The following is a 57,671-nucleotide window of genomic DNA, read 5'->3' on the forward strand; positions in this document are numbered from 1 at the left end:
ACAGGTCGTATTATAGAGGCAGCAGAGCTTTCTCATCGTACAAATAGCTTACCAGAGGTTTGTGGGCGTGTTTGCCCACAAGACCGTTTGTGTGAAGGTTCGTGTACATTAGATGAAGAGTTTGGTGCGGTTACAATTGGTAATATTGAAAAATACATTACCGATGAGGCATTTAAAATGGGCTGGAAGCCTGATATGTCTTATGTAACTTGGACCGACAAAAAAGTAGCTATTATTGGTGCGGGCCCAGCTGGTTTAGGGTGTGCTGATATTTTAGTTCGTAACGGCGTAAAACCAGTAGTGTTTGATCGTCACCCAGAAATTGGCGGACTACTCACGTTTGGTATTCCTTCTTTTAAACTTGAAAAAGAAGTGATGCAAAAGCGCCGTGAAATTTTCACTGAAATGGGCGTGGAGTTTAAGTTAAATGTTGAAGTAGGTGTTGATATTACGCTTGATCAAATTTTAGCTGATTACGACGCCGTATTTTTAGGGGTTGGTACGTATCAAAGTATGCGTGCAGGTCTTGAAAATGAAGATGCACCAGGCGTACACGATGCACTCCCGTTCTTGATTGGTAACACTAACCGTGTAATGGGCTATGACGAGACTAAGCAGCCGTGTATTGATATGGCTAACCAAAAAGTAGTTGTACTTGGTGGTGGTGATACAGCGATGGACTGTGTGCGTACGTCTATTCGTCAAAATGCTGCAAAAGTAACGTGTGCTTATCGTCGTGATAAAGAAAATATGCCTGGTTCTAAACGTGAAGTTAAAAACGCCAAAGAAGAAGGCGTTATATTTACCTATAACGTTCAGCCTAAAGGCATTGTATTGAACGATAAAGGTAAAGTAACTGGCGTTAGAATGGTTAAAACTAAATTAGGCGAACCTGACGCAAATGGCAGAAGTCGTGCTGAAGAAGTACCTGGTTCAGAGCATGTGATAGAAGCTGACCAAGTTATTATGGCATTTGGTTTCCAGCCTCACAAAATGGACTGGTTAGAAAAATACGATGTAGAAATAAACCACTGGGGCGGCATTAATGCACCAGAACAAGGTGAATTTACACATCAAACAACGAACCCTAAAATATTTGCTGGTGGCGATATTGTGCGTGGTTCAGATTTAGTGGTAACCGCTATTTTTGAAGGACGTAATGCTGCAGAAGGTATTATGGATTACTTAAAAGTTTAATTGTTCGTATTAATAAAATAAATAAGAAGCAAGCCAACTGGCTTGCTTTTTTTATTGTTTTATTCGAATGTAATGTCAACGTAGTTAGCCACAAACGGTATTATATTAATATCACCTGTAGCATAGCTTTCTTTAGCGACACCTTGAGTTTTTACCTTTAGAGTACTACCAAGAGGGATTATTATGCTTTAGTGTGGGTGAGCTTGTTTCGAGCTAAATACGGATGCTTAGGGCATCTATTAAGCAGCCTTGAGGGTTAATTCATACATCAAACTTTACGCTTTACTTAACCAACACAAGGGTACAGGCATATACTTATAGCAACTCGATTTTTTTGGATTTTCAGTAGTACTAGCTAACGTTATTTGGCCATAATCTGTAGCTTCTTTTGTTGCTTAATATGCTATAACTCTTGTTTGCATCGTTGTATAAATACTTTGATTTGAAGAGTTAATTGATTGGTTGCTTGGCTCAATACATATATACAGTACCGTTAACACCATCTTTAACTACGTGTGTTATATCACTACTTTAACTATTACTATTAGTGCGGGTAGTGTGGGAATAAAAAAGTAAACTTATTTATTTTTTAACCCTTAATATTATTGCATTATCCCTAACAAAGGTAAGTAATGGTTAAAGTATTCGCTTTTATCAACCCGAAATAACTAATCTTAAGAGTTGATTTAAATATAAAGTTGGTCCATTATCGCACGCTGTTTACGGTTTGCTTACTTTTTGTCTACAAGTAAGCTTTTATATATTAATAAAATAAATAGAAATTATGTACGAATATTCAAACAAGTCGGAAAGGAAACTCATTGTTCGATTCTTCTCTTCAATAGGGTTTATAGCAACGTTTTCTATGGCTAGCTTAGCATTTATTAATAGCAGTTATTTATTAGCGTGTACCTTGGTGGTTTCTTCGTTTGTCTATTTATTGGCATTTAGCATAAGTAGGGGAGTAGAGAAGTCAGGCACTATAATTTTATACAACCTTTATGCACTAATGTTTTACCTAGTCCTCACTGGTGGAGCACAAGGAACAGGGCCTATATGGATATTCATAGTGTCTCCTGTTACTTATTCAATACGCGGACTTAAGCGAGGTACATTTGATATAATTTTGTTTTTATTAGCGATTGTTTTAGGCTTTTACTGCGCTGATACATTCAATATATATGACTATAGTCCGGAACAGTTTCCTATCAGAATTATACTCGCTTTTATAATTGTCGCGTCGCTGAGTGGCTACTACGAGTTTTCAAGAGAAAAATACAGCAGTAAAATAATTGCTTTGAGTCAAAAGAATGAATTTTTAGCAACTATAGATCCACTCACCAACCTGCCAAACCGTCGCTATACCATGAATAAGCTTGTGGCTTTTAAAAGTGAGCTGAAAGATAATAATACTCCCTTTGTAATTTTATTAGCTGATGTAGATAATTTTAAAAAAATTAATGATCAATTCGGCCATGATTTTGGCGATGAAGCACTTATTCAGTTAGCTAAAACCTTTGATAAAAGTATTCCAAAAAATGCGATTGCATCACGTTGGGGCGGAGAGGAGTTTTTAATTGTTATCCCAAATGCAACAGTTGAGCAGGGGGAGCAAGTTGCAGAAAAAATCCACAACGCCCTTAAAGCTTCAGCTGTGAGCTTATTTTCAGATAGTACCAATATTGCGCTAAGTATTGGTGTTATCTCTGCAAGTGCCGAACGCTCAATTGATCTTGATATCAAGCGTGCTGATGAACTACTTTATAAAGCAAAAGCGCAAGGTAAAAACAGAACGTGTTCTTCTTAAAAGTTTATCTACTTTAATCCATTGAAAACGAATCAAGTGATGGCTTTATTTTAGCCTTTCTGCGCTTTACGCTCATGTAACACATTGCATTACAGGCAATCTGCATTGTAATTAATAGCCAATAACTGATGCCTAAGTCACTTAGGTTATTTATTTTTTCGCTAGTAAAGTAATAGGCTACGGCGATTATCTGAAGAACTAAAAAGCTATTTAAAAACCTCAGTAAACGCTGTTTAAAGTAAGTATGCTTATATTTACTAAAAATTATTAAACAGCTGCTTAGCGCTAATAAAAACCAACTTAAAATGATACAAAAATTAACTAAAGTACTGTGCATTATTTAATCCTTCAAAGCTCTATTAACCAATATTAGGCATGGGCCATTATTAGTTCTTTAGCATTCGCTTTAGCTGTTTTACTAATATTATCACCACCAAGTAAGCGAGCTATTTCATTAATACGACCATCTTTATTCAAAGGCAGCATATGAGTGAACGTTTCGCCTTGTGCTATTTCTTTAGCTACAAAAAATTGTTGGTGTGCGCTACTAGCAACTTGCGGTAAATGAGTAACACAGATCACTTGAGTAGACTTACCTAACTGGCGCAATAGTTTGCCTACGGCTGATGCTGTAGGGCCAGAAATACCTACATCAACTTCATCAAAAATAAGCGTTGGGGTTGTTACTTTTTGGGCAATAATTACCTGTATAGCAAGGCTAATTCGCGAAAGCTCACCACCTGAGGCTACTTTAGCTAACGGCTGAAGTGGCTGCCCCGGATTAGTTGATACTAAAAACGACACATTATCGTACCCTAAGCTATTAGGTGCGCGGCTACTCTCTTGAGTTAAAGCTATTTCAAATACACCGTTTTCCATCGATAAATTAGCCATGCTTTCACTTATTAGTGTGTTAAGTGTATTAGCATACTCATAGCGACTTTTACTTAGTTCATCGGCAGCTTGCTTATAACTAAGTAACGCGCTTTCTATTTCTGACTCTAGTTGCTCCAGACGATTACTATTATTACTTATTGACTCAAGCTCCTGAGCAATCGATTGATGAAACTCAACTAGCTGCTGTGGTTTTATGTGATGCTTACGCGCTAAATCCATCGCACCGCTTAGTCTATTTTCTACTTCACCTAAACGAGCAGGATCTAAATCTGCTTGCTCAGTATAATTTCGAACTTCACGGCTTGCTTCTTCAACTTGTACTGCGGCTTCACTAAGGAGGGCTGCTACGCCCGCTAAGCTTTCGTCGTATTGAGCCAGCTCAGCGAATTGTTGGGCACTGTGCTGCAGCATTGAACAAGCATTTTGTTCATCACTTTCATATAAATATTGTAATTCACGTTGGCACGATTCTAATATTGTTTGGCTGTTACTAAGTTTGTAATGCTCGGCCTCAATTAAATCAAACTCACCTTCTTGTAAGGCAAACTCATCGAGCTCTGCAACTTGGTATTCTAACAATTGTTTTTGCGCTGCTTGTTGCTGCTGTTGTTGTTCTAAATGTTTAAATTCTTTTTGTAAGTTAGCAAACTGTTTATAGTTGTTATTTACATCATTTACTAAGTGGTGATGTCCTGCATAAGCATCTAAAAGCTGTAACTGATGCTCAGCTTTTAATAAGTGTTGGTGGGCATGTTGTCCATGAATAGATATTAAATATTGACCAAGTTCTTTTAATTGTGATGCGGTAACGGCACTGCCATTAATATAGCTTTTACTGCGTCCATTTTTGCAAACAACACGACGCAATAAACATTCATTATCGTCATTGTTTAGCATATGTTGCTCTAAAAACGATTGAGCTAGCGGTAAATCTGTTAGGTCAAATTGAGCGCATACTTCTGCTTTATCAGAGCTTGGGCGCACTGCTGATGCTTCAGCTCGTTCACCTAAACATAATGATAGCGCATCAATAGCAATAGATTTACCAGCGCCTGTCTCGCCAGTGATCGCGGTCATACCGCTGCGCCATTCTGTGCTTAAATTACTAACAATTGCAAAATTTTTAACTTCTAAACCAATTAACATACTGTTTATCCATCCAGTCAATTGACTGTTAATTTATACAGTGTTTTGGTTTTTTGCAAATTAATTTTTTATTATTTATGCAACGCTTACATCTTGAGTAAATTGTGTATCAGAAGTTTTTGGAGAGGTATCAATTTGATCATCAACAATATCAGTAGCTTGTATAATGTCTTCGGTTTTAAGTAGCCCGATAAGTGGAGGTAAAGTATTTAGGTAAAAACTCTTATTGTATAAAATTCCTTGCTGAGGTAACTCAGATACAAAGTACTGTATATTATCAATCAATGGCTGGATTATATTCGTTTGATTAGTTTTAATTAACTCGTTGGACAACGTATTAATTAGTAGGTCAGCGGTATCTTCAAGTTGTTGCAAATTCTCGTCTGTATGCGATTGCACAACAAAAAAATTATTTACAATAGCTTGAATACGAGGAACGTATTTTGGGCGAATTATTTTAGCATCAAGAAGATCATTAAGCTTTGCTTTAAGGCGTGAATTTACATGCGAAACACGTTCATTAAATAGCTTTTTTCTAGCTTCGATTGCTTTTTTGCGATTACTCTCAATTTTGAGGTAACTGTATAAAAGTGTAATTAATAGCAGTAAAGCAAAGAATACTACATAAGTCATTGCTACTCGTTCCTAAATTATTTGATTATTATTTTAAGCCGCCATTTTGCTTTATAGTACTAAATTTGGCAATAAAATTAGTACAAACGACTACCCCAATTTAGTTTTGTACGTAAAACGTTGTAGTACGAATAATTTTTTGGATGAATTAAGCGCAATTGTTTATCCGCTTTTTTAATTACTACCTCATCGCCGGGTAATACGGCAAGCACAACATGGCTGTCGCAACTTACTTGTAAGCTATCTGTATTTTCTAGGCTTAGCTTTAAGCGTACTTCGTTATCGGCATCGACCACTAAAGGTCTGCTAGATAAGGTATGAGGAAACATAGGCACTAACGATATTGCATTTAGCTCTGGCGTTAAAATTGGCCCGCCACCTGAAAGTGAATATGCCGTAGAGCCAGTAGGGGTTGATACTATTAAACCGTCAGAGCGCTGAGAAAACACAAAGTCATTATTTATAAAAGCTTCAAACTCAATCATATGCGCTACTTTATCGGCATGAAGTACCGCTTCGTTAACGGCAGAATTTGCACTCTTTAATTCGTTGTGGCGATATACTTCTACTTCTAATAAAAAGCGTTTTTCTTCAAGGTACTCACCACTGAGGACTTGCTCTAAGCTCGCTTCAAACCCTTCAGGGTTTAAATCAGTTAAAAAGCCAAGGTTACCTCTATTTACTCCAATTACAGCAATGTTAAAGCGCGCAAGCACGCGTGCAGCACCAAGCATGTTACCGTCACCGCCTACAACAATAGCTAAATCGGCTTGTTCTCCTAAGTCGACTAACTTAACAAGTTTGTCATGCGGGATATCGTCTAATTGACTCCCTGTGCGTTTTTCTACTATTACCTCAAAACCAAGCGCAAGTAAAAATGTATGTAAGCGCTGAAGGGTAGCAGCGGCTCCCGGGTGATTAGGTTTGCCAATTAGGCCAATGGTATTAAAAGGAGAGTCCATAATGTACGCACAAAAAGATTTAATAATTGTAGAGTAACTCAAAACAGAAGTGTTTGAAAATACAGATTATAGCAATATTATAAACCTTCAATTTTATTCGCAGTGAGTTAACTGCACGACTTGAAAAACAACTAAACGCCCCGATATCTCTTTCATGCAACAAGATGTAGATACCATGAAACTAAACTCACGAGATCAGCAAATTTTTTCAGCTGTTATGAACATGTACTGTAATGGTGAAGGCTTGCCTGTTCCATCAACAAAAATTGCCAAGCTCAAAGGCATGGCAGTATGCTCGGCTACGGTTCGTAATGCTATGGCTCGCTTAGAAAAAGTGGGGCTATTGTATTCACCTCATACATCTGCAGGACGAGTGCCCACAAATGAAGGGTTTGATTATTGGTTTGACGAGTTTTTTCCACTCGCTGACATTGCTAATTATTGGCAACCAGAGCAATCACAACTCGTTGAACTAGCACATGGTTTGAGCCAAAAATACCAAATATGTTGTTGTGTTGGTTTACCACAAGCCAGCTCGCAGCAAGTGTTTAGAGTAGAAGTGCTTGATTTTGATTCTACCGACTGGCTTATTCTATTAATAGACAGGGCTGGGCAGAGCCACAACATTTGTATTGATAAACCTCATGATTCGTCAGACTCTGTTCGTTATCAGTTTGCAACATGGTTGAACACCGTATTTAGCCAACAAACTCTTATGGAGGGTTTGTATCGTATGCAGGCGATGGCAAATACAGCGCCTCGAAATTGTCATGATTCGCTTAATCAATGGACGCGACAACTAAGTCAAAAATTAGGCTCAGATAATAGTATTGTAGTTGGCGAAAATTACCTCTATAAACAAATCGATTGTGAGCAAAGTTTAAATATTGGTGTTTCGTTTTTAAATTATGTAGAAGATAAACTCGCTTTTAAAAACGGTGTCTCGGTACTTAATAGCGAAAAATTGCCTTTTACTGAGTGTGATGAATTGATCGTAATAAGCGTGCCGTACTTTCAAAATCAAGAATACCAAAGCCGCTTTTGTATAATTTGCCCTAAATCAGCGCAAATTGAAGAAATAATTCGAGAATTTAAATTAATTGAGGCATCTAACTCTTGAATCTTTTTATTCAATCCCCATAATTACCGCAGTTGTAAAGAATTGGAGCACGTATTTTATGTCTGAGCAGACACAAAACCCTGAGCAAGAAGTAGAATTAAACGAAGAAATTTCTAAAATGCAGGCTGATGTAGAAGCAGCAGTAGAAGCCGCTGATCAACATGCAGAAGAAGAGCAAAGCCCTGAAGCAGAAATAGCTATGCTATATGCAGAGCTTGAAGCTGCTAAACAAACTATTGCTGATCAAAAAGATGGTGTTGTTCGTGCTGCAGCAGACGTAGACAACATTCGTCGTCGTGCAGCACAAGATGTAGAAAAAGCGCATAAGTTTGCACTAGAAAAATTTGCTAACGAATTACTACCTGTAATTGATAATCTTGAGCGTGCTATTGAGTTTTCTGATAAAAAAAATGAGACTCTAAAGCCGTTGCTTGAAGGTATCGATATGACAGTTAAAAGCTTTAACGATGCTGTTGCAAAGTTTGGTGTTGAAATTGTAAACCCACAAGGTGAGCAGTTTAATCCAGATTTTCATCAAGCAATGTCAATTCAACCAAGTAACGATGTAACACCTAATACAGTACTTGCTGTTATGCAAAAAGGTTACACATTGAATGGTCGTTTATTACGCCCTGCAATGGTTATGGTTTCTAAAGCTGCTGATGCTTAATTGAATTATTAGTTTTAAAAAATGCCTCATATTGAGGCATTTTTTTTGTCTTTTTTATAGTGAATTAACTGTACGAGCATAGTAAGCAAAACCGCGCTAAACATTAGACTTGAAAATGGCACTGCGCTTTTTGCATGCATAATAGCGAGTAGTGGGCCAACTAATGCGCCACTGCCAAAACGAAGTGTGCCAATTACGGCCGTTGCCGTGCCTGTGTTTTTTTCAAACTTCATTAATATTAGCGAGTCAGCATTACTTGCAGTGACGCCTAAGCTCATCATTAATGGCGCAATAGCAGCCACAATATAATAAAGTGATAAGTGTAATAAGCTAAATGTTAACAAAGCCAGCCCCGATACAAATCCAAATGTAAGCCCAATATAGAGCATTTTTCGAGAGCCCAGCCTTGGTACAATTCGCGTATTTAAAAAGTTACCAAACATCAGCGCCATTACATTAAACGCAAATAACACACCAAATAACTGTTCTGACACTTCATATAAATCTAAATAAATAAATGGTACTGAGGTCAAAAAGCAAAAAAATCCAAACGATACAAACATAGAACTGAGTATGTCGGCACGTGCATCTTTATTACTGAGCACTGTTTTATAGCTGTCGAAAAACAGAGCGAGACCCTTTTTTTCGTTTTTGTGAATAGGAATATCAATTAGATACACTTGCACTAACGCCAATATTAAAAAGCTATATCCAGCAAGAACCAAGAATATTGTTGACCAAACAGAAAATCCTAAGATAAACGAACCAACAGAGGGGGCAACTAACGGTGCTACCATCATGATCATCGATACATATGACATTCCTTTAGCTGTATTTTGCTGATAAATATGGCGAATAATACCCGGTACTACTACCGTTGCTGCCGCTCCCGTAAATGCTTGCACTGCTCTAAGAGTCCAAAAAGCATGGATTTCGGTGGTAAATGCCAGTGCAAGTGAGCTTGCACCAAATAAGGTTAAGCCGGTACGTGCAAGCTTACGGCGGCCAATTTGATCGGCAATGGGGCCAAAAAATAGCATCCCTAATGAATAGCCTGCTAAGTAAATACTCAACGATATTTGTACATTGGGCATATTAGTGTGTAAATCGTTTGCAATTACCAGCATGGCAGGTAAGTACATATCTATCGCCAATGGCGTAATCGCCACTATACTGGCTAATAAAGGCAATAAAATACGGGTATTAAAAGACGAGGCTGAGGCGTCCATGTGTAAACTCAACAATCACTAAAAACAAGGGTTATAGTGTAACAGGGCATTGTATTTGGATAAACTTAGTTTGCCCGCTAAGTTTATCGTCATATTGCTTATTTTTAATATAACGGTACATAAAGCAAATATTTTAAATTGGTACTGTGTTTGCTATTCTACAAGCAATAAAAAATTCATTACTTAAGAGAATTATCATGAAAAAACTAGTACTTGCAGTATTAGCGACAGCCGTTTTAGCTGGTTGTAAAACGTCACCAACAGGACGTACTCAAATAGCGCTTTACTCAGATCAACAAATGAGTGAAATGGGCACAGCTAGCTTTGCAGATATGAAAAAAAGCCAACCAATTAATAAAGATCCAAAAACAAATGCATATGTAAATTGCATTGCTGAAAAAGTAGTCGCTGTATTACCAAAAGAATACGCGTCGCAAAATTGGGAAGTAGTGGTATTTGAAGATGAATCTGCTAACGCTTTTGCACTACCTGGTGGTTACATTGGGGTTCATACGGGCTTATTAAAAATAGCCACCAATCAAGACCAACTAGCAACAGTACTAGGGCATGAAGTAGGGCACGTAATTGCTGAACATTCTAATGAGCGTGTTTCACAAAGCTCTATTTTAGATACCGGTATGCAGCTTGGTAGTGCTGCACTTGAAATGGGTAATATTCAATACCGTAACGAAATTATGCAAGGCTTAGGTTTGGGCGCACAATATGGAGTTGTTTTACCATTTAGCCGCTCTCACGAATCAGAAGCCGATACTATAGGTCTGGATTTAATGGCACAGGCTGGTTTTAACCCACAAGAGTCAGTAACCCTTTGGCAAAATATGAGTGCAGCAGGTAGTGGTACAACCCCTGAGTTCTTATCAACTCACCCAGCGCCAAGTAACCGTATTAAAAATTTACAAGCGCAAATGAGTAAAGCACTTAGCGAGCAAAGCACTGCTAAAGCACAGGGTAAAAACCCACAATGCACACTGTAGTTAAGCGCTTTACTATTTGAAGTAGTGTGCGTTTAGTATTAATGCGTAATTAAAATAAAACCCCTGTAGGTATTTACCTACAGGGGTTTTATTTTAGTTTTTAAGCGTGGTTATTCAGAAGCAAGTGCTTGTTTAAATACATTTTTAAAGCGTTCAAAATCTTCAATGTGCGGCAGGTGCCCTAAATTATCCAGTTCAAATAATTGTGCGTCAGGTATAAGTGTTGCAGCGTGTTTGCCTAATTTATCATATCGACCAAGCTCGTAATCAACACCGTCTTTTTTCCAGTTACGGCCAGGGCCAGTTCTATCGCGTGTACCAATAATTAATTTAACCGGTACAGTTAAATCTTTAAATTCGGTTATTACAGGTTGAGTGAAAATCATATCGTATGTTTTTGCATTTACCCATGCCATTTGTTCTTTATCTGGGCCTTGTATTTGCCCTGTTATAAAGTCGGTTAAGGCTGAATATGTGGCATTCCACTTACCATCGTAGTAATTTTTTTGTTGGTATTTTCTTACGCCTTCTGGCGTTTTTGAAAATTCGTTTTTATAGAAAAAATTTGTATCTTTGTAATCAACATACTGCAGATAGTTTTCAAGCCCAATAGGGTTAAGTAAAATTAATTTACTAGTTGTGTTTGGGTACATTAATGCAAAACGACTCGCTAGCATCCCACCCATAGAGTGCCCTAATACAATTGACTCTTTTATATTAAGTGAGTCCATTAACGCATGAGTATGGTTAGCAAGAGCCGCAAATGAATACTGGTAATTAGTTGGTTTAGATGATTTTCCAAAACCAATTTGATCAGGAATTAATACGCCGTAGCCTAAAGATTGCAGGTATTGCGCAGTGGTAGTCCAGTAATCTGCATTAAAATTTTTGCCGTGCATAAGCGTCACTGTAGGCATGTCGGATTTGGTAGGCTTTAAGTAAATATAGGCCATTTTAAGAGACTGTTTTTGTGACTCAATGTTAAAGTAATTTACTTTAAAGTCGTACTGGTAACTGCTTAAAAGCGCATCATAAGAAAGTGAAGAGGTATCTTGCGTTGTGCTCGCTAATGCATTGTTTGTTAATAACAATAAAGTAGAAAAGCAAATAACTTTAATCGACGACATTTGGTTACTCCAATTAAGGACAAATAATATTAGCTCTAATATATAAAACTCAGAATAATTCATTATAGTAATCAAACATTAAGTACTATTCAATTGAGGCTTTGTCATGCTCAACGTTGTTTAATTTGGGGATGAAAAAAGCGAAGCTAAAAGAGAGCTTCGCTTATTAATGTAGGGTAAAACGAGTATCGTTAAAGCTTAAAACGTCCACTCAATATGGATTTGTGGCACTGACTCAGTGACTTCAGTACCTAGTTTATTGTGCCAGTATTGTAATTCCATACCCAACAGTAGTGTGTTTTCTTTCATTTGAATAGCATGCCCCATATCCCATACTAAAATAGGCTGTGCGAGTATCCACGCCTCTACATCGTTACCAAATTCATCTTCACGCTCTGCAATGTATTCAGCGTGGCCTTTAAAGCTAAATTTTTGTGAGCCAATAGTGAAAGGATATTCAAAAGCTACATCAAGCATCCAGCTATTTGTTTCAATAGGAGCACCGCCTTTTGCTACACCTTCACTATCGTCAATGTAAGCTGTGAACAGCGTTTGAAAAAAGTTAAATCCAGGTACATCCCAGCTTAATTTAACACCAGGCAAGTATTTCATTACTTTAGAGTCACCAGCAACGTTAATACCACCGGTAAGGCCCACATCTAATAATGCGCCTGCGCCAATTTTTTCGCCGCTAATGGCCGACAAGCTTACCGTTGAATACCACTCACCATAAAAATCAGCATCTTGGTAACCATCATCGGTATCGTCTTTACTGTAATCGATAAAAAAGAAGTTATCGCCGTAATCGTAACCCGATGCATGTTGAACCGAGTAAACAGTGGTGTTTGACTCTTGCTCAGTGAATGGGTTTTTTTGGTTGCCATTATTAATATGTAGTGCTGTGCTGCTCCAATTAGCCGCAAAAGCAGAAGACGATAAAGCAATTGATGTAAAAGTAACGAGAGGAAGTAATTTTTTAAATTTCATATCTGTATTTAACTATAATTTTAGTGACACGCGAAGGCGCGCATTATAGCAAAAGTGATTGATATGTAGAGTATTATTTTAACATATGTTGCAGCTTACTTATTAAGCTGCAACATAGTGTCGGTGTTTAAACTATGCTTTATTACGGCGTAAGCAAATAACTGAAATGGCTGTAAATGCTAAAATAAAGCAGTAATAAGAAGACGTTGATACTTCCCACGGGCTAATTTTAAACGTAGCACCTAATAACAATGCTTGGGCACCGTATGGCAATGAACCCTGTGTAACACAGGCAAATATATCAAGTAAACTGGCAGAGCGTTTACCGCTTATTTCACCGTCATCTGCTAGCTTTTTAGCAATAGGACCCGCGACAATAATAGACACTGTGTTATTAGCAATACATACATTACTTGTTAAAACTAACGCAGCGATACCTAATTGATCTGCCACTTTACGGTGCCATTTTGCAATGATTTTAGTAATCGCTTGAATTTTTTGAGCAATGTAATCAAGACCACCGTTGATACGAATAAATTCAGATAAGCCACCAATAAACATAGAAAGTAAAAATATTTCCTGCATATCAGTAAAGCCTTTGTAAATGTCTTTTACAAAGCTTGCGCCTTCGTAACTTCCTGTAAAGCCCATTAATGCGGCAAAAATAATACCGCTAAACAACACTACAAATACGTTCAAGCCAGCAACTGCTAACACTAAAATAAAGGCATAAGGAAGTACCAACCAAATATCATAGTCTTTAGTTTCAACTACTTGTGCAGCAGGTGTTAAATAAAACAACAGGGCGATTGTTAGAATGGCTGCAGGGACTGCAATTTTAAGATTTTCTTTAAACTTGTCTTTCATTTCACAGCCCTGCGTGCGCGTAGCTGCAATAGTGGTGTCTGAAATAATAGATAAGTTATCGCCAAACATAGCGCCAGATACAATCGTACCTGCCATTAATGCTGGGTCTATACCTGTTTTAATTGATACCGCATAAGCGATAGGGCCAATGGCGCCAATCGTACCCATTGACGTTCCCATTGCAGTAGAAACAACGGCCGCAATTAAAAACAAACCAGGGAGCAATAACGAAGGTGGAATAAGTGATAAGCCTGCATTTACTACCGCATCTACTCCACCGGTTGCACTTGCCACAGCCGAAAAGGCACCTGCAAGTAAGTAGATTAAACACATGGTAATAATATTGTTGTGTCCGGCACCTTTAATAAAGGTCTCTACACATTGGTTTACCGTGCCTTTATTTAAAATAAACGCAAGCATGATGGCGGGCAATATAGCAACAGGTGCAGGTAGTTGGTAAAAAGCATAATCAACCCCTTGCGATTGCAAATACAAACCTGAGCCTAAAAATAGCGCTACAAAGGTAAGTAGGGGAAGTAAAGAAAGTATTGCTTTGTTTTTATTAAATGATGGCTGCATCATAATCCTCATAACCAGTAAAATTTATCACAGCCAAAACTCCTCTTTTAGCTGAATTTAGCAGTACAACTTTTTATTTAAAAAATTGTTAGCCGCAGCGTCCGCAAGCCAAAGACCAAATCGACGCGAAAGAGAAGTTTAAATGTATAGATGGCTAAAGTAAACTGGTATTGTTATTATTATTAAATTAAAAGGTCACCTGACTATTGCATGACTTTTAGATAATATCTATGAAGCAACGCGATTTTCAGCGATTAATATTTATCCAACTGCATAAAAATACCCACCTGCGTATTTTTAATGCCCGGATATATGGCTAATAAACGGATTCAAATTAAATTAGGTAAAAACCATGACTACAAATCGAATAGGTGTTTTTGGTGCCAACGGCAGAATGGGCTTAGCCCTATTAGAAGCCGCGACAATTAAAGAGCAAACACAACTTACAGGCGCATATGTTCGTAGTGGTTCATCGCTATTAGGCATTAATGTAAATCAAGTAAATAGCGCAGCCGATAACAGTGTTAGCTTTAGCGACGAAAGTACAATAGATGATGTAGATGTTTTAATCGACTTTACGCTGCCAGCGGGTATGAAAAACCATTTAAAAACAGCTGTTGCACAAAAAATTCCTATGGTGATTGGCACTACAGGTTTAACAAATGATGATATGGCGCTATTACACGATGCCGCTAAACATATCCCTATTGTATTTGCGCGAAATTACAGCGTAGGTGTCAATGTATTACTTAACCTTGTGCAAACTGCAGCGACTAAGTTTGGTGACGATTTAGATATCGAAATATTTGAAGCGCATCACCGTCATAAAATAGATGCACCATCGGGTACTGCACTGGCAATAGGTGAGTCAATCGCGCAAGCGAAAGGCTGGGATCACGACCAGGTTGCGGTATATGACCGAAGCCAAGTAGAAACAGCGAAATCTCAAAATGAGATTGGTTATTCTGTCCTAAGAGGGGGCGATATAGTAGGTGAACATACCGCATACTTCGCTACAATGGGCGAAAGGCTTGAATTAACACATAAAGCAAGTTCGAGAATGACGTTCGCTCTAGGTGCTATAAGGGCTGCAAGCTGGTTAAAAAACAAACCTGATGGACTTTATGATATGCAAGATGTGCTAGATCTTAAGTAGTTTAGTTACTATTTTAACTGTTTGGGTCTAATTTCACCTACAGTGACTTATTTGTAACAATTAACCAAATAATGTTAGACCTAAATAGCAACTTCATGTAATATGCAGCCAATTTGCCAAAAATTACTAAATGCGTGTTTCCAATTATACCCAAGTGGCTAGTAAATCCAGGGTTTCAGTGGGAATGAAAATAGTTTTAGGCAAGAAAAATGATTGAAGGTTGAATGCTTTACATCTGCATCATTTAAGACTGCGTAAAACAATTTAAGCTCACAAAAATCTGGTTTTGACGATCCCTCTGGGTATTGGCGGGGTGTTAAGCAATTGCTTACTCCCGTTTTTTACTGTTAGGAGGTTTAACTTGACTAAATCCGCTCTGTTAGTCCTAGAAGACGGCACAGTGTTTCGCGGTACTGCAATCGGCGCTGACGGCATGTCAGTCGGTGAAGTGGTATTCAATACGTCTATGACTGGTTATCAAGAAATTTTGACTGATCCATCATACGCGGAACAAATCGTAACTTTGACGTACCCACATATCGGTAATACGGGTACCAACAGCGAAGACGAAGAAGCGAATCAAATTTGGGCTAAAGGCCTAGTGATCCGTGATTTGCCACTGCTAGCAAGTAACTTTCGTAACGAGCAATCGTTAGATGATTACTTAAAAGAACGTAATATTTTAGGTATTGCGGACATCGACACCAGAAAGCTAACTCGAATTTTGCGTGATAAAGGCGCACAAAACGGGTGTATTGTTGCCGGTGACGAGCTAGACGAAAATAAAGCGTTACAAGCCGCGCAAGCCTTCCCAGGCTTAAAAGGTATGGATTTAGCAAAAGTTGTCTCAACCAAGGAAAATTTTGAGTGGCGCGAATCAAGCTGGACATTAGGTGAAGGATTTAAAACCCTTGACGCTGCTGATGAAAAGTTTCATGTTGTTGCCTACGACTTCGGTGTAAAACGTAATATTTTACGTATGCTTGTAGACCGTGGTTGTAAACTTACAGTAGTACCAGCGCAAACTTCAGCCGCTGACGTACTTGCTTTAAACCCTGATGGTATCTTCTTATCTAATGGCCCTGGTGATCCTGAGCCTTGTACTTACGCTATTGAAGCCATTCAAGCCTTTTTAGAAACCGACACACCTATTTTTGGTATCTGTTTAGGTCATCAGTTATTAGCCCTTGCCTCAGGTGCTAAAACAGAAAAAATGAAATTTGGCCACCACGGTGGTAACCACCCAGTTAAAGACCTAGACCGTAATGTAGTTATGATCACAGCTCAAAACCATGGTTTTGCAGCTCAAGAATCAAGCCTACCAAGTACGCTTCGTGCTACGCATAAATCATTATTTGATGGAACGCTTCAAGGTATTCATCGTACCGATAAACCTGCGTTTAGCTTCCAGGGTCACCCTGAAGCAAGTCCAGGTCCACACGATGCAGCACCATTATTTGACCACTTCATCGATTTGATGCAAGCGCGTAATCACTAATTTAACTGGAGTAATAATGCCAAAACGTACCGACATAAAAAGCATTCTTATCTTAGGCGCAGGCCCAATTGTAATTGGTCAAGCTTGTGAATTTGACTACTCTGGTGCTCAAGCGTGTAAAGCACTTAGAGAAGAAGGCTATAGAGTTATATTAGTTAACTCAAACCCTGCAACTATCATGACCGATCCTGAAATGGCCGATGCTACCTACATCGAACCAATTCACTGGGAAGTGGTAGAAAAAATTATTGAAAAAGAAAAGCCTGATGCAGTACTGCCTACAATGGGTGGTCAAACAGCATTAAACTGTGCACTTGATTTAGACAAGCACGGTGTATTGGCTAAGCACGGCGTTGAGCTAATTGGCGCAACGGCGGATGCAATCGACAAAGCAGAAAACCGTGAACGCTTTGACGTAGCAATGAAAAACATTGGCCTTGAATGTCCTCGTGCTGAAATTGCTCACTCAATGGAAGAAGCTAAAGATACAATGAGCCGAATTGGCTTACCATGTATCATTCGTCCTTCTTTCACCATGGGTGGCACCGGTGGCGGTGTTGCTTACAACATGGAAGAGTTTGAAGAAATTTGTGAGCGCGGTTTAGACTTATCGCCAACAAACGAATTATTGATTGATGAATCACTGATTGGTTGGAAAGAGTACGAAACAGAAGTTGTACGTGATAAAAACGATAACTGTATTATTGTTTGTACCATTGAAAACTTTGACCCTATGGGTGTTCACACTGGCGATTCAATCACCGTTGCACCAGCGCAAACGCTAACCGACAAAGAATACCAAATTATGCGTAACGCCTCTATGGCGGTATTACGTGAAATTGGTGTAGAAACTGGCGGTTCTAACGTGCAGTTTGGTATTAATCCTGAAGATGGCCGTATGGTTATCATTGAGATGAACCCACGTGTATCACGTTCATCTGCACTTGCATCAAAAGCAACGGGTTTCCCAATTGCTAAAATTGCTGCAAAGCTAGCAGTAGGTTATACGCTTGACGAGCTTCAAAACGATATTACTGGCGGTAAAACTCCAGCATCTTTTGAGCCTTCAATCGATTACGTTGTAACAAAAATTCCTCGCTTTAACTTTGAAAAATTTGCCGGTGCTAACGATCGTTTAACTACGCAAATGAAATCAGTTGGCGAAGTAATGGCGATTGGTCGTAACCAACAAGAATCATTACACAAAGCATTACGTGGTCTTGAAGTGGGCGCAACAGGTTTTAACCCAATAGTTGCACTTGATGACCCTAAAGCGAAAGAAAAAATCATCCGCGAATTACGCGAACCAGGTGCTGAGCGTATCTGGTACATTGCTGATGCAATGCGCCATGGTATGAGCGTTGATGATGTTTATGAGCTGACTAAAGTTAATCGCTGGTTCTTAGTACAAATAGAAGATATTTTAAAAGACGAAGCAAAAATTGGTGAAGTAGGTATGGCTGGTTTAAATGCCGACTTCCTACGTAAACTTAAACGCAAAGGTTTCGCAGATCCACGTATAGCTGAAATTGCTGGTGTATCTGAAGCTGAAATTCGTAAAAAACGTCACCTATTAAACATCGTGCCAGTATACAAGCGTGTTGATACGTGCGCCGCAGAATTTAGCTCAGACACAGCTTACATGTACTCATCTTACGATGAAGAGTGTGAAGCAAACCCAACAGATAAAGACAAAATCATGGTTATTGGTGGCGGTCCTAACCGTATCGGCCAAGGTATTGAATTTGATTACTGTTGTGTACATGCCTCGCTTGCGCTTCGCGAAGACGGCTATGAAACTATCATGGTTAACTGTAACCCTGAAACGGTTTCTACCGATTACGATACATCTGATAGACTATACTTTGAGCCAATTACACTTGAAGACGTACTCGAAATCGTACGTGTTGAAAAGCCAAAAGGCGTTATCGTGCAGTACGGTGGTCAAACACCACTTAAATTAGCACGTGAGCTTGAAGCGAATGGCGTTCCAGTAATTGGTACTTCACCTGATGCGATTGACCGTGCAGAAGATCGCGAACGTTTCCAACAACTTGTTGAGCGTCTGAACTTACTTCAGCCAGAAAATGCAACAGTAACTTCAACTGAAGAAGCACTACTTAAATCAGTTGAAATTGGTTTCCCACTCGTTGTACGTCCGTCGTATGTACTAGGTGGTCGTGCAATGGAAATTGTATACGATGAAGACGATTTACGTCGCTACATGACCGAAGCTGTATCTGCATCAAACGAAGCACCTGTATTACTGGACCGTTTCTTAGATAACGCAATTGAAGTTGACGTTGACGCGATTTGCGACGGCGAGCAAGTAATTATTGGCGGTATCATGGAGCACATTGAGCAAGCCGGTGTTCACTCTGGTGACTCAGCATGTTCATTACCAGCACATTCTTTATCGCAAGAAGTGCAAGATGTGATGCGCAAGCAAGTAACCGATATGGCGCTTGAGCTTGGTGTTGTTGGCTTAATGAATACACAGTTTGCTGTAAAAGATGGCAAAGTGTACTTAATTGAAGTTAACCCGCGTGCCGCACGTACTGTACCGTTTGTATCAAAAGCAACCGGTGTAGCGCTTGCAAAAGTGGCGGCTCGTTGTATGGCGGGTCAGTCTTTGGCAAGCCAAGGTATCACTAAAGAAGTGATCCCTCCTTATTACAGCGTTAAAGAAGTTGTTTTACCATTTGCTAAGTTTCAGGGTGTGGATCCAATTCGTGGCCCTGAGATGCGCTCAACGGGTGAAGTGATGGGTGTTGGTGATACTTTCGCCGAAGCATTCGCAAAAGCACAATTAGGTGCAAGCAACACTTTACCACGCGGTGGTCGCGCGTTATTATCTGTTCGTAATAGCGATAAGCCACGCATTGTTGAATTAGCCAAGATTATGACCGACTTAGGTTTTGAACTTGACGCAACGGGTGGCACGGCACAAGCTCTTGAAGAAGCTGGCATTGAAGTACGACGTGTAAACAAAGTATATGAAGGCCGCCCGCATATCCTTGATTATATCAAGAATAAAGAGTACAGCTATATCGTTAATACCACCGAAGGTCGCCAAGCGATCGAAGATTCGAAGGTGTTACGTCGTGGTGCATTGCAAAATAAAACCAACTATACGACAACCTTGAACGCGGCTTTTGCTAACTGTACTGCTAACAAAGCAGATGACCGTAGTAAAGTAACGTCAGTTCAAGAGCTACACCTGCGATTGAACTAAGGAAATGTGCCAAGGCCAACTAGGGCCTTGGTGTTAAGTGAGAAAAGTATGCAATCAATTCCGATGACAGTTCGTGGCGCAGATTTACTGCGCAAAGAGCTTAACGAATTAAAAACAGTTACCCGTCCAAAAATTATCGCCGACATTGCTGTTGCGCGTGAACACGGTGACTTAAAAGAAAACGCTGAGTACCACGCTGCACGTGAGCAACAGGGTTTTTGTGAAGGTCGTATTCAAGAAATTGAAGCTAAACTTTCAAATGTTCAGATAATCGACGTAACTAAAATGCCAAATACGGGCAAAGTTATTTTTGGTACTACCGTAACTATAGTAAATGTAGATACGGATGCTGAAGTAAAATACCGTATTGTAGGCGATGATGAAGCCGATATTAAAAACAACTTAATTTCTGTTAATTCACCGATTGCACGTGGCTTAATTGGTAAACAAGTAGACGATGCAGTGTCTATCCAAACGCCAAAAGGTATCGTTGAGTACGAAATCATTGAAGTTGAGTATCTTTAACGCATAACTCACTTTAACGTTTTAAATAAAAACCGATGTATTTACATCGGTTTTTTTATGCCTTAAATAAATCACTATACTGATAAGGGTGTTCATATTGCATAAAGAGTGAGCATGATGATATAGGTACATAATCACTTTATACCAATCTGCTTATATATGGGGTCTATTTAACGTTAAGAAAATTACGCTAGAACTAGGCAAAAGTTTTTATATCTAGTTGTTCTAAATAAAAAACTTTTAACGACGTTATAGTGCAATTTAATTCGTTAAATTGATCAAAGATTTATGCAGGTTGGTATTATTAAAAAGGAACACTCAATGGCTAATATACTTTACCCAGCGCCTTTAAAAGTAGGCTCTAAAATTGCTATTTGCTCGCTTTCATCTGGGCTAAAAGAAAAGTATCACGGACGCTTAGATATAGTTATAAATGGACTACAACAACGAGGGTATGATGTTGTTGAAGGCGAGTTTTTACGTCAAAACAAACCACGCGAACAGCTTAATGCTAAAGCGCATGCTAAGCAGCTAATGGGTTTTTTATTAGATGATGAAATAGATGCGATTATGCCGCCAATGGGTGGTGAGCTGGCAATGGAAATACTGCCACTACTTGATTTTAACGCCATTAAAGAAGCAAAGCCTAAGTGGTTAGTTGGTTTTTCTGATGTGAGTACTATTGCATGTGCACTCACTGCTAAGTGCCAATGGGCAACCCTTCACAGCGCTAATCTTATGCAGTTACACCCAGATGAAAAAAATCCGTACAGTTTACAAATATTTGAAACTCTGACCTACGAAGCCGGTAGTAAATTTGAGCAAGGTCCTTCTTCTTTATACCAAAAAAATAAGCCTAATTACGCGCAAAACCCGAACGAATTACTCAGCCCGAGTGAGCCTACAAACTGGCAATGTTTAAACTACACAGATAAACGTACCATAGAAATGTCTGGTCGGTTATTTGGTGGGTGTTTAGATACCGTAGGTTTATTGCTCGACTCGCCATTTTTAGCGCTGCATGAGTTTAAAAAGAACAGTGCGCCCGAAGGGCTTATTTTATACCTCGAAAACTCAGAACTTACACCAACAACCGTTGCACGATTTTTACTGTCATTAAAATTAGCCGGTATATTTGATGATATCAATGGCTTGGTTTTAGGGCGAAGTGAAATAACACAAGGTCATTACGATGCCTTTGATTATCGCCATGCGTTAGATGTAGCGCTAGGTGGGTGTTTATTTCCTGTAATTTTTGATGCCGATATAGGGCACGTTCAACCTAATTTAAATTTGGTCAATGGTGCTACCTGTACGCTAGTTGCTGATATAAACGAAGGTATTGTGGAGTGCGCATCGTTAAATATTCAACTTTCGTAGTTTTTATTGTATTTAGTTTTGAAAAACAAATAAATACAAGCGTATAATATGCCTACAGTAAGTGCTAATGCTTACTGTAAATTCTCAGGGCGGGGTGAAATTCCCCACCGGCGGTATGTTTAATGTTTTTTATGACTTAAACGAGCCCGCGAGCGCTTTATTTAACTTATTTTAGGTTAAGTAAAGGTCAAGCAGATCTGGTGAGATGCCAGAGCCGACGGTTACAGTCCGGATGAAAGAGAATATGGCTTATTATACTAAAACCAATTTTATTAAAGACATGACCGTTGTATCGCGTTAAGTGAGCTATTTTCTTTGCGCTATAATTAGTCACTAATTTAATGTTATTGGTATAACAGTGTGCGCTGCATTTTGCTGCGTGCTTTTTGTTATTTTATTTAAGCTATTTTGGTAGTGATCACTTTAAATTTAAGTGATGTATTACTGATCCTTTCACAGTCCTGAATCTATTATTTTTATTTGGAATATAATGATGATTCAGTCTCTACTTACTCAATTCGGCGAAAGCCATACCCGCGTACAAAGCGCAATCACTGCACTACAGCAAGGCCAAGGCGTACTTGTTGTTGATGATGAAAACCGTGAAAATGAAGGCGACTTTGTTTTTTCAGCTGAGCATTTAACGACTTCTCAAATGGCCGAAATGATCCGCGAAGGCAGCGGTATTGTTTGTTTATGCATGGGGGATGAGCGCATTAAACAGCTCGACTTACCGCAAATGGTAGCTAACAATACGAGTCAAAATAACACCGCTTATACAGTCACTATTGAAGCTAAGCATGGCGTAACAACAGGTGTATCTGCTGCTGATAGAGTAACTACTATAAAAGCAGCGACAGCGGATAATGCAAAACCAAGTGATTTATCGCGCCCAGGGCATGTATTTGGTTTAAAGGCACAAACGGGTGGCGTATTAGTGCGTCGCGGTCATACCGAAGCATCCGTTGATTTAATGCAACTTGCCGGCTTAAAACCATTTGGCGTAATTTGCGAACTGACAAATCCAGATGGTTCAATGGCGCGCTTACCTGAGGTGAGTGATTATGCTAATAAACATAATATGACCGTGGTTTCTATTGAAGATTTAGTGCAATACATTCAGGCTGCACAGCGCAAAGTAAGTTAAACTGCTTTAAAGCAAAAAAACCACTTATTTAAATAAGTGGTTTTTTAATATTGTTATCATTTAAGTTTATAACGTATTACTTATAAAACCTGAATAACTTGCTCTTTTGCTAAGCGAGATTTAGGTAATTTAGCATTATAATCTTCAGCGCTATCATGATAGCCAAGTACTAATGCCACGTCGCATACGTAACCATCAAGTTCTTTTTCAAAGACTTCGCCAATCAGCTCGGCATCTACGCCTTCCATTGGGGTTGAATCAATGCCTAAACGTGCAGCGGCATGCATAGTGTTACCCAGTGCAATGTAAGTTTGTGCTTTAGTCCATGCGGCATTGTTACCTTGCTCATCAGTATTAATATCAACAAACGCATAAGCACCAAAAGCTTGTTCGCGATTTTCTGCTTTAGTACGGCCATTTTTAATATCTGCATCAATAACTTGTGCGTAGTCATCGCGGGTATATTTAGGATTGTGAGCGAATAATATTATATGCGAAGCTGTTTTAATATGTGGCTGGTTAAACGCAAATTTATTAGCAAATGTACTATGCATACGCTCTTTAGCCTCATCTGATTCAATTACGATGAATTTCCAAGGCTGCGAGTTAATAGATGATGGAGATAGGCGCATAGCTTCGTAAATAACGGCTAAATCGTCTTGAGATACACGTTTCGTTGCATCGTAACGTTTTGCTGTGTAACGCTTTTCTAAGTCATTAATAATAGGGTGAGTCATTAGTTTCTCCATTGAGTAGGTGTTTTACCAGTATTTACTATGTTGAGTCAGTTTTAGTAAAAACAAACCCTTTTAAAAATTTATTACAAAAATAATATCGTGTTTTTAAATCACTCTACTTATTTAATTCAATTGATATCTACGTAAAGTAAAGCCTGTCAATATAGCTAGGTACTGATAGTAGTGGGTTATTACAATATGATAAACAGGTATATGGTTGAATCATTATCAAATATTATTAGGTAATAGTTTCTTTAATAAATATAAATACAGCCATAGCCACCCAAAATATTGGCTGAAGACACCAATTACATTGGTGCCTTCAATTAATTAGGCAGCGCGTATTTAGTATTTATGGAATTAAAAACCTTCCAACACTATTTTGCCAATAGAGCGACCTTCTTCAAGTTCTGCGTGTGCAATACGCAGGTTAGCCGCATTTATAATGCCTAAATTTTTACCAATCGTTGTTTGAATATGGCCCTGATCAATTAACTCAGCAACATGATTTAATAACTTGCTTTGCTCAATTAAATCTTTGGCATTAAACATTGAGCGGGCAAACATAAATTCCCAATGTAGCGATAAGCTCTTCATTTTTAATTTACTAACATCTAATGACTCAGGATCGTCAATCATTGCAATTTTACCAAATGGTGCAAGTACCTCTGTATACGCTTCAAAATAAGTATCAGTACTGTGCAGACTTGCTACATGTGTTACCGAGCCAATATTTAATGCATCAATTTGAGCCGGTAATGGTTTTGTATGATCAACAACATAATCTGCGCCTAGTTTTTTAACCCATGCTTGTGAGCTTTCACGCGATGCAGTGGCAATCACTGTTGCACCAGTAATCGCTTTAGCAAGCTGGATAAAAATAGAACCAACGCCGCCTGCGGCACCTGTTACTAAAATAACTTCGTCTGATTTTGTTTTTGCATCAGCTGCTTGTTTTACAATGTTTAAATGCTCAAATAATAACTCGTACGCTGTTATTGCAGTAAGTGGTAATGCAGCAGCTTCAGCATCGTTTAAGCTTTGTGGTTTGAACCCTACAATGCGCTCATCCACTAATTGAAATTCTGCATTACTACCTGGGCGGGTAATATCACCTGCGTAGTAAACCGCATCACCTGGTTTAAAGTCTGTAACAGCTTCACCTGTTGCAACCACTTCGCCAACTGCATCCCAACCAATAACTTTTATTTCACCGTTTGTTGGTGGCATATATAGGCGCACTTTATAATCGGCAGGGTTAACTGCAATAGCCTTAACTTTAATTAATAAATCACGACCTGTTGCAACTGGCTGTGGTAATTCAACATCAATTAACGACTCAGGGTTTGAAACAGGAAGAGATTTTTTATAACCAATGGCTTTCATAATAAGTGTCCTAATCTATTTACATATAAGGTGCAAGCCATGCTTTGGCTAGCTGATGGATAGATAGTAGACCTTGCTTTAATATAGATAAACCGCATAATTGTTGAATCATTATCAAATATAAATAGATAATATGAACATAGAAGATTTAAAACTTATTTTAAAAGTAGCTGAGTTTAGAAGTATTACGCTCGCAGCTGCTAAGTTAGATATGCGTACAGCCACAGCAAGCGCTGCTATTAAACGTGTTGAGGCAGCCCTTGGTAGCGAGCTGTTTGTTCGGACAACACGTCATTTAAGGTTATCGGCTGCTGGGGAGCGCTACATACCACAATGTGAGCAGGCTTTAGCTGTACTTGAGCTTGCAAAGCAAAATCTAAAAGGTGAGCACGACGAAATAGAAGGCGAGCTGCGTGTTGCCCTTTCATCTGACTTAGGCCGTAACTTAGTGATCCCATGGATTGATGAACTCATGGACACTTATCCAAAGCTAAGTTTAAGAACGCATATAAGTGATAGTAATATCGACTTTTACCGTGACTCAGTTGATATAGCGCTTCGTTATGGCTCGCCTAATGATGCTAGCGTTTATGGATTCAAAATTTGTAACGTACCGCGCTTGTTATGTGCAACTGACGAATATCTCTTACAAAACGGGGCTCCCATGCATCCCGATGATTTAGCGTCGCATCAAGGTTTGTTTTATCAGTTGCAGGATATTATAAATAATACGTGGGAATTCACCGATGGTGAGTCAAAATATAAAGTTAAAATGAATGGCAGGCGCGCCTCAAACGATGGCGATTTAGTAAGGCGCTGGTGCTTTGCGGGTAAAGGCTTGGCTGTAAAATCAGCCCTTGATATAGCCGATGATTTACTCAATGACAGGGTGGTTACTGTAATGCAAGATTATCAACATGTTAATGGTGAACTTTGGCTTATTTGCCCAAGTAGGCAGTCAATAACCCCAGCGGTGCGTTTACTACGTGATGCATGCAGAGCAAAATCCCAAGCTATTTTGCAGCAGTTGGTAAAGAAAGGAATTATTGATAAAAGCGTACTGAGCTAATTAGTCTACTTAATAGTGCCACCGGCTTAGATCTGGTGGCATTATTTTTTATTCGCTAACTTAGCTTTTTATTAAAAAACTCAACGGTACGTTGCCATGCAAGTTCGGCATTGTCTTTATCATAGCGACCTGTCGAGTCGTTATGAAAACCATGATTTGCCCCTTTATACATATGCATAGTGTATTCAACATTATTAGCTTTTAAATCTTGTTCGTACTGTGGCCACGACGCGTTTACACGTTTATCCAGCTCGCCTAATTGAATCATTAACGGTGCTTTAATATTTTTACGTAAACTTTCACTGGCGGGAGTGCCGTAAAAAGGCACGCCAGCGCTGATTAAATTACTATCTACTGCCGCTAAATAATTAACAATGTAGCCACCAAAACAAAAACCGACAGCGCCTAATTTACCGTTACTGTTAGCATGCGATTTTAAAAAGTGCGCTGCGGCAACAAAATCGTTTTGAATTTTAGCGCGATCCATGGTTTTTTGCATAGCGCGTCCTTCATCATCGTTACCAGGGTAGCCACCCAGTGGAAAGAGCGCGTCGGGTGCAAACGCAATAAAACCGACTTTAGCTAAGCGTCTTGCTACATCCTTTACGTAAGGGTTTAATCCACGGTTTTCGTGTATCACGAGTACAACGGGAAGCTTACCTTCTATGTTTTTAGGGGTTGCTATGTAACCTTTGCCTTTACCGTGCCCGTCTGGCGAATCGAATTCTTCGTACGTTGCTGTTATATCGACGTCATTAAACGACACTTGTTCAGCCAATGCGTAATTAGGTAATAATGCTGATGTAAGTACAGCCATCGAAAAGCCAAGAGCAGCAAGGCCACCGAGTTTCTTCATAAAAGTACGTCGGTCCATTAAACCGTGGGCGTATTCGTCATACCAATCAAAGGCTTCTTGAGGAATGTGATCAGAGGGAGATGTATTCATGGCTGTTCCTTAACTTTATTATGTCTATTTATTATTTAAATACCATAACGTATTAGGGATAAAAAACGAGCAATATTTCTCTCAATTATTAGGACTGTTGCCAAAGTTATCCGTCAAGCAAGGAAAGGAGCACATTCCTTTGTTGTGCGGATATTAAAGAAACCATTTCAAGGTGATTTAAATCTTTTATCTCATAAATGCTCACTTTTGGATTATTAAGAGTAAGCAACCCATTATATGGACTCACTTTGTCTGCATTACTTGCAAGTATGTAAGTTTTTTCAGAATAACTAGGTGTGCTAAGTGCATTGAATAGATTAAGTTTGTAAGCAGGAACTCCACTTTCTTCAATTATTTTAATAGCCACTTCATTCAAATAATCATCACCTAAAAACATACTATAAGTAGGGTGAGTTAACCTAGCAATAGTATTTAATGCAGTTTTAAAATTAATCATAGGAGCAATAAGTATATGTTTATCAATATTTAGCTTGGTCTTTATGTGACTACTCGCAACTGCACCCATTGAATAGCTAATAAGAGATATATTTTCATATTCTTGTATCTTTATATATTCACTCACAATATTTGCGTTTACTAAACCAAAATCAAATGGTTCGTTTTGGTTAGGCGAAGGTGCAACAATAACGTCAGCTCCTGTAAAATGAGCAAGCCAGCGTGATTGCATGCCATAGATCGTGTAATCAACACCATAGCCTGGGAATAAAACGAGTAAATTATTTTTTTTAACAGAGTGCTTATTTTCGTTATTTAAAGTTTTCTTCGAACGTTTTAATTTTAGAATCGATTTTTAATTCAAAATTGAGTGTAACCGTTGAAATTTCTGTGCCATTATTAAACATTGTTGGTGAGGTGTATAAAAAATCCACACAGTGTTTATTGCTTATACAATGTTGGGTTTTCTTCCCCAAAACATTGCTATCTACAACTGCTTTATCAAAAATAACAGGTTTAACTGGCTTCGTTATTTGCTTGGCAATAAAGTGCTGACAGCCGCTCAAAAGAGCAACATAAGACAAGATTAGAACTATAAAAAAACGCATTAGATTCCTTTCCTATATACAAAAATTTGTAAAAATAAAGCCTTAAGTGTCTAACTTTTAAGTACCTTCCATAGTATAAGATACAACGAATTTAAATAATGTGAACTTACCTAGGTTTGTACATTCATTCATAACCAGTCTCTGATAAGCCCTCATCTACGCCGATTAAAAAGTCGAGCCCTACAAACGCAAACGATATTGCAACGGCGCCTAATAGCATTAAGTTGCGGTTATTCTTTTTGTAGCCAAGAGTGGTTAATACAGCAAAAACAATAAATAAAATAAGTTGAATTGTGCCCATCATTATTCCTTTTGAGGGTTATATTTATAGAGTTAAACTATCAGTAAGATAAAGACTTGGCAAATAGGTGAATATTATTTTTAAGCTAAAAATAAAAAGCTCGGCATATAATATGCCGAGCTTTTTTGGTTGGGATGTTACTTAATTTAGCTATTAGTAGGCGCTGGTTGGGCATCTACTAGTGGTGGCTTGCCACGCATTTTACGAACTAATCGTTTAGCATCTTCTAGTGCAACATACTGGCACGGTATAAGTATCAGTGTAATTACTGTGGCAAATAACACACCAAAAGCAAGTGATACAGCCATTGGGATAACAATTTTAGCTTGTAAACTCGTTTCAAAAATAATTGGCATTACACCAATAAAGGTAGTGATTGAGGTGAGTAGTATTGCCCTAAAGCGACGAGCACCGGCTTGTACTACTGCATCTTTAATTGCAACACCTTCGGCGCGGGCTTTATTTACAAAATCAACCATAACGAGGGAGTCATTTACGACCACACCCGCTACCGCAATAATGCCAAACATAGATAAGCTGCTCATAGTCATACCTAAAATCATATGGCCAAACATCGCGCCCACTACACCAAACGGAATAACCGACATTATAATAAGTGGCTGCGAGTAAGAGCGAAGTGGAATCGCTAATAAGGCAAATATAATCATCATTGATATACCAAAGTCACGAAGCTGTTCTGAAGCGCTATCCATTTCTTCTTGAATGCGCCCAGCTACATCACTTGTAACGCCAGGGTAGCTTTTAAGTAATGTTGGTAAGTATTCGTCACGAATTTCCTCAGCAATCGCAAATGGTTCGGCTTGGTCGGTATTTACCGCAGCCCATACGTTTACAGTGCGTTTAGAGTTTTCGCGGCGAATACGGTTTACACCGTCAACCAGCTTAACTTCGGCTACTTCACTTAGCGGTACTTCAGCGCCTGTAGGTGTAATAATACGCACACTTGCTATGTCACTTATTGAGTTACGTTCGTCTTCTGGGTAGCGGATCATGACTTTAATTTCTTCGCCTTCACGCAATATTCGCTGCGCTTCTAAGCCGTAGTAACTAAAGCTAACTTGCGACGCTACATCAGCAAGCGTTAATCCCATGCTGTAAGCGAGTGGTTTTAAATCAAGTTGCACTTCGTCGGTAGCGCTTTGCATTGAATCGTTTACGTCGCCAACGCCTTCCATTGTTTGTAATTTGGCTTTTAATTTACCTGCTACTTCTTTTAGCTCGTTAGCATTTTTGCCTTCAAGTTTAAAGCTAACGTCGCCATCATCTCGACCGCCATTCATTATACTGTCTTGAATGGTCATGGTTTTAATGCCGGGTAGAGCGGGCATTTGCTCACGCCATAATGCACTTAGGGCAAAGGTGTCGATAGGGCGTAAATCAGGCTCTACCAAAATGGCCATAATATTTGCTTGCGTTCGTCCGCGCAGACTTACCGATAAATCGCGGATCATCGGTTTACCGTATTGCTCTTGTAGTTGCTGATCGACCTGTAACAACACGTTTTCTATTTTACGTGCGGTTTCAAGTGTTGCTTGCTCAGATGAGGCAAGGTTCATTTCTATATCAATACGCGGAAAGTCGTGCGGTATTTTAGGGTTTGGTACAAACTTAACTAAACCACCTGCAAACATACCTGCGCTTACAATAAGCAAACACATAAAGCCAACAATTACGGTATAGCGGTAGTGAATACAGCGGCTAACAAAAGGAAGGTAGTAGTTATTCACAAAGCCTTTTAAACCACTATCAATCACCATACGTAAGCGATGTAATAGGTTTTTAGGATTTGGTTTACGTGGGTTCATTGCTGCAATATGCGCAGGTAAAATTAGTTTTGATTCAATGAGTGAAAAAATCAAACATAAAATAATAACGCCACCAATTGCCTTAGAAAAAGCAGCGCCAGGGCCGGTTGCGAGTGTTTGAGGTAAAAATGCCGCAATAGTTGTTAGTACACCAAAGGTTGCTGGCATCGCAACGCGTTTAACACCGCGTACTACGTTATCAAGTGTGTGGCCGTATTTTTCTATTTCGGCACTGGCTGACTCGCCCACAACTATGGCGTCATCAACAACAATCCCGAGTACAAGTATAAAGGCAAAAAGAGAGGCTAGGTTAATTGTTACATCTAAAAAGCCAATAGGCATAAACAAAAAGGCGCCTAAAAACGAAACCGGTAAGCCCATCATTACCCAAAATGCTAAGCGTAGCGGTAAAAATAGTGCCAGCACTATCATTACTAACAAGCCACCCCAAATCATGTTATCGACCATCATATCGAGTCGACCTTCAAGGTAGTAGGTTAAATCAACAATAGGAGAGAGCTTAACGCCTGCAGGTAAAAGTGGCTCTTTAGTTGCCATGTAGCTTTTAAGTACTTTTGCTACATCGGTAATGTCTTGATCTTTTGATGCGTTTACTTCAAACGAGAGTGAATTCTTACCATTGTATTTTGAATATTGTAGACCTTCTTCAAAGCCATCATTAATAGTTGCAACATCGCCTAAATAAATTTGTGCGCCATCAGCAAGGGTAATAAGTGGCAGTTTTTCAAACTCAAAACCACGGTAGGCTTGTTTTTCAACACGCATCGAAATATAACCATTTTCAGAGCGTATTTGCCCCGCCGACATATTTGCCGAAAAGTTTTGCACCGCACCTGCAATATCTCTAAATGTTAATCCGTACTCGCGTAGTTTATCAGGGCTGACTTCTATACCAATTTCGTACTCTAAGCCGCCGTTAAAATTTACAAGGTTAACGTGAGGCAGTGCTTGTAACTCGTCTTTTATATCGTTGCCAAGCTCTTTTAACTGGTAGTTACTCATGTCGCCGTAAAGCGCGAGTATCATTACCTCTTGCTCAAACTTATCGCGGCGCACAACAGGGCGCTCCATTCCCGCAGGAAAGGTGTTTATTGAATCAACTTGTACTTTAATTTCATCAAGTACTTCTTGTGGATTGTATTGCTCTTCTATTTCAATCCACGCTTGTGAAAAACCACGGTTAGAGTACGTAATTAGGCGTTTAATGCCTTCAATACCTTCGAGGTTTTCTTCAACTTTTATGGTTATGCCTTCTTCTACCTCTTGCGGGGCTGCACCTGGGTAAACTGCTTGTACGCTTATCCAGTTGCTTTCAAACTGTGGGAACATTTGTTTGCGAATGGTCATCGCCATTAAAATACCGCCTACTAATATAAATATCATTAGTAGGTTGGCAGCAACGGGATTTCGGGCAAACCATGCTATTAACCCTGTTTCACGAGTGTTCATGATTATTCCTCTTTCAGCGCAAGTTGAGTTACATCAGTTTTATCAGGCGCAATATCTTCAATTTTTACTGCCATACCTTCAGTTGGGTATTCAAGCGCTGAGGTAACAATTTGCTCGCCATTCTTTAACCCTTGGCTGGCTATAATCATGCCGTTTTGTTCGCGTATAATATTGAGGGTTTTAAACGACAATGTTAAATCGTCATTTAAAATTACAATTTTATTATCTTTAACTAAGTGGTGCGCAACAATAATTGCGTTATCAAGCGGGCGACCTTCAATGGTAGCGTTAATGTATGAGCCAAAACGAAGAGGGCGTGTTTTGTCGCCATAAGGTGTTGCAAGTTGTGCAACCAAGTAGCTCATACGGCTTGTTTGATCAACCACACCTTCGGTGCGAATTACTTTGGCTTGCCACATTGTTTGCTTACCCGCGTATTCTGCGTTAAATGTAACATTTGAGCCTACGCCGCCATTTTTTAAATATTGCAGTTCTTGATCGGCAACCGGTAAACGTACCTCTGCAACTGAGGTTGCGCTTAGTGCGCCAAAACTATTACCTGGGTTTACTACTGAACCCAAGCTAATTGTGCGCTCATTAATAATGGCATCATAAGGGGCTTTAATATAAGTACGCTCAAGATTGCGGCTAGCACGTTTAACACTTGCTTGAGCAGAGCGGTAACGCGCTAATTTTTCGGCCAGCTGTGGTTTTCGTAAATAAAGTTCTGATGCAATAGCGTCGCTTGAGTCTGACTTAATGCGCTCCCACTCAGCTTGAGCGACATGTGCTTGCGCGCGTTCTATTTCAAGTGCTGAGCTTGCTTGTGCTAAACCCGCTTGCGCTTCAATAAAGTCTGCTTCGTAATCATTTGCATCAATTCGTGCTAAAATATCGCCTTGCTTTACAAACGCGCCTTCAACAAATTGATCTGATACCGAAATAACTTGCCCGCTAACTTGTGCTATTAGCTCGGTACGATACTTTGGTTTAACAATGCCGTACGATTTAACATCGAGCGTTATAGAATTTAAAAGTACGCTTTGTGTTGCTACTAAAGGACGTAAATCTTGCTCTGGCTTTTCTTCGGGTGGTTTTTTCATTGCCATAAAGGCGAAAGCTAAAGCAATACCGCCTGCTAAAACAGCGATTGGGAGTATTATTTGTTTTGTAGTAGCCACAAGGCATTCCTTCATAATTGGTGGTGACAGAGCAATAATACGCAATAAAGTGTTTACAAGCTGTTTTAAGATGTAACAAAGCATTACATGTGTGTGTTACAACTTACTATGCGACTAATTAAGTTCCTAAAAAGAAATTAAAGTAAGTGTTTTTTATACCGAGGAAATTATGAAAACCGAATCGATGAATTGCAGGCTAGGCTGCGGCGCATGTTGTATTGCGCCAAGTATTAGTTCGCCTATTCCAGGTATGCCAAATGGTAAAAAAGCCGGAGAACGTTGTATTCAGCTGGACGAACGTAATTTATGTAAGTTATTTGGTGATGAAAGTCGACCAAAAGTATGTAGCGATTTTAGTGCCACGCTTGATGTGTGCGGGTCAACAAATGCACAAGCTTTAGCGCTTATTACAGAGCTCGAAGAGCTCACTTAGTGAGCTATTAAAATACACATATATTTACACTTATCTATTAGTGAGTATTTATTTTAAGTAATTAAAAGCTGTGCTTTTCACGCGAGCAAGCTCTACGTTTACCGCCAAAGTGTAGGTTTGTGTAGGCGTGAAGCTTGCTTACGTGACAGGCAAAGCATGTAAAAGTGATTTATTCACAAAGAGGGGAGGAGGCGCTGCGCTTTTAGAGGAGGAGATTAATTTAAAGTAATAGTTGGCTTTTGTTTTTCTCATTTACTCCTAATTCTTTTCTCTTTGTGTAATATTTTTTTCCTAAAAACTGCACTTTTATATAAATAAACACAGCGTTTACAAACCAAAGTATAAATTGAGTTCGTAAACGCTGGCTTTATTTTCTACCAGCTATACGTTACGCTTAACGTATATTGCTCACCGCGCCCAGGTGTACCTGGTATTTCTTCAAACGACTCATCCCATAAGTTATCTGCCGCTAAGGTGATAAATAAATTACTCAACTGTGGCGGAGTTATTTTAAGTGTTAGCTGGGTAAATAACGCGTTATCATTGCCGTTTCTAAGTGCATTTTTGTGTTGTGTACGCCATTCGTTATCTATTCTAAATTCTAAAATATCAGTTGGGTTGTACACAGCGCCAAGTGTTAAACGGTGATCAGGAAAGTTTAACGCGTAAAAGCTGGCATCAATATCGGCTGCGCCGTAGTTTTCTGATTTATGTAAATAGGTGTAGCTTGCTATAAGCTTTGCTGTATCAAAGTGCTTAGTCGCTAAAAATTCAACCCCTGCAGTATCAATATCAACTGGGTTTGCAAAGCGCGCTGAGGTTGAATCAAAATTAAAGGTCCAATCGGTCAAGTTATTATCTTTTCGATAAAAAATAGCCGAGTTTAACTGCCAGCTTTGTTCTTCAAGTAATAAACCTAGCTCCAAGTTTGATGTGGTTTCGCGCTCAAGGTTGTAGTTACTTCTAAATAACCCGCCAGAGTCGCTGCCGCCAATGGCTGTGTAGCCTGCAACTTGACTCGCCTCTGCGTACGATAAATAAAACGTGCGCTCAAAACCTTTGCTGTTTTGTGTATTAAGCGTTATATCACCAATAAGTGACAGTTCAGAGTCGTCTCTATTTGTATCGTCAAACGCAGCACCTAAACGAAATGTAAGTTGTTTATTATCCTCAAGCGCCATTTTGTATTCAGGCAATACGCTTAATTTATAATACTTACGAGAGGTAAAGTTGTTTTCAAGCGTGGTAGATTCAATTGAGTCGTCAATAAACTGTGTAGAGTAATTTATTGCCAGTGCATCGCTTTGTGCATGGCGACCCGAAAGTCCAAGCGATTTAACTTCACTTTTATGAAAAGCTTCAAATGCACTAGGATTTTCGCGCGAGTAAATATAGTGATCGTCATGGGTACGATAATAAGCAGATACTTCAAAGTTGCTGTTATCAGCGTAGTTTTGCTTGTGATTAAGCATCCAAAGACGGGTTTCTAAATCTTCAGTTTCGTTAACGCCAAAAGGGGTGTACAAGTTAGGCCAGCCAAAAAACTTATCTTGTGAGCCAAAAAACAAATCTGTTTGGCTATGCTCGCTTGCTAATTGCACGCGAGCTGAGGCGCGCGAAAAGTCATGATCGCCAGAATCTATTGTTCCATCACTTTGCGAATGAGAATACTCACCTTCAAAGCCCAGAGTATAGTTAGCTAAGCTATCAAGTTGTGTGTTTTTAGCAGCGTGAATACTTTGCAGATTAAAGTCGTTTGTACCAGTACCAAGGGATACACTACCGCCAGTAATAATCGGTTTCCAACCAAATGAAACCGTACCTACAGAGCTATTCATACCGTAAAGTGCGTTATCGGCACCGGTTAAAACATCTGGGCCGCTTAGCATTTGCGGTGCAATGGGTATTTCAGCAAAATAATGCCCAGATTGCGGGTCAAGCAGGGTAGCGCTTCCTACTCTAAAACCGGTGTTTTCAAAAATCCCACCACGAATAGTTACATCAGCTTGCGCCTCAGCCATATTACGCGATTGAAGGTCAACACGGGGGTCATATTCTAAATTAGAAATAGGCGAGTCGAATGTACCTACTGGCAACTTATTTGCAGTGGGTGAGGCCTCAACCGTTATTTTCTCGATTGCCGACTCATCAGATAGCGTATTAGCATTGGCAAATGCAGTAACGCTGCATAATATTGCAGGTATTATAATGTGTGGTGTGCGATTCATGTGTTTCTCATCATTTTTTATTTGTAGCTGCGGTTACAATTAATTTCAAAGCTTATATTTGAGCATGATAAAATAGCCAAATATAACAGCAGTCATTTTGTGCGCGATTGTACATTAATTTGTTAATAACTGCATTTGATAACCATTTACGTAATACCGACTTTATTAAAAACATGGTTATTCTATCGTATTAAATAGCGCATTCACTGCGTTAAAAATTATTTATATAGAACAACTATGTGTCATAATTTTCGCCTTGTTATTGCGCTATTTTCTTGGCGCTATAATAGAACACTAATTTAATGCAATCGGTATAATTACTTATTGGATAACATTTATAATGGATACTAAAGAACATAATACTATTTACTTTGCTGGTGGCTGTCTGTGGGGCGTACAAGAATTTTTAAAGCACTTACCAGGCATAATAAGTACTGAAGCAGGGCGCGCTAATGGGTCAAGCAAAACCACTGACGGCGAATACGATGGTTATGCTGAATGCGTAAAGGTAATTTTTGACCTAAAAGTCGTAACCCTAAATAAGCTGTTTGACTACTTTTTTGAAATTATTGACCCATACAGTATTAATAAACAAGGGGATGACGTAGGCCCTAAATACCGCACTGCCATTTATAGCAAAAACCAAAGCCATTTAGATGCAGCAAGCAATTATATAAATAAGCGCAGTGATGCCGATAAAATTGTGGTAGGGGTAGAGCTGCTAACTAACTACGTGCCAAGCGATCCTGAGCATCAAGACCGACTAACTAATCACCCTGATGATTACTGCCATATACCGCTCGAGTTACTGCATAAGTACAAAACGAGTTAATGAAAACTATTGTTTATTTTTTCTTTGAGCTTTTTTGTTTAGCTTTTTCTCTTTTTTACGAGGGAACATATCTCTACTTAAATAAGGTAGCACTAAAAAAAAGATCCCACCCCCTAAGTAAAAAAGAAGGTTAAAAAGATAAGAAAATGGAGAGGTCGATAAAAAATAGACATCAGATTCAACTCGATAATCTGTTGGTGTATGAACATAACCGTCGTATATAGATTTGACCGTTATTATTATAAGCAATAGCCCTAAAGAAAAAGAAAACAAGGAGAATGCTATTTGATTTAATAACATTCTGGTATTACTAATATTAGCGTGTTTTATTTTTGGCTTCTTTTTTGTTTTTTGATTATTTGACCGTTTCATGCTTACCAAAAATATAGATTAATTAACTTTCAGACCTAGTATTAGTTTTGAGTACTGTGATCTATATACAAAAAAGCTCACATTACGTGAGCTTTTTTAAAACTTACTTGTAGCAAAATTTAACTTACTGCTGCTTTTGCGGCGGGAAGTTACTTAATATTTCACTCACTGTTTTATTAATTGATGCTTCACGTTGTTCTGGCGATTGGTTTTTCTTTAATCGGCCTTCTTTTGCGCCGCGCCATACTAGCTGGTTAGATTCACGGTCTACAATATCAATGATCAGTGTACCCACTTCGTATTCACGCGCGGTTGTATCACGTTGAAAACCAGTACCCCAATAACCCCAATGCGGGCGGTAGTTTACATTAAATGTATCTACTTCAAGCTCTTTATCTACCGATGCATGATAGTTAACAAGTACATCAGCATTTGCTGCATCAACTAAGCTCATACCTAGTGTTTGGCTCAGTTCTGCGTTAACGGCAGTGCGAACACGTTTTTCCATTAGGCCATTAATTTGGTAGTTATTTGTGTCTTTAGTTAGGCTGGCGTTTTCTACCCAAGCAAATGTTTTAAAATTACTAAAGTTAGCTGATTTATCGTAATCCCAATCAGGGGTTTGTGTACAGGCTGTAAGAAGTACTAGCGCTGCAACAATAAGTATATTTTTCATTACGTTTGCTCCAATAAAATGCATTAATTTAAAATAACACACATAGTTTAAATGTGTATTATTTAAACGTCCTAAATATTAGTCTAATTGTTAGGGCTGAACGACTAATTAACCTATGTTAATTAGTCTCGATTCATCAGCTAATGTTCAACTTCAATCCAATCTTTTTCATCTACCCAGTTTTGTGCACCGTCTTTTACCGAGCGAATCGGCACAATGTAGTCACAACTTATTTGTGGTTTAACTGAGGCAAATATAGGCACAAAACCAAAACTTAGTGCGGTTTCTATAATCGCTTTTTGATTTTGTGGGTCAATGTCGGCCGCTTCATCTATGTAAATAGGTATACGGTATAGGTTTTGTTCCTGATCGCTTAATAAGTAACGAATAAACAACATGCCACACAATAACTTAATCGTAATACGTGTGCCGTTTGAACCCGCCGAATCTATTTTTTCAAAGTGCTCTGTTTCACCTGCGCGGTTAACTACTTCAAATCGAATATCAAATAAATCGGTAAGTGTTAAGCCCGCTTTATCTGAGGCGAGTTTAATTAAGTGATCTTTTGCTTCGTTTACCGCACTTTCGCTGTACGGTTCTTGGCTCAGTAAATCAAGCGTGTCGCCTTGCTCAAACTGATGCGACGTGCTGATAATGGTATCTATACTATCAACCAGCATTTTGCGCGGTATGACGTTAATTTTAAACGCTTGCAGGTTTGAAATACGGTGCTGGCTTATGCCTTTATTAAAGCTATTCATTTCGCGGCGAAGTCGGTCTAAATCTTCTCGCAAGCCTTTTATAGTTGCGGCCACTTCGGTAAGCGCAACGCGTGCTTGGCGCTCAACAGCATCGCGTTCGTTATCAATATTATGAAAGGCGCTTATTAGCTTTTGGTATTTAGTGTATTCGTCATTTTCGTTGTCGAATTTAGTAATACCCGCGTTATATACATGCAAATAGGTATTACGCACGTTTATGTCAAAATTACGCAGTTCTTGGCAGTCTTTATTAAAATGATGAACAAGGTCGCTTAAGTTATCAAAGTCGACCGTAATATCAATCATGTATGGAGTTACTTTACCGCTGTATAAATCAAGCGTGTGATCAATTCGCTCGCTTTTAACTTGGCGTAAGCGCTCAGTTTGGCGATTAATTTGCTCTTGTTTCGATTTAATTAACGAGCGACGATCGGCAATTGAGCCACTATTTTTTTGAATATCTTGCAAGTAGTCGTCAACTTGTTCGCGCTCAGCTAATAACTGCTCTTTTAGCATGGCTTGCGCTTCAACCGACTGCTGCATTACCTCAAACTGCTCTAAGCGTTTTAGCGCGCTCTCTGCGCTCATAAGCTCATCGTATAACGCGTCTTTTTCTTTTTGCTTGTCGGCAACGTTTGCAGCAACATCGCGCTGTTGCTTAAACTCTTTAAGTGAATGCTCAAGAGCATTTAACTGAGCGGTTAATTGCTCTTTGTTTTCGCCGCTTTGCATTTGCACAGGCGAGAGCTTTTTAAGCTTAATGCTCGCACCTGGTAGCGTTAATACGCCGCCTTTAACGTTTTCACTTAACAGCGATAAAAATTCCCCAAACGCGTCTTCGTCATCAATGGTTATATCGCCATTAGTGGTGGTCGCAAACGAGAGAATATCAGGGTTTAAAATCCGCGATATTTCCTCTACTTCTTTTAACGAGAGGTCTTCGCGCATACGGGTAAACAAATTAAACTCAAGGTTTTTAAGTTGTAGCTTTAAGCTCTTAATTTGTTTTTGTGTTTCGCTAATGCGGTAGTCAAGCGTGTGTAGGCTTTGCCCTTGTGCGCTGGTTATAGAGTGCGAAAGCGACTCGTAATCTTGCTTTAATTGAGTCAGGCTGGTTTTAAGCGTGGCTTTATTTACCAGTTCAAACTCGCTTTTAAGCGCATCGTAATCTAAAAACCACTGCTCAATTTGAGTTTGTCTGCGTTCTATATCACGCGATTGCTGTACGTATAGGCTTTGTTTTTGCTCAAACTCGTGTTTTTCGTGCTCTATATCTTCAAGCGCAATGCCCAACTCATTAAGTTGCGATTCTTGATAGGTATCAAAATCAATCAGTGCTTGGTCAATTTTAGGTGCGTATGCGGCTAATTTACCTTTAAGCACGGTTTGGTTTTCAAGCATTGATTCAAGCGCGGCTATTGGCTCTTGCATTGACTCAAGGGCTTTTAATTCGCGTTTTGAGCGATTTACTTTATCAAACGAGCGACGCCATACTTCATAAAAATCGACCTTAGAGTTCGACATATGGCGTTCAAAAACGCGTAGCATAAAGCGTTTTACGTCGCTTGCGCCTAATTTGTGTAAGTTAAGAATACGTCTAAATATTTCTTTATAAATAGAGGAGTCTTGGACATTGTTAAGCGGGATCATTTTTAGGTTAATGTCGCCGTCAAAAGGCGTTGCGCCGCCAGTAAGTAGCGCGTTTAACTCTTGTGCTTTAAGCTCAATAGGGTTGTAGTTAAGCGATTTTAAATGGTTGAACAGCTTGGTAAATTTAATAATAGTTTTACCTTGCGTGTACTGCTCTAAATCAAGCTTTCCTTGATAACAAAAGTACTGATGCGCGTAACCGGCAATTTTACCAAGGCCTGCCACGCCTATTACTACCGAGCCATGAGGCAAGTTAGCTTCTAGTAAAATGTACGACTGATCGGATGAAAAATAAAACTTACGAGTTTCATCTAAATCGTGTCCATCCCATTCTGTTAAGCGTAAATCGTTAATAAGCGGGAACTGCAGGGCGTTAATAACCGAGCTTTTACCTGTGTTATTGGGCGCACAAATAGAGCTGCTTTTATCAAGCGGGATCACACATTTTGCATAGCCTGCGGTGTTGAGTAGGGCGAGTTTGCTTAGTCCGTATAGATTTTTCATTCCTCGTCCTCTGTAATGTAGGTTTCTTCGTTTACTTCCATGAGTGCATCTATGTAGCGGTGAATTGGCGCTTGTAGCATAAAGCCGCCTTCTACTTCACGGGCTAAACCTAAGCGCACCATGCGCAGGTAAACGTCTTTACGTAGGTCTGATCCCGAAAATATCTCAAGCTGATCAAACAAATGTTTGTTAATTTGCACCAGCGTTTGCATAAGCTCTAAATCGTTTACGTCGTCAAACAATGCGCGCATTGGATCTTTACCCGTATTGGCGTAGTGCTCAATTAAAATGTAAATGGTGAGTGCGATAGCGCGAGATATTTTGCCCATATTGGGTGTGCTTTCGTCGCTACCAAAATAATAAAAGCCACGGCTGTCGTGTTTTAAATCGTTACCTAAAGCGGTAAATAGGGCGGTGTAGTCTTCTATGTGTTGGTCAAGCTCTTGCCACATTACGTTGTCTTGCTCGCAAATGTGATAACCCGCTACTAATTTTTTATTAATGGCTTGTAGATGAGTTAGCTCGTCTAAGTTTATGTGTGTCATGGTTTATTTACCTGCCTTTGGATCTGGCTGAGGCTCTGAATTAAATGGATATAAAGAAAAGTGCTGACCGGCAATTTTTACGCGGGCTTTTTCATTGCTTTGAATTATTTTAATATCGCTGTCGCTGACCAATTTTTGATACAAAAATAGCATTTCGTCGGCATCGAGATCTGGATAGCTTTCGTCTAAAAATTGCAGCAAGGGCTGCGGCTTTTTGCGTTTTTTATTAAAGCGCTTAGCAAAGCTGGTTTTAACATCGTTGTAGTCAGGAATATTAGGCGTAACAAATGCAGGCACGTCTTGTTGATCTGGCAATTGGTATTCTTCGTGTTCAAATTCAACCAAGCTTGCCATGTAAGCCACAATATGGCGTTGCTGACCAAGTGAATATCGCTGCGCGTCGCTTACAAAATGCGGCTGCACAGCACTTAGCATATTGTCTACGCCATTTTTACGCACAAGCCCAAGTACTTTAGCTGCTTGGCGAGTAATTAAGTTATTACGGCGTAGCTCTTCGCGCAGCGGCATAAGCATATCGGCACTTTTACGTAAGCTTTCTCGGCCCATTAAATGCATTTCTAATATACGGGTACGTAATTGCTCCAGCATGCGTTTGTCGTTATATGCTTTACCTGAGCGCTCAATGTGCAGTATTTGCTTACTTATTTGCTCTTCAATGAGGGTAAAACATGCATGAAATTCACCGCGAATATCAACCATTTCAAGCATTGGCTCTATGTATTCGTCAAACGCTTCTATTACCGCTTTATAACGCTTTTGCAGCGATTGCACCGCATTATTTGATTTGGCTTGTTCAACTATATTTAAAATAGCGTTTTCGTTGTGCGTATAGAGCTTCATTATTTTACGCACCCGATCATCCATAATACGGCTGTAGCGGCGTAAATCGTCAAAGTCTTCTATTTCGCCAGCGTTATCTAGGCGGTTGCCTAAACGAGCTAGGTCGTCGACTAATACGCTAATTTCTTGCGCTAAGCCTAAATGCTCTTCTTGCAGTAAAAACGTAGCAAAATCAGCAATAGCACGATTTATTTCAAGCTGAGAGGATTTAGCCAGCGGAATTAAAATATCTTGGTTTAACAAACGATTTGTTTCTTTATAAATGCGTTCGTTTGACCACGTAGGCTGCTTTTGCTTAATCGTGTTTTGTACGTCTTTTAGGCTAAAGTCAGCCATTTTAAAACGTTTAAATAATAGCTCTAATACACCCCAATGTTCGGTTATGGTGTTTAGCAGCTTTTTAGCTGGGATCATAAGGGGTTACAACATCCTAGTATTTTATTATTGAGTTCTTTTAGAAGACTCATTATTACGTATTTTTAATTAACCTTGTCTGTATATAGTATTCGTTTTTAAGACCATTTAATAATAGTTTTTGCATAGAGGCAGTGCTAAAATTCGCGCCGAAAATAGGCACATGAAATGGAATGTTATTTGTGTGTTCTTTAAAACTATATCAAAGGTTGTTTAACTACCATGGTTTCCTCGATTATTCTAACCCTGATAGCGATTGCATTTTTACTGATCGTTATAGAAGATATAATCCATGTCAATAAAGCTAAAACCACGCTGTTTTTTGGTACGCTTTGCTGGATTCTTCTTTTTATATACCCTCTACACGGGCAAAGCCCCGACACGATTCAACACCTCTTAAATGAAAATATTTTAGAAATTGCCTCATTATGGCTATTTTTAATGGCTGCAATGACCTTTGTCGCGTATTTAAATTCAAAGGGGTTTATAGAAAATATTGTGCACCGTGTTATGCCAAAAAGTATTAGCGAAAAAAAGCTCATGTTTTTGGTGGGTGGTTTTGCGTTTTTGTTTTCGTCGATTTCAGATAACGTAACAGCGACGCTTATATCGCTTGCGGTTGTTATGTCGTTAAAGCTTGAACCTAAAAAGCTCGTTAAATACGCCACGCTTATTGTGTTTGGAGTGAACTCAGGTGGGGTATCGCTAATAACAGGTGACGTAACCACACTAATGATATTTTTAGATGGCAAAGTAACCATTGCTCATTTATTACTACTTATAGCGCCAGCACTTGCAAGCGTTATGCTGCTTGCTGCGTTACTGTCTATAGGTATGAAAGGGCGTGTTGAGTTTGCTAGTGCAGGTAAAACCCGCATTGAAAAAACCGACATAACCATTGCTGTTATATTTTTATCTACCGTAGTGAGCACACTTACGTTGAGTGTAATTTACAGCGTACCGCCTTTATTAACCTTTTTGTTTGGCTTATCAGTGATGTTTTTAGTGGCGCAATTTTTAATGCGCAAAAAAGACATAAACAAAGACATAATCGATTTTGTTCGCGATATAGAATACGACACATTATTGTTTTTTGTAGGTGTACTTTTACTTGTAGGCGCACTTAAAGAAATTGGTATGTTGAGTAAATTTACCGACCTATACACGGTAATGGCACCAGAATACGCAAACTACTTAATGGGCATATTATCAGCAGGGGTCGATAACGTACCGCTTACCGCTGCATTATTAAAAGCCAATATAGTAATGAGCCAACAACACTGGTTGTCGTTTACGTATGCAACGGGCGTGGGCGGTTCAATGCTTATTATTGGTTCGGCTGCGGGCATTATTGCCATGAGTAAAGTTAAAGCGCTTACCTTTATGAGCTACTTGCGTTTATCGCTGCATTTATTAATTTGTTACACGGTTGGATATGCGGGCTCGTATTACATGGGCAGTTTTATTTAACTCATAAATTATTAAATGCTTGACAGCTAGACGTCTAAACGATAACTTTCAAAGCCCCGCTACTTAGTGGGGTTTTGTTTTATTAGCCACTGGTTAATAAAGCATTCAGAAGAGGTGCGATACTTAGGTACTTAATGTTAGGCGACGAAAGCCGATGATCATTAAGGAGGGAAGTACTCGCCGAGGAAAATAATGGTACGTCGTCATTGTTTTTCGGTTTATGGGGCTGAATCCTCAAAACTGTCACCAATATAGGTGGAGAGCTTCTGGCAGTGGACTTATCTTCAAGCATTCCTTTGCCAAGTTCTTCTTGTTTTATTGCGGTTTGGATACCGCGAAAGGAGACTAAATGACTACCGTATCAGCGCCACAAACAGTGCCTCAAACAGAGTTAAGCGCAAAATCAGATTACATCGTTGCCAAATTTGGCGGAACCAGTGTTGCAAATTTTGAAGCGATGAGTCGCTGTAGCGAAATTATTGTTGCAGATAAAAGCGTACGTATTGTTGCCGTGAGCGCCAGTGCCGGCGTAACTAATCACTTAGTTGCACTGTGTAAATCAAGCATTACTCCTAGTGAGCGCCAAGAACACATAAACGGCGTGCTTGCTATTCAACAAACTATTTTAGATGAATTATCGCTAGATGCCGATTTAGCGGTTGGCTTTAACGAAACCCTAAAAGCATTTCAAACATTGGCTCAAGAGCCACTAACAACCGATCAGCAACACGACGAGCTACTTAGCTTTGGTGAGCGTTTATCGTCGTATTTGTTTGCTCAGGTACTGCGTTTACAAGGTTTAAACGCCGATCGCTTTGATGTGCGCAAGGTACTTAAAACCGACAGCCAATTTGGTAAAGCAACGCCCAATGTTGCAGCCACAGCGCAAGCTGCTAAAGAGCATTTAATTCCGTTATTAGACGCTCAAGTAATTGTAACTCAGGGATTTATTGGTAGTGACGAATACGGTCAAACCACAACGCTAGGGCGTGGTGGTTCTGACTATAGCGCTGCATTACTAGCTGAAGCGATTAACGCTAAAAGTGTGCATATTTGGACCGACGTAGTGGGCATTTTTAGCACCGACCCGCGTTTGTGCGCAAAAGCGACGCCTATTGCACGCTTAAGTTTTGACGAAGCCGCTGAAATGGCAACCTTTGGCGCAAAAGTATTACACCCAGCAACTATTTTACCAGCGAGCCGTAGCCACATTAACGTGTTTGTAGGTTCTAGCCGCGAGCCAGAGCGTGGCGGTACGTGGATTGAGCGCGAAAAATCGCAGCAACCAGGTATACGCGCAGTAACGCAACGTAAAAACCAAATATTGCTTACGCTTAAAAGCCCAGAAATGCTACTAGCAAGCGGCTTTTTAGCACGCGTATTTACACTATTAAGTGAATATAATATATCGGTAGATTTGGTAACTACATCAGAAATCAGTGTAGCTATAACGCTTGATAACGCGCAAAACGCCTCGCGCCCAGAGCTTGATCAAGAATGCCTAGATAAGCTTGCAGAGTTTTGTCATGTTTCGGTAGAAAACAACCTAACATTGGTGGCACTTATTGGCTCTGAGATTCAATTACGCCAACACGAAATGAACTTAATGAGTGTACTAAAAGACTTTAACATTCGATTAATTTGTCACGGTGCTAGTAAGCACAACCTGTGCTTTTTAGTAGAGCAAACTGAGTCAGATAACGTAGTACAGTCTATTCATAGCCGTTTATTAGAAAATGATTTTGCTGCGTAAATAACGGTTATTCAGGGAAATTAACTAGTAAAATCAGTTAATAAAGTCATTTAATAAAAAGCATCGCCAGTCGGTGCTTTTTTTATGCACCACACTCACATCAAAACAAGCATTACTGTCACTGCTATCAACTACAGTAACGCGATTACTGCAAGCACTCAGCTTTGCACTATTTAATTCGTCAAACACATTTGGGCTAAGTAATTTTGCAATAGGGCGGCTGGTGGCTTTAGCAAGTGACTCTTTTAATGTCCAAATTCTAAAAAATGTATCTGCTTGGACTTGGGTATTAGTAGGCTCAGTGATAAGTGTAATTTCATCATTATGATAAAAATGCTTAGCAAGCTTTTCAAACGGGCGCTTTAGGCTTACTTTTTCAATATCAAAACCAAACTCACTTCTATCAAAATTTAGCGCGACCCCAACTAAACCATGCGAGTGTGAAATACAGGTATTTATAACACCACCACTTACATGTACTTGCAGCTTTGAGCTTGCTTCGTCAAATTCGGTACTCATTTTATTAAGGGCTACGTGAGCATGTTGCGGCTGCGTTACTTTAATAAGGTGTTTTAACAATAACCGCGTCGCTAAATACTCTTGCTTAGCTTGTGGGCTTTTACGGCGGTTTATAATGTTTAACTCAAACGGGCTTAAGCAATCGGGCAAATTAAAGTCACTAAGCTCAAGTGTTTTAGCATTAAATAATAAAATGCTGTTACTCGCTAAAGACAAATTTGCCAATTGAGTTGAAGTAATACTCAAGGCGTTTTTAAAATAGTGTTCAGTCATAAAAGCCCTAAAGCAAAAGAAGTCGCTGATATTGTGAGCGGTTAGCGCCACTAACAAAGGCTGGGTACAATTTTATTACTCAGCTGGCATGAAATATGGTTTAATTCACAATAATCAAAATAATAACAGATTTGTAGATGTATGGCACAAGTGCGTGATGGGTTTCAAAGCCGACTTGGTTTTGTTTTAGCCGCTGCTGGCGCAGCAGTGGGTTTGGGTAATATTTGGGGTTTTCCTACGCAAGCGGCCAACCATGGCGGCGGTGCTTTTTTACTGGTTTATTTTATTGTTATATTTTTACTTGCGCTTCCTGCGCTGTATACCGAACTTTATTTAGGTCACAAAGCACAAGCTAACCCGGTAAAAGCATTGGGCGACGCATGGCAAAACACTAGCCGTAAAGTAGGTGCAGCAGCCGGTTACATAGGCCTTGCAGGCGCAGTTGTTATGCTAAGTTTTTATTCAATAGTGGCAGGGTGGATGCTCTCGTACGCTATTGAACCCATAACAACTTTTTTAGGTTTCACAGGCGCAAGCGAATTTTTACATAGCGACTCAGTGCTGCGTAATTTTGTATTTACGCCGCTTATGCTTATTTTAACTGCCAGTATTATTTTAAAAGGTGTTAAATCAGGAATCGAAACTTGGTCGCGCCGTTTAATGCCACTGCTACTCGTCTTGCTTGTTGGTTTAATTGCCTACATTGCAACACTAGATGGCGCAAGCGAAGGCTTTGCCGCGTATTTAATTCCTGATTTTAGCCAAATACTCGACCCTAATTTAATTATTGCCGCAATGGGGCAAGCGTTCTTTTCGCTCTCGTTAGGTGTGGGCTGTATGATGATTTATGGCTCGTATTTACAGCCAGATGCTAATTTACCAAAGCTCACAGCAGGTGTTGCACTACTTGATACTGGCGTTGCTTTTTTAGCTGGGTTACTCATTATTCCTGCTATTTATGTGGCGCAGCACAACGGTGTTGAAGTATTTAGTGGCGGTAAACTGATTGGCGAAGGGCAACTTATTTTTGCTATTTTACCTGAGCTATTTAGCACCATGGGCGAAATTGGCCTATTAGTCGGTTTATTGTTTTTTGTATTAATGTCTATCGCATCGGTTACGTCAACTATATCGACCACTGAAATCCCGGTAGCGTTTTTAGTCGAAAATCACAACGTTAGCCGCACCAAAGCAACGTGGGCAGTAAGCGCCGTTGTACTTGTGTGTGCAAGCGCAATTATACTAAATTTTGATTGGTTATTTGGCTTAGTTATTATGCTATTTACCCAATACCAATTACCGCTTATGGGCTTGTTTTACTTTATTACGGTAGGTTGGATGTGGCAGCGTGGTAATAAATTACATCAAGCAACAACAGGCGTACATTACTGGTTTGCTCAGTATATTCGTTTTGTTTGCCCAATATTAATGACCTTAGTATTTGCAAACGTTGCCTTTGGTTAATTTTATCTAAGCCCTAAAATAAATTAATAAAGCGAAGTGAGTTTAAAACGCACTTCGCTTTTTTTGTGCCTGTTATTTAGGTATAGCCAAGAACTTTATAAAACCTCATTAGTTAGAGGTTTACCTTCACTTACTTCAAACGCGTTAAGCAGGGTTGTGTTTGCTATCTCGGTGAGTGCTTCTTGTGTAAAAAAGCCCTGATGCCCCGTTACTAATACATTTTTAAAGCTCACTAAGCGCGAGAATATATCGTCTTGATTTATTTCGTCGCTTTGGTTTTTAAAAAACAGCTCCGACTCTTGCTCGTAAACGTCGAGCCCTAAATACCCTAATTTTTTAGTTTTAAGTGCATTAATGCACGCTTTGCTGTTAAGCAGTGCCCCGCGAGAGGTGTTAATAAGCATAACGCCGGTTTTCATTTTACTAAATGCCTCATCATCTATTAAATGATGAGTTTGTTCCGTTAATGGGCAATGCAAAGAAATCACATCGCTTTGGCTAAGCAAGGTGTCTATATCGGTAATTGTATAATTGCTAGGTTGCGCGTATGGGTCGCACACTAATACTTTAGCGCCAAAGCCGTTTAAAATGTTGCACAGCGCAAGGCCAATTTTACCGCAACCTACAATACCCACGGTTTTATTGTGCAAGTTAAAGCCTAGTAATCCGTTTAAATCAAAATTGTCTTCGCGTACGCGGTTATACGCTTTATGGGTTTTACGGCTAAGCGTTAGCATAAGTGCAATACAATGCTCGGCTACTGCTTCTGGGCTGTATGCTGGTACGCGTAATACTTTAATTTTATGTGCTTTTGCTGCAGGTAAATCAACGTTATTAAATCCTGCACAACGTAGCAAAATAGTATTTATGCCTTGGCTTGCCAGTTGTTCAATAACAGTGGCGTTTACAGTGTCGTTAACAAATACGCATATGGCATCAAACCCGTTTGCTAAAATAGCCGTTTGTTCGCTCAGGGCTTGTTCAAAATACGTTATTTTTATATCACGGTGATCGCGTGTACTTTGTTCAAAAAAAGGCAGTTCGTACTTTTGAGTACTAAAAAAAGCAATGTTCATGGTAATAGCCTCGACGCTTAATAAGTATCAATACAATAAACTACTTTATAAACCTGTGCTTTAGTAACACGCATTTTATTGATTTAAATTAAGCCTTAGCTGGCGTAAACAAAGGTATTTTTGATGCTACCTTTTTACCACCTCTTGCAGCGCTTAACTTTGCAGCTTGCAGTAAGTTATTTTCTATTACTTGTTTAAGTGTTTCGGGCTTAGTACGCGGTGCATAGCGTGCAACAAGTTGCCCTTGTGAGTTAATTAAAAACTTAGTGAAATTCCACTTAATTGCACGGTTTTGCGAAATACCCCGCGTATGCGACTTTAAATAATTAAACAACGGATGTGTTTCTGGCCCATTTACCATTACCTTACCAAATACCTCAAACGAGATATTAAATTGATCTTGGTAAAAGTCTTTAATGGCTAAATTATCAAGCGGCTCATTTTGGCCAAACTGGTTACACGGAAACGCAAGCACAGTAAAACCATTGCTTTTGTATTGCTGATAGAGCTTTTCGAGTGCGTTTAATTGCACCGAAAAATTACACTTACTCGCTGTATTAACAATAAGGACGGTTTTGCCCTGTAACTGGCTAAGAGAAAAATTTTCGCTGTTATAAAGTGGTGCATTAAATTGATAAATACTGTCCATAGGTTACCTACTTACCTTTCCCGTTAAGGAAATTTTATAAAGACTTTCATTCGCTTTTTTATCGACCGGTTGACATAATCGAGGTCTAGTTTCTAAGTTATCAGTTAAATAGGTCATTTTTATGTCAATGAAAGTCGCATTTATAGGTTTAGGCGTAATGGGTTACCCAATGGCGGGGCATTTAGCAAAAGCAGGGCACAGCGTATGCGTTTATAACCGTACTCAAGCTAAAGCACAAACGTGGACTGCAGAACATTCAGGAAGCCTTGCATCAACCCCGCGCGAAGCTGCCAGTAATGCCGACATCGTATTTATGTGTGTTGGTAACGATGACGATTTACGCTCAGTAGTGTATGGCGACGATGGCGTGTTAGCGGGCATGTTGCCGCACACTGTTTTGGTTGATCACACCACAACCTCAGCTGAAGTAGCCCGCGAAGTGGCTGCAAAAGCGGCTCTGCAAAATATCGACTTTATAGATGCGCCTGTATCGGGCGGACAAGCTGGCGCCGAAAACGGCGTACTAACGGTTATGGCGGGTGGCAGTGAAGCCGTATTTGCTAAAGTGCAGCCAGTTATGGCGGCGTTTAGTCGTTTTAGCCAATTGTTAGGCGGCGTTGGCTCGGGACAACTTTGTAAAATGGTTAATCAAATATGTATTGCTGGCGCAGTGCAAGGTTTAGCCGAAGGCTTACATTTTGCCAAGCAAGCTGGGCTTGATGGTGAAAAAGTAATAGAAACAATATCTAAAGGCGCAGCCGGTTCGTGGCAAATGGAAAACCGCTACAAAACAATGTGGGCGGGTGAATATGAGTTTGGTTTTGCCGTAGATTGGATGCGTAAAGATTTAGGCATTGCACTCGATGAAGCTAAAAACAACGGTGCAACATTGCCAATGACCGCAACGGTCGATCAATACTACGCCGATGTACAGGCTCTCGGTGGCGGCAGATACGACACCTCAAGCTTACTAGCACGCATTGAAGCACTGCATAAAAAGTAACGCTGTAGACGCGAAGCTTGCTTGCGTGACGGGCAAAGCCCGTAAAGTAATTTATTCACAAAGAGGTTATGAGGCGCTGCGCTTTTAGAGGAAATAATAGATCTAAAAAATTGTTGTTGGTCTTTATGTTTTCTCATTTACTCCTCATTCGCTTCTTTTTGTGAATAGTGTTTTATTTAAGTAATTAAAAGCTGTGCTTTTCACGTGAGCAAGCTCTACGTTTACCCCAAAGTGTAGATATGAGTTTTACTTGTAGACGCGAAGCTTGCTTGCGTAATTGGCAAAGTTCGTAAAGTGATTTATTCACAAAGAGGTTATGAGGCGCTGCGCTTTTAGAGGAAATAATAGATCTAAAAAATTGTTGTTGGTCTTTATGTTTTCTCATTTACTCCTCATTCGCTTCTCTTTGTGAAATAGATTTTGCTTTGTTTGAAGTGGTACAGATATTTATAAACAAAAACGCGACGCTTTATTGCTAAAGCGTCGCGTTTTTAATGCGTTATATAAACAAAATTAAAGCAAATTACATGCTTTGAGCGTAATTATATAGCGACTTTAAAATTGTAAGATTTTTTTCGCTGTCGTCATGTTCATGCGCTAGGTTTTCAAGGGTGATCATAAAATCTTGCGCGTTAATCGACGGTTGATCTTCCCCGTGCATTAACTTGTTTTGGCAATACTGGCGCCATTGGTCAAGCTCTTGCTGGTTTAGCGTTTCAGGCCAGTTACGGGCGCGGTATCTAAACAACAACGTATTGAACTTTTTATCTTCAAAGTCTAACTTCAACCCAGCTAACTCATCTGGTTTTGCATCACGAATAATCGCAAATTTAGCTTTATCAGCATGGCTTGTAAACCCATCGTAAAGTAAGTAGTCAACGTTAGTAGTTGCGCTGTAATCGCCTTGCTCGTTAAACACTTCGGTTACTTTATCGCGAAGGTCGGTATTGGCTTTTAAAATAGCTAAGTTAGCTAAGCACTGCTCGCGGTCAATCCCAAGGCGGGCGGCGTTTTCAGGCAATAACGTTTTAGCTGGGGCTAAAATAGGGCACTTGTTTAAATGCACCAGTTTTAAGCCAACAGGTAATTCACCCTCGGCTAAATCAACACGTTTGGTGTATAAACGTTTGCGTAACTCTTCTACGTTTAAATCAATGAGCACTTGCGGGTTTTGGGTTAAATCAAAACAAATAACCGCGTTTTTATTAACCGGATGAAAGCTCATTGGTGCAACCCAGCTTGTACAGCCTTGTGTTGCAGGTATGCGCGACGTGGTATGCACCAGCGGCGTCATATTAAATACATCAACCAATTCAGCAAGGGCCTTTTTATTACGCAGCCCAAAAAAGAAGTTATATAGCTTTGGCTGTTTTTCTTTTATTAGTTTAGCCAGTGCAATAGTGGCGGTTACATCGCTTAGCGCGTCATGCGCTGCAGCGTGTTCAATACCATTGGCTACCGTTAAATGTTCTAGCTTAAAGCTTGGGCTGCCGTCTTCTTTTAACGGCCATTCAATGCCTTCAGGGCGCAGCGCGTAACAAGCGCGTACTAAATCAATAATATCCCAGCGACTATTATTATTTTTGTATTCGCGCTCGTACGGGTCGTAAAAATTACGGTAAAAGCTATAACGGCTTACTTCGTCATCAAACCGAATACTGTTATAACCGGCAACACAGGTGTTTGGTACACTAAACTCAGCATGAATTTTTGCTATAAACTCAGCTTCAACCAAGCCCTTTTTCATCGCTACTTGTGGCGTAATACCCGTAATTAAACACGCCTCAGGGTGAGGTAAGTAATCTGCTTGCGGCTTACAATATTCAATAAGCGGCTCGCCAATAATATTTAAATCAAGATCGGTACGAATACCCGCAAACTGGCTCGGCTTATCCTTTTGAGGGCTCGCCCCCCACGTTTCGTAGTCGTGCCAATAGATTGTTGCTTGATTTTGCTCTTGATATGCCATGCTGAAAACCCTGAGTAGTTAACTTAAAAGCGCCTAAATACGCGCCAAGTTACTAAAATAATGAATTATTTAGATTATGGCATATGGGCGAGGGAGTTTATAGGTTTGGGTGAGAAATGATGTTTTAGTTGGGTTTATTTAGAGTGAAATTGATAATTAATCGGAAGATCTAAAGCCACCGGGGTATGAAATATGACTAAAGTTAATTTTATATAACAAAGGCACGGCAATCTCACATCGTCGTTTGAGCACCCTATTAAGAAATTCACTTCGCTCATTTGAGTACAGAAATTCGGGGCAACTGATTGAACTTAGTGGCCATGAGAAAACTAAGATTAAAGACTTCTTTGTAAAGTTCCCATACATCATAGATAAACACGATGATAAGTTTCATGGTTACTGGGGCGCTATAACAGATGCAAAATTTATGAGTGGTAATCTTTGGTTAAATTCTGGTGGCCCTAGTTCGGTGAGTATATTTATAGCTAAAGAGGACGTGAATACTTTTTTAGAGCGGTTCAACCTTGAAGATGAAGAGTCATTAGAAGGGACAAAAGTATTAGCGTTAGGTATAAAAAAGATTTCTCAAAGAGGTAAAAAATACATTGAATGTGAAAGTTTAAATTTTATAACAGTCAATAAAGCCTAGTTTGTTATTTAAAGCCCGAAAAAAGCGGGATTTTTAGAAACCAATCAGCGAGAATGTTGATAAAAAACGAACATCTTCTATATTTATTCTGGGAGGTGGATTAATTCAGATTCAGAAAAATAAACTCTCTGTATATCAAGGTAAATTTCGTTGATCTCACGCCTAAATTTATCAAAGTCATTGGCAATATCATACATATTGTAAGCAGCAAGAGCCATAGCATAGCTTTTGATATCTTCTCTATTAACTCTAATGATGCTTGCCATCACTAGCATTTTTTCTTTTGCTTGATCTATTTCTAGATAAAAATGTTCACGGTTTTTCTTAAATAACTCAAGTTCCCTTTCTTTATTATCTAAAGTTAGTTGAGTTTGAGTGAGCCCGTCTACATTGAGTTTTTTTCGAATTGTCTCGATATGTTCTAGCTCTTGTCTGATTTTATTTTCTTTATTAGTATCTTTGACAGTACTTGCTTTTAATAAATAGTATTGATAAAAAGATTTGCTAAATTCTGTATGATTTTCTAAGTCTTTTTGTTTTAACCATTGGCCCTTAGTTTTCATGGCGATAACAAAGATTCCTATCGTACAAAAAGCGATAATCCAATCTGGTAATGATTGATTTTTTAAACTTATAATAAAACTAATTTGGGGTGTGCTTATTCCCGCAATAAACCCTAAAATAAATATATAGCAGATAATTTTAAAGTAAAACCAATTACTACGGTTGAAGAAGAAATCTTTTAACTTATTCATATTCAACACCCCGCAATCTAGCTGTACTCTTTAGTTTCATAAAAAAACTAATCATAACAATTCCTTGTTTATAAATATTTACCTGTAAATATTACTTTTCCAACCAACGTACAATTACCATTAATTGGAATTAGTTGCTCTGTCCAGTTGGGGTTGGCAGCTTTTAGAAATTTGTGGCCGTTTTCAATAATGGGTCGTTTAAATGTGGTTTAATTATCGTCTAAGTATGCTAGTACATACGAACCGATGAAGTACTCTGCTTCAAGATCTACAAAACCCACATCATGCTCATTAAACTTAAGTACCATGCTCACGTATTTTAAACTCTAAAGGCTCTAATTTCATTTGTACCTAATATTATTAGAAACTATACATAAAAATGCTTAATATTGTAAAATTATTTCAATAAAACTTCCTATTTATAACAATGAAATCATTAATAAAAGTTATTATTTATTGCTCACTTTTCATCTCACATAGCGCCTTAGCTGAACTGGCTAAAGTTCAAGTAAATGGCTTTGACGTTGAGTACGAATTAGCTGGTAAAGGAAAGCATACTATTTTACTTGAAGCGGGCGGCTCTGCTGGTTTAAGTGATTGGGATCCGGTTTTTGAATCACTTACCAAGCACGCTAAAGTTATACGGTATTCTCGTATCGGTAATGGCGGCTCTGCACAAGTAAAGAAAAACTATAGCTCAGAAGAATATGCAGCTGAGGCTGTGTTATTACTCAAAACACTGAAAATAGAAGAGCCTGTTGTGTATGTTGCGCATTCTTATGGTGCTTATCTAGCGCGTGTATTTGCTGCAACATACCCTAATCAGATTAAAGCGTTGATGTTAATTGAGCCTGCATCAGAGCACGATGTAGATATTATGCGCGCGATTGATTTGCCACGCGCTGAAAAAGAAATTGCAGCAATAAAGCTCGATGACATGAAAAATGGAATGTCGAATCAGTATTTAGATTTTTGGGCAAAACGCCCGCTACCAGATTATCCACAAATTGCTGACATACCCGTGACAGTAATTGCCTCAGTTAAAAAGTACAAAAAGCCATCTGTATTATTTTTTACCGACAAAGCGCGTGAAATGTGGGGCGACTTACACTCAAAGTGGGCTAATGCATTTCCTCAAGGTGAAATAGTAATAACAAATAAAAGCTATCACTACCCGCAAAATGATGAGCCAGAAATGGTTGTAGCCCAAGTAGTTAAGTTGCTTGAACGTACTAAATAGGTGTGGGTTTGGTTGCTGATTGTATAAATACCAATTGCCGTAAATTAGTAGTTTGGCATTAGACTAAAGTCTATAGATTAGATTTATTCACTTATTAGGTTTGTTTTAATCGTTTGTCGGTTTTGTGTTAATTCTCTAAAGTTCAGTTGTCGGCAACAAGCACGGCTTAACCAACAGGATTATGACCATGAAAACACTTATCAAAACTATCGCTCTTAGCTCACTACTTACTTGTTCAGCTGCTGCAATGGCTGAGCAAAGTGATTACAAATTAATGGTTATTGAAACTGCAACAGCGCCGCAGCCACTTGAGCAATCATTTAATAGCTGTGCACTGAATGTTAAGTCAAAAAATTACGCTGAGGCTGAAGCAATTTGTACTAAAGCAATCGCACTTTTAAAAGACGCAGATGGCCCTAAATTTAAAGTACGCCAACTTACGTCATTCGCATTAAGCAACCGTGGTGTTGCACGTTTAAAAGCGAATAACGACACTGCAGGCCTTGCTGATTTATACGAAGCAAACCAAATGTCGACAAGTACAATGGTATCGCACAACTTAACTCGCGCTAAAGAAGAGCTTTCTTTATAAGTATTTTATAAATGCTTTTATAAAGTGCTTACCAAAAGCATGTTATAAAATAGCGAGAGTAAAAAACCCATGTTAGGTTAATTCCTAACATGGGTTTTTTTGTTTTATTTAATGCGTAAATTAATACCTAAATACGTTAACAGACTAGGGGGTGTATTTATAATTAATATTTTGGGTATGCTTGTTTAGGCTACGCGAATATAATGCGAGATAACCGTATAAAAAATAATAACCCTTCTGCTTTGCTTGTTTTGAGCAAGGTATCATTAAATAAATATTGAGATTTAAACCATGGCAACAGGAACCAGCCTAAGCGTACTTGAAATAAGTGCGATATTTTTATCAATTACCGCGTTACTCACCTATGTAAACCATCGTTTTATTGGCTTGCCAACAACCATTGGCGTTATGGTTATTTCGATGCTTTTATCTATCGGCGCTATATTTTTGGGCTTTTTAGGATTTGATGATCTTATAGATTACGAAGTGAGCTTGCTCGATCAGTTAGATTTTACTGAGGTTTTGCTTGATGGCATGCTCTCTATGCTGCTTTTTGCTGGGGCGCTACATGTAAATGTTAGCGATTTAAGGCGCTATAAATTGCCAATCGGTATTTTAGCCTGTGTTGGTACGTTGCTATCAACGGTTATTATTGCAGGCGCGCTTTATTTAGTACTTCCTTTGCTTGGTTTTGATTTAGCGTTTATTTGGTGTTTACTATTTGGCGCATTAATTTCGCCAACCGATCCGATTGCGGTAATGGGAATTTTACAATCTGCGGGTGCGCCTAAAAGTATTGAAACCGTGATTGCGGGTGAATCGTTGTTTAATGATGGTATTGGCGTGGTTATTTTTGTGCTTTTATTGGGTGTTTTATCAAGTGGTGATATTCCTACAACTTATTATGTAGCGCACACACTGGCGGTTGAAGCGGGTGGTGGTATTATTTTTGGTTTGGTATTAGGTGGTATTTTATATTACTTACTTAAAAGTATTGATAGTTACCAAGAAGAAGTACTCCTTACTTTAGCGGGCGTTATCGGTGGTTATGCATTGGCAAGCCATTGGCATTTGTCGGGCCCACTTGCAATGGTAATGATGGGGTTAATGGTGGGCAATCATGGTCGTAGTATGGCTATGAGCGACAAAACACGCCATTACGTTGATTTATTTTGGGAGCTGATTGACGAAATTTTAAATGCCATTTTATTTGTACTCATAGGGCTTGAGGTCGTCATGATTGCATTTTCGAGTAATTTATTTATTGCTGGTGGCTTAACAATTTTAATCGCGTTACTCGCACGTTTAATCGTTGTGGGTATAACAACCACTACATTTAATAAGCAATTAGAGTTGCCATCTGGTGCATGGAAAGTTTTAACCTGGGGTGGCTTGCGCGGTGGTATTTCGGTTGCACTGGTATTGCAGTTACCTGATGGGAACGAGCGCGATATTTTGTTGGCTCTTACTTATGCGGTTGTGGTGTTTTCTATTTTAATTCAGGGTTTGAGTATTGGTAAAGTAGCCAAAACTATCCGTTAAATATAAGTTGCTTAGATCAAACCTGTTAAATGTAATTTTTTAAAAAGCGTGTGAAATAGCTGTATTTCACACGCTTTTTATTTTTTATAAAACAAAAGGGGAGTTAAAATGTAAAGCTGAGCTGCACACCGCTGTAAATATGTTCTTGTGCTTCCCAGTAGTCGCCATCTATTTGGCGTGCTCGGGTAAATATTTCTATTTTAAATGGCTTAAAGTGATAACCCGCACCTATACCTGCGTAGCCGTCTATATCGTTGTTCGATTTTTCTATTTGGTAGGTGTTATCGCCCCTATCGTTTTTAAA

At 39.2% G+C, this 57,671-nt stretch carries 51 protein-coding genes and 2 riboswitches (2 of these 53 cut by a window edge); of the genes, 22 read left to right on the forward strand and 29 right to left on the reverse strand.

What is annotated here, in order from left to right:
- Together H5087_RS08030 and H5087_RS08035 are read left to right on the forward strand one after the other, a co-directional pair.
- A protein-coding gene (locus H5087_RS08030) for an FAD-dependent oxidoreductase (protein ID WP_004335378.1) crosses the window boundary here: on the forward strand, positions 1 to 1,197 show its 3' portion. 219 nt of this gene lie to the left of the window's left edge; only the last 1,197 of its 1,416 coding nucleotides appear in the window; its start codon lies beyond the left edge, outside the window; the stop codon is at positions 1,195 to 1,197.
- A gap of 784 nt (positions 1,198 to 1,981) precedes the next feature.
- A complete protein-coding gene (locus tag H5087_RS08035; protein ID WP_259397753.1) occupies positions 1,982 to 3,004 on the forward strand; it encodes a GGDEF domain-containing protein in 1,023 nt (340 codons plus the stop codon).
- Between the two features lie 13 nt (positions 3,005 to 3,017).
- Here H5087_RS08035 and H5087_RS08040 read toward each other — a convergent pair whose 3' ends face one another.
- From H5087_RS08040 to nadK, 4 genes are all read right to left on the reverse strand, one after another.
- The gene (locus H5087_RS08040) at positions 3,018 to 3,341 is read right to left on the reverse strand and encodes a hypothetical protein (protein WP_004335381.1); all 324 of its coding nucleotides are present in this window, start codon (positions 3,339 to 3,341) and stop codon (positions 3,018 to 3,020) included.
- Between the two features lie 32 nt (positions 3,342 to 3,373).
- Positions 3,374 to 5,047 carry a DNA repair protein RecN gene (recN, locus tag H5087_RS08045; RefSeq protein WP_039487455.1) on the reverse strand — a complete coding sequence of 558 codons (1,674 nt, stop codon included), beginning with the start codon at positions 5,045 to 5,047 and terminating at the stop codon, positions 3,374 to 3,376.
- 75 nt (positions 5,048 to 5,122) lie between these two features.
- A complete protein-coding gene (locus H5087_RS08050; RefSeq protein ID WP_024597393.1) occupies positions 5,123 to 5,680 on the reverse strand; it encodes a hypothetical protein in 558 nt (185 codons plus the stop codon).
- Between the two features lie 77 nt (positions 5,681 to 5,757).
- Entirely contained in the window at positions 5,758 to 6,642 is an 885-nt protein-coding gene (gene nadK, locus H5087_RS08055; protein WP_004335384.1) for an NAD(+) kinase, read from the reverse strand.
- A 154-nt stretch (positions 6,643 to 6,796) separates the two neighbouring features.
- On the opposite strand from nadK, the gene H5087_RS08060 reads away from it, so the two are divergent.
- Together H5087_RS08060 and grpE are read left to right on the forward strand one after the other, a co-directional pair.
- A complete protein-coding gene (locus H5087_RS08060; protein ID WP_004335385.1) occupies positions 6,797 to 7,762 on the forward strand; it encodes an HrcA family transcriptional regulator in 966 nt (321 codons plus the stop codon).
- A gap of 58 nt (positions 7,763 to 7,820) precedes the next feature.
- On the forward strand, positions 7,821 to 8,432 hold the full coding sequence (gene grpE / locus H5087_RS08065; RefSeq protein WP_182671679.1) for a nucleotide exchange factor GrpE: 612 nt from the start codon (positions 7,821 to 7,823) through the stop codon (positions 8,430 to 8,432).
- A gap of 26 nt (positions 8,433 to 8,458) precedes the next feature.
- On the opposite strand, the gene H5087_RS08070 is transcribed toward grpE, so the two are convergent.
- The gene (locus H5087_RS08070; protein ID WP_182671680.1) at positions 8,459 to 9,661 is read right to left on the reverse strand and encodes a Bcr/CflA family multidrug efflux MFS transporter; all 1,203 of its coding nucleotides are present in this window, start codon (positions 9,659 to 9,661) and stop codon (positions 8,459 to 8,461) included.
- A gap of 197 nt (positions 9,662 to 9,858) precedes the next feature.
- Between H5087_RS08070 and H5087_RS08075 the strand changes: the two genes are divergently transcribed.
- Entirely contained in the window at positions 9,859 to 10,656 is a 798-nt protein-coding gene (locus H5087_RS08075; RefSeq protein WP_182671681.1) for a M48 family metallopeptidase, read from the forward strand.
- Between the two features lie 110 nt (positions 10,657 to 10,766).
- Here H5087_RS08075 and H5087_RS08080 read toward each other — a convergent pair whose 3' ends face one another.
- The 3 genes from H5087_RS08080 to H5087_RS08090 form a co-directional block, all read right to left on the reverse strand.
- Entirely contained in the window at positions 10,767 to 11,783 is a 1,017-nt protein-coding gene (locus tag H5087_RS08080; RefSeq protein WP_182671682.1) for an alpha/beta fold hydrolase, read from the reverse strand.
- Positions 11,784 to 11,981: 198 nt separating this feature from the next.
- Complete coding sequence (locus tag H5087_RS08085) at positions 11,982 to 12,770, reverse strand: nucleoside-binding protein (RefSeq protein ID WP_182197408.1); 789 nt, start codon at positions 12,768 to 12,770, stop codon at positions 11,982 to 11,984.
- 132 nt (positions 12,771 to 12,902) lie between these two features.
- Complete coding sequence (locus tag H5087_RS08090) at positions 12,903 to 14,216, reverse strand: Na+/H+ antiporter NhaC family protein (RefSeq protein WP_182671739.1); 1,314 nt, start codon at positions 14,214 to 14,216, stop codon at positions 12,903 to 12,905.
- Positions 14,217 to 14,568: 352 nt separating this feature from the next.
- Here H5087_RS08090 and dapB point away from each other — a divergent pair, with 352 nt between their 5' ends.
- The 6 genes from dapB to ribB all read left to right on the forward strand — a co-directional run bounded on the left by dapB (position 14,569) and on the right by ribB (position 23,157).
- Positions 14,569 to 15,372, forward strand: a complete 804-nt coding sequence (gene dapB / locus H5087_RS08095; protein WP_182671683.1) for a 4-hydroxy-tetrahydrodipicolinate reductase — start codon at positions 14,569 to 14,571, stop codon at positions 15,370 to 15,372.
- Between the two features lie 361 nt (positions 15,373 to 15,733).
- On the forward strand, positions 15,734 to 16,870 hold the full coding sequence (gene carA / locus H5087_RS08100) for a glutamine-hydrolyzing carbamoyl-phosphate synthase small subunit (protein WP_182671684.1): 1,137 nt from the start codon (positions 15,734 to 15,736) through the stop codon (positions 16,868 to 16,870).
- 16 nt (positions 16,871 to 16,886) lie between these two features.
- On the forward strand, positions 16,887 to 20,105 hold the full coding sequence (carB, locus tag H5087_RS08105; protein ID WP_039487473.1) for a carbamoyl-phosphate synthase large subunit: 3,219 nt from the start codon (positions 16,887 to 16,889) through the stop codon (positions 20,103 to 20,105).
- A gap of 48 nt (positions 20,106 to 20,153) precedes the next feature.
- Positions 20,154 to 20,630 (forward strand): transcription elongation factor GreA, encoded by a 477-nt coding sequence (greA, locus tag H5087_RS08110; protein WP_004335404.1) that lies wholly within the window; start codon positions 20,154 to 20,156, stop codon positions 20,628 to 20,630.
- 321 nt (positions 20,631 to 20,951) lie between these two features.
- On the forward strand, positions 20,952 to 22,010 hold the full coding sequence (locus H5087_RS08115; protein ID WP_182671685.1) for a S66 peptidase family protein: 1,059 nt from the start codon (positions 20,952 to 20,954) through the stop codon (positions 22,008 to 22,010).
- Between the two features lie 76 nt (positions 22,011 to 22,086).
- Positions 22,087 to 22,258, forward strand: a riboswitch (FMN riboswitch).
- Positions 22,259 to 22,503: 245 nt separating this feature from the next.
- Complete coding sequence (gene ribB / locus H5087_RS08120; protein ID WP_182671740.1) at positions 22,504 to 23,157, forward strand: 3,4-dihydroxy-2-butanone-4-phosphate synthase; 654 nt, start codon at positions 22,504 to 22,506, stop codon at positions 23,155 to 23,157.
- A gap of 80 nt (positions 23,158 to 23,237) precedes the next feature.
- Here ribB and H5087_RS08125 read toward each other — a convergent pair whose 3' ends face one another.
- Complete coding sequence (locus tag H5087_RS08125) at positions 23,238 to 23,894, reverse strand: nitroreductase family protein (RefSeq protein WP_182671686.1); 657 nt, start codon at positions 23,892 to 23,894, stop codon at positions 23,238 to 23,240.
- Between the two features lie 360 nt (positions 23,895 to 24,254).
- On the reverse strand, positions 24,255 to 25,280 hold the full coding sequence (locus tag H5087_RS08130) for a zinc-binding alcohol dehydrogenase family protein (protein WP_182671687.1): 1,026 nt from the start codon (positions 25,278 to 25,280) through the stop codon (positions 24,255 to 24,257).
- A gap of 133 nt (positions 25,281 to 25,413) precedes the next feature.
- Here H5087_RS08130 and H5087_RS08135 point away from each other — a divergent pair, with 133 nt between their 5' ends.
- A complete protein-coding gene (locus H5087_RS08135; protein ID WP_182671688.1) occupies positions 25,414 to 26,349 on the forward strand; it encodes a LysR family transcriptional regulator in 936 nt (311 codons plus the stop codon).
- 55 nt (positions 26,350 to 26,404) lie between these two features.
- Here H5087_RS08135 and H5087_RS08140 read toward each other — a convergent pair whose 3' ends face one another.
- From H5087_RS08140 to H5087_RS08160, 6 genes are all read right to left on the reverse strand, one after another.
- Complete coding sequence (locus tag H5087_RS08140; RefSeq protein ID WP_182671689.1) at positions 26,405 to 27,295, reverse strand: dienelactone hydrolase family protein; 891 nt, start codon at positions 27,293 to 27,295, stop codon at positions 26,405 to 26,407.
- A 106-nt stretch (positions 27,296 to 27,401) separates the two neighbouring features.
- Positions 27,402 to 27,983 (reverse strand): hypothetical protein, encoded by a 582-nt coding sequence (locus H5087_RS20170; RefSeq protein WP_259397754.1) that lies wholly within the window; start codon positions 27,981 to 27,983, stop codon positions 27,402 to 27,404.
- Between the two features lie 79 nt (positions 27,984 to 28,062).
- Complete coding sequence (locus H5087_RS20175) at positions 28,063 to 28,359, reverse strand: hypothetical protein (protein WP_259397755.1); 297 nt, start codon at positions 28,357 to 28,359, stop codon at positions 28,063 to 28,065.
- A gap of 124 nt (positions 28,360 to 28,483) precedes the next feature.
- Positions 28,484 to 28,663: a hypothetical protein gene (locus H5087_RS08150; protein ID WP_182671741.1), complete on the reverse strand. Its 180-nt coding sequence runs from the start codon at positions 28,661 to 28,663 to the stop codon at positions 28,484 to 28,486.
- Positions 28,664 to 28,806: 143 nt separating this feature from the next.
- Complete coding sequence (locus H5087_RS08155; protein ID WP_182671690.1) at positions 28,807 to 31,956, reverse strand: efflux RND transporter permease subunit; 3,150 nt, start codon at positions 31,954 to 31,956, stop codon at positions 28,807 to 28,809.
- Between the two features lie 2 nt (positions 31,957 to 31,958).
- Positions 31,959 to 33,137 carry an efflux RND transporter periplasmic adaptor subunit gene (locus tag H5087_RS08160; protein WP_182671691.1) on the reverse strand — a complete coding sequence of 393 codons (1,179 nt, stop codon included), beginning with the start codon at positions 33,135 to 33,137 and terminating at the stop codon, positions 31,959 to 31,961.
- Between the two features lie 169 nt (positions 33,138 to 33,306).
- Here H5087_RS08160 and H5087_RS08165 point away from each other — a divergent pair, with 169 nt between their 5' ends.
- The gene (locus tag H5087_RS08165; protein WP_007375812.1) at positions 33,307 to 33,570 is read left to right on the forward strand and encodes a YkgJ family cysteine cluster protein; all 264 of its coding nucleotides are present in this window, start codon (positions 33,307 to 33,309) and stop codon (positions 33,568 to 33,570) included.
- Between the two features lie 374 nt (positions 33,571 to 33,944).
- Here the strand turns inward: H5087_RS08165 and H5087_RS08170 are convergent, their stop codons facing one another.
- Positions 33,945 to 35,798, reverse strand: a complete 1,854-nt coding sequence (locus H5087_RS08170; protein WP_182671692.1) for a TonB-dependent siderophore receptor — start codon at positions 35,796 to 35,798, stop codon at positions 33,945 to 33,947.
- Between the two features lie 340 nt (positions 35,799 to 36,138).
- On the opposite strand from H5087_RS08170, the gene H5087_RS08175 reads away from it, so the two are divergent.
- Complete coding sequence (locus H5087_RS08175) at positions 36,139 to 36,630, forward strand: peptide-methionine (S)-S-oxide reductase (RefSeq protein WP_182671693.1); 492 nt, start codon at positions 36,139 to 36,141, stop codon at positions 36,628 to 36,630.
- A 6-nt stretch (positions 36,631 to 36,636) separates the two neighbouring features.
- On the opposite strand, the gene H5087_RS08180 is transcribed toward H5087_RS08175, so the two are convergent.
- From H5087_RS08180 to H5087_RS08200, 5 genes are all read right to left on the reverse strand, one after another.
- Positions 36,637 to 37,002, reverse strand: coding sequence for a hypothetical protein (locus tag H5087_RS08180; RefSeq protein WP_182671694.1), 366 nt, complete (start codon positions 37,000 to 37,002; stop codon positions 36,637 to 36,639).
- 124 nt (positions 37,003 to 37,126) lie between these two features.
- Positions 37,127 to 37,678, reverse strand: coding sequence for a DUF4136 domain-containing protein (locus H5087_RS08185; protein ID WP_182671695.1), 552 nt, complete (start codon positions 37,676 to 37,678; stop codon positions 37,127 to 37,129).
- 140 nt (positions 37,679 to 37,818) lie between these two features.
- Positions 37,819 to 40,593: an ATPase gene (locus H5087_RS08190; RefSeq protein WP_182671696.1), complete on the reverse strand. Its 2,775-nt coding sequence runs from the start codon at positions 40,591 to 40,593 to the stop codon at positions 37,819 to 37,821.
- Positions 40,590 to 41,138, reverse strand: a complete 549-nt coding sequence (locus H5087_RS08195; RefSeq protein ID WP_024605891.1) for a condensin complex protein MksE — start codon at positions 41,136 to 41,138, stop codon at positions 40,590 to 40,592. The genes H5087_RS08190 and H5087_RS08195 overlap by 4 nt, the downstream gene beginning before the upstream one ends.
- Positions 41,139 to 41,141: 3 nt before the next feature.
- Positions 41,142 to 42,413 carry a hypothetical protein gene (locus H5087_RS08200; RefSeq protein ID WP_182671697.1) on the reverse strand — a complete coding sequence of 424 codons (1,272 nt, stop codon included), beginning with the start codon at positions 42,411 to 42,413 and terminating at the stop codon, positions 41,142 to 41,144.
- Positions 42,414 to 42,635: 222 nt separating this feature from the next.
- Here H5087_RS08200 and nhaD point away from each other — a divergent pair, with 222 nt between their 5' ends.
- Positions 42,636 to 43,883, forward strand: a complete 1,248-nt coding sequence (gene nhaD, locus H5087_RS08205) for a sodium:proton antiporter NhaD (protein WP_101217585.1) — start codon at positions 42,636 to 42,638, stop codon at positions 43,881 to 43,883.
- Between the two features lie 101 nt (positions 43,884 to 43,984).
- A riboswitch (Lysine riboswitch) is annotated at positions 43,985 to 44,157 on the forward strand.
- Positions 44,158 to 44,232: 75 nt separating this feature from the next.
- Entirely contained in the window at positions 44,233 to 45,636 is a 1,404-nt protein-coding gene (lysC, locus tag H5087_RS08210; protein ID WP_182671698.1) for a lysine-sensitive aspartokinase 3, read from the forward strand.
- A gap of 33 nt (positions 45,637 to 45,669) precedes the next feature.
- Here the strand turns inward: lysC and H5087_RS08215 are convergent, their stop codons facing one another.
- Entirely contained in the window at positions 45,670 to 46,428 is a 759-nt protein-coding gene (locus H5087_RS08215) for a 4'-phosphopantetheinyl transferase superfamily protein (RefSeq protein ID WP_182671699.1), read from the reverse strand.
- A gap of 141 nt (positions 46,429 to 46,569) precedes the next feature.
- Between H5087_RS08215 and H5087_RS08220 the strand changes: the two genes are divergently transcribed.
- A complete protein-coding gene (locus H5087_RS08220) occupies positions 46,570 to 47,892 on the forward strand; it encodes a sodium-dependent transporter (protein WP_007375800.1) in 1,323 nt (440 codons plus the stop codon).
- Between the two features lie 95 nt (positions 47,893 to 47,987).
- Here H5087_RS08220 and H5087_RS08225 read toward each other — a convergent pair whose 3' ends face one another.
- Together H5087_RS08225 and H5087_RS08230 are read right to left on the reverse strand one after the other, a co-directional pair.
- Positions 47,988 to 48,968 (reverse strand): 2-hydroxyacid dehydrogenase, encoded by a 981-nt coding sequence (locus tag H5087_RS08225; protein WP_182671700.1) that lies wholly within the window; start codon positions 48,966 to 48,968, stop codon positions 47,988 to 47,990.
- An 88-nt stretch (positions 48,969 to 49,056) separates the two neighbouring features.
- Positions 49,057 to 49,617, reverse strand: a complete 561-nt coding sequence (locus H5087_RS08230; protein WP_182671701.1) for a glutathione peroxidase — start codon at positions 49,615 to 49,617, stop codon at positions 49,057 to 49,059.
- A 121-nt stretch (positions 49,618 to 49,738) separates the two neighbouring features.
- Between H5087_RS08230 and H5087_RS08235 the strand changes: the two genes are divergently transcribed.
- The gene (locus tag H5087_RS08235) at positions 49,739 to 50,620 is read left to right on the forward strand and encodes an NAD(P)-dependent oxidoreductase (protein ID WP_182671702.1); all 882 of its coding nucleotides are present in this window, start codon (positions 49,739 to 49,741) and stop codon (positions 50,618 to 50,620) included.
- 184 nt (positions 50,621 to 50,804) lie between these two features.
- On the opposite strand, the gene H5087_RS08240 is transcribed toward H5087_RS08235, so the two are convergent.
- Complete coding sequence (locus H5087_RS08240; RefSeq protein WP_182671703.1) at positions 50,805 to 51,005, reverse strand: hypothetical protein; 201 nt, start codon at positions 51,003 to 51,005, stop codon at positions 50,805 to 50,807.
- A gap of 138 nt (positions 51,006 to 51,143) precedes the next feature.
- Entirely contained in the window at positions 51,144 to 52,589 is a 1,446-nt protein-coding gene (sbcB, locus tag H5087_RS08245; protein ID WP_182671704.1) for an exodeoxyribonuclease I, read from the reverse strand.
- Positions 52,590 to 52,833: 244 nt separating this feature from the next.
- Between sbcB and H5087_RS08250 the strand changes: the two genes are divergently transcribed.
- Positions 52,834 to 53,238 (forward strand): hypothetical protein, encoded by a 405-nt coding sequence (locus H5087_RS08250; protein ID WP_182671705.1) that lies wholly within the window; start codon positions 52,834 to 52,836, stop codon positions 53,236 to 53,238.
- 83 nt (positions 53,239 to 53,321) lie between these two features.
- Here the strand turns inward: H5087_RS08250 and H5087_RS08255 are convergent, their stop codons facing one another.
- Positions 53,322 to 53,993, reverse strand: a complete 672-nt coding sequence (locus tag H5087_RS08255; protein ID WP_182671706.1) for a hypothetical protein — start codon at positions 53,991 to 53,993, stop codon at positions 53,322 to 53,324.
- A gap of 427 nt (positions 53,994 to 54,420) precedes the next feature.
- Here H5087_RS08255 and H5087_RS08265 point away from each other — a divergent pair, with 427 nt between their 5' ends.
- The 3 genes from H5087_RS08265 to H5087_RS08275 all read left to right on the forward strand — a co-directional run bounded on the left by H5087_RS08265 (position 54,421) and on the right by H5087_RS08275 (position 57,367).
- Complete coding sequence (locus H5087_RS08265; RefSeq protein WP_182671707.1) at positions 54,421 to 55,233, forward strand: alpha/beta fold hydrolase; 813 nt, start codon at positions 54,421 to 54,423, stop codon at positions 55,231 to 55,233.
- Between the two features lie 187 nt (positions 55,234 to 55,420).
- A complete protein-coding gene (locus H5087_RS08270) occupies positions 55,421 to 55,825 on the forward strand; it encodes a hypothetical protein (protein WP_002963246.1) in 405 nt (134 codons plus the stop codon).
- 291 nt (positions 55,826 to 56,116) lie between these two features.
- Entirely contained in the window at positions 56,117 to 57,367 is a 1,251-nt protein-coding gene (locus H5087_RS08275; protein ID WP_182671708.1) for a sodium:proton antiporter, read from the forward strand.
- 103 nt (positions 57,368 to 57,470) lie between these two features.
- Here H5087_RS08275 and H5087_RS08280 read toward each other — a convergent pair whose 3' ends face one another.
- A protein-coding gene (locus tag H5087_RS08280; RefSeq protein ID WP_259397756.1) for a hypothetical protein crosses the window boundary here: on the reverse strand, positions 57,471 to 57,671 show its final stretch. 258 nt of this gene lie beyond the right edge of the window; the window shows 201 of its 459 coding nt (coding positions 259–459); the start codon falls outside the window, past its right edge; it ends in the stop codon at positions 57,471 to 57,473.

The organism is Pseudoalteromonas sp. SR43-7 (assembly GCF_014163785.1).
GTDB lineage: Bacteria > Pseudomonadota > Gammaproteobacteria > Enterobacterales > Alteromonadaceae > Pseudoalteromonas > Pseudoalteromonas distincta.

What these genes read in the sequence shown, in the direction of transcription:
- H5087_RS08270 (WP_002963246.1), top strand. Translation starts at nt 55,421, where the DNA reads ATGAAAACACTTATCAAAACTATCGCTCTTAGCTCACTACTTACTTGT.
- H5087_RS08275 (WP_182671708.1), top strand. Translation starts at nt 56,117, where the DNA reads ATGGCAACAGGAACCAGCCTAAGCGTACTTGAAATAAGTGCGATATTT.
- H5087_RS08225 (WP_182671700.1), bottom strand. Translation starts at nt 48,968, where the DNA reads ATGAACATTGCTTTTTTTAGTACTCAAAAGTACGAACTGCCTTTTTTT.
- ribB (WP_182671740.1), top strand. Translation starts at nt 22,504, where the DNA reads ATGATTCAGTCTCTACTTACTCAATTCGGCGAAAGCCATACCCGCGTA.
- H5087_RS08085 (WP_182197408.1), bottom strand. Translation starts at nt 12,770, where the DNA reads ATGAAATTTAAAAAATTACTTCCTCTCGTTACTTTTACATCAATTGCT.
- H5087_RS08150 (WP_182671741.1), bottom strand. Translation starts at nt 28,663, where the DNA reads ATGATGGGCACAATTCAACTTATTTTATTTATTGTTTTTGCTGTATTA.
- nadK (WP_004335384.1), bottom strand. Translation starts at nt 6,642, where the DNA reads ATGGACTCTCCTTTTAATACCATTGGCCTAATTGGCAAACCTAATCAC.
- H5087_RS08130 (WP_182671687.1), bottom strand. Translation starts at nt 25,280, where the DNA reads ATGAAAGCCATTGGTTATAAAAAATCTCTTCCTGTTTCAAACCCTGAG.
- H5087_RS08190 (WP_182671696.1), bottom strand. Translation starts at nt 40,593, where the DNA reads ATGAAAAATCTATACGGACTAAGCAAACTCGCCCTACTCAACACCGCA.
- sbcB (WP_182671704.1), bottom strand. Translation starts at nt 52,589, where the DNA reads ATGGCATATCAAGAGCAAAATCAAGCAACAATCTATTGGCACGACTAC.
- H5087_RS08235 (WP_182671702.1), top strand. Translation starts at nt 49,739, where the DNA reads ATGTCAATGAAAGTCGCATTTATAGGTTTAGGCGTAATGGGTTACCCA.
- greA (WP_004335404.1), top strand. Translation starts at nt 20,154, where the DNA reads ATGCAATCAATTCCGATGACAGTTCGTGGCGCAGATTTACTGCGCAAA.
- H5087_RS08125 (WP_182671686.1), bottom strand. Translation starts at nt 23,894, where the DNA reads ATGACTCACCCTATTATTAATGACTTAGAAAAGCGTTACACAGCAAAA.
- H5087_RS08255 (WP_182671706.1), bottom strand. Translation starts at nt 53,993, where the DNA reads ATGAATAAGTTAAAAGATTTCTTCTTCAACCGTAGTAATTGGTTTTAC.
- H5087_RS08180 (WP_182671694.1), bottom strand. Translation starts at nt 37,002, where the DNA reads ATGAAACGGTCAAATAATCAAAAAACAAAAAAGAAGCCAAAAATAAAA.
- carB (WP_039487473.1), top strand. Translation starts at nt 16,887, where the DNA reads ATGCCAAAACGTACCGACATAAAAAGCATTCTTATCTTAGGCGCAGGC.
- H5087_RS20170 (WP_259397754.1), bottom strand. Translation starts at nt 27,983, where the DNA reads ATGCAATCACGCTGGCTTGCTCATTTTACAGGAGCTGACGTTATTGTT.
- H5087_RS08215 (WP_182671699.1), bottom strand. Translation starts at nt 46,428, where the DNA reads ATGACTGAACACTATTTTAAAAACGCCTTGAGTATTACTTCAACTCAA.
- H5087_RS08240 (WP_182671703.1), bottom strand. Translation starts at nt 51,005, where the DNA reads ATGAGAAAACATAAAGACCAACAACAATTTTTTAGATCTATTATTTCC.
- H5087_RS08230 (WP_182671701.1), bottom strand. Translation starts at nt 49,617, where the DNA reads ATGGACAGTATTTATCAATTTAATGCACCACTTTATAACAGCGAAAAT.
- H5087_RS08040 (WP_004335381.1), bottom strand. Translation starts at nt 3,341, where the DNA reads ATGCACAGTACTTTAGTTAATTTTTGTATCATTTTAAGTTGGTTTTTA.
- H5087_RS08090 (WP_182671739.1), bottom strand. Translation starts at nt 14,216, where the DNA reads ATGCAGCCATCATTTAATAAAAACAAAGCAATACTTTCTTTACTTCCC.
- H5087_RS08200 (WP_182671697.1), bottom strand. Translation starts at nt 42,413, where the DNA reads ATGATCCCAGCTAAAAAGCTGCTAAACACCATAACCGAACATTGGGGT.
- recN (WP_039487455.1), bottom strand. Translation starts at nt 5,047, where the DNA reads ATGTTAATTGGTTTAGAAGTTAAAAATTTTGCAATTGTTAGTAATTTA.
- H5087_RS08155 (WP_182671690.1), bottom strand. Translation starts at nt 31,956, where the DNA reads ATGAACACTCGTGAAACAGGGTTAATAGCATGGTTTGCCCGAAATCCC.
- H5087_RS08115 (WP_182671685.1), top strand. Translation starts at nt 20,952, where the DNA reads ATGGCTAATATACTTTACCCAGCGCCTTTAAAAGTAGGCTCTAAAATT.
- H5087_RS08140 (WP_182671689.1), bottom strand. Translation starts at nt 27,295, where the DNA reads ATGAATACATCTCCCTCTGATCACATTCCTCAAGAAGCCTTTGATTGG.
- H5087_RS08135 (WP_182671688.1), top strand. Translation starts at nt 25,414, where the DNA reads ATGAACATAGAAGATTTAAAACTTATTTTAAAAGTAGCTGAGTTTAGA.
- H5087_RS08195 (WP_024605891.1), bottom strand. Translation starts at nt 41,138, where the DNA reads ATGACACACATAAACTTAGACGAGCTAACTCATCTACAAGCCATTAAT.
- H5087_RS08050 (WP_024597393.1), bottom strand. Translation starts at nt 5,680, where the DNA reads ATGACTTATGTAGTATTCTTTGCTTTACTGCTATTAATTACACTTTTA.
- lysC (WP_182671698.1), top strand. Translation starts at nt 44,233, where the DNA reads ATGACTACCGTATCAGCGCCACAAACAGTGCCTCAAACAGAGTTAAGC.
- dapB (WP_182671683.1), top strand. Translation starts at nt 14,569, where the DNA reads ATGACTACAAATCGAATAGGTGTTTTTGGTGCCAACGGCAGAATGGGC.
- H5087_RS08185 (WP_182671695.1), bottom strand. Translation starts at nt 37,678, where the DNA reads ATGAAAAATATACTTATTGTTGCAGCGCTAGTACTTCTTACAGCCTGT.
- H5087_RS08265 (WP_182671707.1), top strand. Translation starts at nt 54,421, where the DNA reads ATGAAATCATTAATAAAAGTTATTATTTATTGCTCACTTTTCATCTCA.
- H5087_RS08080 (WP_182671682.1), bottom strand. Translation starts at nt 11,783, where the DNA reads ATGTCGTCGATTAAAGTTATTTGCTTTTCTACTTTATTGTTATTAACA.
- nhaD (WP_101217585.1), top strand. Translation starts at nt 42,636, where the DNA reads ATGGTTTCCTCGATTATTCTAACCCTGATAGCGATTGCATTTTTACTG.
- H5087_RS08170 (WP_182671692.1), bottom strand. Translation starts at nt 35,798, where the DNA reads ATGAATCGCACACCACACATTATAATACCTGCAATATTATGCAGCGTT.
- H5087_RS08165 (WP_007375812.1), top strand. Translation starts at nt 33,307, where the DNA reads ATGAAAACCGAATCGATGAATTGCAGGCTAGGCTGCGGCGCATGTTGT.
- grpE (WP_182671679.1), top strand. Translation starts at nt 7,821, where the DNA reads ATGTCTGAGCAGACACAAAACCCTGAGCAAGAAGTAGAATTAAACGAA.
- H5087_RS08060 (WP_004335385.1), top strand. Translation starts at nt 6,797, where the DNA reads ATGCAACAAGATGTAGATACCATGAAACTAAACTCACGAGATCAGCAA.
- H5087_RS08035 (WP_259397753.1), top strand. Translation starts at nt 1,982, where the DNA reads ATGTACGAATATTCAAACAAGTCGGAAAGGAAACTCATTGTTCGATTC.
- H5087_RS08075 (WP_182671681.1), top strand. Translation starts at nt 9,859, where the DNA reads ATGAAAAAACTAGTACTTGCAGTATTAGCGACAGCCGTTTTAGCTGGT.
- H5087_RS08175 (WP_182671693.1), top strand. Translation starts at nt 36,139, where the DNA reads ATGGATACTAAAGAACATAATACTATTTACTTTGCTGGTGGCTGTCTG.
- H5087_RS08220 (WP_007375800.1), top strand. Translation starts at nt 46,570, where the DNA reads ATGGCACAAGTGCGTGATGGGTTTCAAAGCCGACTTGGTTTTGTTTTA.
- H5087_RS20175 (WP_259397755.1), bottom strand. Translation starts at nt 28,359, where the DNA reads ATGCGTTTTTTTATAGTTCTAATCTTGTCTTATGTTGCTCTTTTGAGC.
- H5087_RS08070 (WP_182671680.1), bottom strand. Translation starts at nt 9,661, where the DNA reads ATGGACGCCTCAGCCTCGTCTTTTAATACCCGTATTTTATTGCCTTTA.